The sequence below is a fragment of the Advenella sp. S44 genome, assembly GCF_002810445.1.
GTDB lineage: Bacteria > Pseudomonadota > Gammaproteobacteria > Burkholderiales > Burkholderiaceae_B > Advenella.
In genome coordinates, this window is the sequence record NZ_NEXS01000003.1 from 1,322,957 (window position 1) to 1,380,627 (window position 57,671).

The following is a 57,671-nucleotide window of genomic DNA, read 5'->3' on the forward strand; positions in this document are numbered from 1 at the left end:
TGCATCAGCAAATTCCGACGAGGGTGCGCATATCAATATTCGTGCGGGCAAACAAATATTCGGACGAGCAAGCCTACATTTGTAAAAAGTCGCCAAGCTCCTTGATGGATGACAATATGAAGAGCCGCCATAGACGTTCTGGATGCTATAGTGAGTGGTATCCACCAGGAGGATCTGATGAAAAATACCGACAACGAGCGCACAGGCCATGTGGAAGTCTTTGATGAGCATGGTCAGGTCCATCAAGTGGACGTCTATGAGACGGTTGACAAGTCAATGCTCAGAGACTTTGATCCCGAAGCCAAAAACGGCGGCATGCCCCGATTCATGCTTGGAGACGTTAAGCTCGAGCATATATCCGGAACAGAATTCGAAGATATCTCTGGAAAGAAATATCGGCTCAAAGAGTAGTTGTAATGTCCTTGTGTGATCGGTTCGCCAGCCTTTACCGTCTGAAGGCCGCGTGGCGGTCCGATACTGGGGGTGGCGTTGGAGATCTGCAGGGGTGCGAGTGCATGGCGCAATGAAACGGTTCAGGTACGTCAAAACACCGCCGTGTATGTTGGAGGTGTGGACGCAGTCAAGTGACGATCCAATCGCCGAGAAAAAGTATTTGAGCATGGCATAAATCGTAAGCAAATATGTCAATCGCTTTAAGACGAGGTGTATATCGGCAATGATGTTCATCGCGGGATGTGCTGCGTCGGCTGTAAATGCCACTGAAGATACATTGATCAACCGGCGAAGGGACTGACGCGCCTTATGCCGAAATACCGACCGTGGCTGGTCACTTTTCCCGGATGTTGGCATTGTTACGGGCGGCGCTAATGGTCATGGGCGCGGACCCAGGGTCTGTCGGGGATTCGATCGATCAACTGACTTGCTGCAGCGTTTCCTCCAGTGTACCGGTGAGCTGTGTCGCTGGCTGACTGCGACGGTGATGAATGCCCGTGGCAGGGGTATTTTGCCGGTTTCCGCGCTACCGCTTAGTCAGGGTTGTCGTGTTTCGTAACATTTACTTGTTCGAAACATGTTACGGTTTCTTTTCTACTTGTTTAAAACATATTAAAAGGAGTAGACCATGCCATACCGAAGAAGACAGATCGATATATCGAATAAATCAGGCCCCGAATTCGACTACTGGTTAAAGTCGAATATTTCCGATAACGGATATAGGAACTGGTATCGGACCGACAGGCTTTCTCGAGAGCAGTGGCTCGATAAGATGGAAGCTGATATTCGCCAGGACAAACTGGAAAAAGACCGTCGGGAAAAGTGGAAGCAACACTGGTAGACTGACCAGAACCCGTCTGCTTGAGGCGGGTTTTTATTGTCTGGAGCCGCCTGCGGGCTTTGTCTTTCGTCCAATGCCAACTTATTCGTGGACAGCGATATGGGTAATTGCGCCAGGGCGTTGGTCCAGCTTGCCGATCAAGAAAGAGGGTCGAAAATTATACTTTTGGAGTGACTCGGAAGCGGGCCGAACCCATCGATATTCAAGGTTGGCGCCGCCATCCTGGCAAGTGTGCACAACCTTATTTTCGTCAAACGCGGGCGGCGATTGGAGCTCAACATCAAAATACAGGCCGATTTCATGCAGTGTGTCGTTGTCGCTCTTTCCGCACAATTCAATGACGTAACGCAAGGGGCCGACGACAGCGGGGCTATTTAGCTCCTCTTGCATTTCACGCGCCAATGCTTCGGTGGCCAATTCATTAAATTCGACACGTCCGCCTGGCAGCACCCAAAAGTCAACCTTTTTGTCGCGGTGGATCAAGAGATGTCCATTTGACCAGATCAACGCGGCTGCCCGAAATTGGAACCGGGTGTTGCCCCAATCCATTGTGATCATTTTTCGAGATTCGTCGTTCATGGGTGGATTTTAGGACGGAAACTGTCTTTACCTGCCCCTGAAGCGCCACGGGCAAAAAAAACCAGCCGAAAGGCTGGTCAGGACCACCCAAATATTGGATGAGAAGACCGTTTGATTATAGATCTTTGCTACCGGGAAGACTTTCAAGAATTGTTAGTTCCAGGCGTTAGCAAACCCAGTGTCGCTTTGATCATACAGTTTGCTGGCGAAAAACCCTGAATCATTGAGCACATGCGATTTTTACGTTCGATGGTGTACGCGATTGCTGCGCTCCACGGCATACGTTGTTGCTGCACTCGATGGGATACATAATTATTCAACCGCCGGGGCGGCTCGCCAGAGGATCCTATCTGGATAGCCCACGCAAAAACGGGGGAACGCATTGAATTACCCGCCATATAGCGGCAACCTTGACTCTTTTGGGGGGAACGGTTTTTTGGAGAATGTTAGAATAAAAGTTCACCCTATCATCGTTGAAAGGAGTGCAATATGTCTTTCGTTAAACCGGTAGTGGACCAGAAAAACGAGGTTATGGATGGACGTAGTCTGTCCGATTTATCAATCGAGCAATATGCAGGTTACATTTCCGAATATCTGCTGAGGTTAAACTCAAGAGGCGTGCGCATGTCAGAGATCGGCAAAGTTCCCCTTGCTGCGACGCCTGAACAAATCGATGAGTTGATTAATCATCTTCAGCTTGTCAGGCAAGAAATGAAGAACTTGAGAAAGTAGGGCTGCCAAAGATAGACGCGTCTCGTATTGGATACTGTGAACCCGCTTCGGCGGGTTTCCTTTTCTCTCAAACGGATATAAGCGTCAATATTTGTCGTCTGCCGCAGGCATGTTTTCGGTGCAAGGCGGGCAGGGTGAACTATCACGCCCGCTAATCGGTATTTTCACTGCGCGGTACGGAACCCATTTGAAGCTGCCTGCCTACAGTTGTTGTGGATGGTCGCGGCGATAGAGTTCCCATTCCTCAATTTCCGTTCCATCGGGCAATTTACAGATTCCGATCTCTCCCTTTTCGGTTTTCTTTATGGTGAGCGAGCCGCCTTTCTCTTTGCAATATACAGAGGCAGGATTGGCCATCCCAACCGACTGTTGGGCACACGCAGTAAGGAACAAGCCGGGGATCAGTAAGGCAAGCAGTTGTTTCATCGTGGTCTCCATCAAAGCAATCTTCATTATAGGTGACGCAGTTTTTGATAAGGAAATAAAAGCCGGAGACGCAAAAAAGAAGACCCGTCAGATCAATGAAAATTTAAATTTGCGTAATTAATGAGCCCGTCCATGTGCGGTTTTTTTGCATGTAATTATCATAGAACGCCGTAGAACCGGGTGATCACCTCCACCTGCACTAGCGCCACCGAACCATCAGTGCTATCGATCGATGGTTCGGCGCTGACAAATGAGCACCTTTTACCCGGCAAGTTTCTTCGCCTCGGGGACTTGCATCCAATTGGCACGCTCAAGCAGCTTTGCCCGGATTCCTTCAAACACGGGGCCTTTTCGGACAATCCTAATACCAGGCACATCAGGCCGACCAGCGGCAGGCCCAAAGTCCGGATTCAAAGCAACTTCATGGGCATTCTGGAACATATTGCGGTTGCCTGTATCGACATATGACTCAGCCGGCACGCCTTCGGCCAGCAGGATATCGAACTGCTCGAGTTCAATATGGAAGTACTGGAAGGAGGGCAGATCAAATAATTGCACAATTGACTTGCCATTAACGAGATTCATGGCAGAGACCAGATTTCCGTCAAAGCTGACATGGTGCCCTGGTGACATGATCAAGTCGCGGTGTGGCACATTGTCGGCAATGCAGCCTCTTTTGAATAGAATAGGGAATGCGCGTTTGGCGTCTTTGACCGGAATGCGGCCTTTATACAAAGTTCGATATCCCAGCCATTTAACCGTAGCTATACCGCCGCTTGCTGTCAGAACTTTATCGCCTGCTTGTAAATCTTCGACTTGGACTTCTCCATTTGGGGTCGCAATGTGTGTCCCTCTTAGATAGCAAGCGTAGCTCATCGTGTTTCCGTCAAATACCACATTTGATAAATCTTGATCAGGAGCATCAAATTTTCCAACTACATTACCTTGACTATTGTGAAAAACAATTTGTCCATTTTCTACCGCACCACTCGCGGCGTCATTCAACTGGATAACATCACCCGGTGACAGCCCTTCGATAGACGGGACGCCGTCCAACCCAGACACTGAATCAAAAATTAAAGTCGAATTGCCATCACTAGTCATGTCAAATTTCATGCCGGCAAGGGTTTCGCTATCAATATCATCAGCCGTTATGTGAAGGGTTGAATCTGGAGCAAGATTCACAGTCGTATTTACGTGTTCCCCCAGTTGCTGGAACGAACTTAAATTAATATTTGCGCCTTGCCCAACGGAAAAGTGGAAATCTCCCGAATCCGTGCCAGCGGGTATATTGGAAATATATTTAACTTCGTAAGGTTCCTGTAGATTCATAAAATTACTGACATGAGTGCTAGTACCAGTATCAGCGCCATGATTATTTATGATCGTGTAATCAATACCTACTTGTGAAATATTTTGATCGAAGTTTGCTTCGGTCCGCTCACTGCTCAAGTCAACTGATTGAGTGTTTGCCACGGTCATTTCCTCTTTTTTTGTAAAATTTTGAATCGAAACTTAATGATAGCTGAATTTTTTATTCATTTTATTTGAAATTTTCGCAAAATATTACAAAATATCACATAGAGAAAACTCATTAAAGGTGTCTATTTTTAATACGACTAGAGACTTTTGCCGCTCACGTGCAAGCCACACCATTAATCGCAGTCAACGCAGCCGGTATTCTGTTTCTGTCATTGGTTGTGCCATTATCCGTCAGGATCGCGAAAATATGGCCGCATGCTCAAGCTCGGAGTCAGCCAGGACGTAATCGATTTTGCCCTGCCAATGTTGCGCCAAGGGGTTTGGGCGTGTGCTATTACACTATTGTCGAAAAGCGGCATGCTCTTGGCTACCAGTTGCCCGGCGACCGTAAATGGTACATACCGGTGTGCATCCGTCAGACATCAATCGGCCGTGCTTCAAGCAGCTTTCGCGAAAGCCAATATTGAGGACTTTCACTGTCATGATCGGGGCATACATGGGGCAGCTTGCACAGCCCGGCGGGTAGGCTGCTCTTTGTGTTGAAGGCATTAGGTGCAGGGGACATCTGGAAATGATCAAGAAGTACGCGCATTTGAATGCGGATCTTATGACCGACCACCCACGTGAACGTAGTCACGTTTTTGCTCACCGCAAGTAGTGGAGTTTGTAGCAGACAACAAAAAGGCCGCGAGCAAGGCGGCCTAAGTGTTTGATATATCTACGGATTAAACTGTGTAAATGGTGGCTCTTCCCCGATTCGAACGGGGGACCTGCGGATTATGATTCCGTCGCTCTAACCGACTGAGCTAAAGAGCCATTTTCACAGCTTGCCCTCAAGATTAATGAGGTTTCATTCAAACCCATCTGCTTCTCAAAAATGCATTAAGTTGCAGTGCGATTCAATGAAGCATGAAACTATATCAGTATTTTTTTCATTGTGCAAGTTTTTATTGCAAGGCACGCAGGATTTTCTGGCCGGCGCGTCCGTCTGGCGTGAGGCCGAGTCGGTTTTGTTCGGTTTTGATGGCTTCCCGCGTTTTGCTGCCAATCAGGCCATCGGGCTCGCCGATGTCATGCCCGCGGTCCAGCAGCCTTTTCTGCAGGGCGACCCGTTCCGCGCGTGACAGGCCAGGGTCGTCGGTGGGCCACGGCGTTGCGAAAGGGCCTGCGCCACGCAGGCGATCGCTCAGGTGGGCAATGGCCAGGGCATAACTTTCGGCGGCGTTGTAGCCATAGATCACGTCAAAATTGCGAAAAACCAGAAATGCCGGTCCGGCGGCGCCGGCCGGTGTGAGCAGGCCCGCTTTCTGCGTACTCGATACAACAGTATCCAGGGGGCGGCCGTCGACGGTCGTTATGCCGCGCGCAGCCCATGTCGATATGGGCTTTTTATTACGCCTGCCTTCGCCGGCGGTGTTTATGCCGGCTGGCAGCCGTACTTCGAAGCCCCAGGGCTGTCCCGTCTGCCAGCCGCCCTTGGCAAGAAAGTTGGCGGTGGAGGCCAAGGCATCGGCCGAGTTGTCCATCAGATCGCGCCTTCCGTCGCCGTCAAAGTCTACCGCCAGTCGCTCAAACGTTGAAGGCATGAACTGCGTGTGGCCAAAAGCGCCCGCCCAGGAGCCGACCAGACGTTGCGGCTGGATATCGCCCGATTGCAGGATTCTGAGTGTGGCAAAGAATTCTTTCTGAAAATAGGCCTGCCTGCGTCCATAGCAACTGAGCGTACCCAGCGCCTGTACCAAGGGATACTTGCCTTGCGTCTGCCCGAAGTTGCTTTCCACACCCCAGACTGCCACGACGGTCGCCGGATCAACTCCATATTGCGCCGAGACCCGTTGCAGCACCTCACCGTGCCTGGACAAGTTGCTGCGGCCCTCACTGATGCGCTGATCGTCTACGAGCCCAGCCAGGTAGTCCCAGATAGGCTGGCGAAATTCGGGCTGGTAATTGAGTTTTTCCAGAATGCTCATGTCAGGCACGACCCCTTGGGTGAACTGAGCAAACGATTGGGCCGAGATGCCCGCGCGTGCTGCTTGCGGCTGCAGTTTCTGCATGCATGCTGCAAAATCTGCGCTGTTTTGCGCCAGTGTCACGCCGGGTAAGGCCAATGCCAAAACCAAAGTGAGCTTGTGCAAAGGGCGAAGTGAACGGCGGCGCGAACGGCGGGTGGGCATGAAGAGGGCTCCTGATTATGGTCAAATCGTGTAATAGATTGAAGTCAAATTCTAACGTATGTGCAATTTTGTTTGTGATTTCATGTGTTTGCTGAAAAACATGAGTAAAATTGACCGCAGTTCGTTAGAATCAGTACCCGTTATCCTATTCACTCGTTGAGATTGCATTGTATGAAGTTGAAAGTATTGGCAACGGCTCTGGCACTTCTGGCTACTTCGGCCTGCGTATATGCCGACTCTGAAGCGCTGAACCGTATTGAGCGGCTTGAGCAGTCTCAATCCACGCAGCAATTGCTGGTCCAGAACAACGGCGCTTCGACCGATGCGGCAAAGGCGCCGGTCTCGCTGAAAAAACCCGAGAAAAAGGCCCTGGAGCCCACCGTGGACCAGGCCAAGGCGGCTATTATTGTCGCCAATATCCTGACGCGCTTTGAGTATGACAAGAAACCGCTGGACGAAAAAATGTCCCAGGCGGTATTCAAGGAATACCTCAAGATGATGGATCCGGCCAAGTTGTATTTGCTCAAGTCAGATATCGATGAATTTGAGCCAGTGCGCCAGAATATCCACTCAATGCTGATGACCGGCCGCCTGGCGCCGGCATTCGCAATGTTTGAAAAATATCGGGATCGGGTCGAGCAGCGCTTCGATCATGCGCTTGCCTTGCTGGACAAGCCCTTTGACTTTGATGTTGAAGAGACCTTCAATCTGGATCGTAAGAATGCCGAATGGGCAATTTCCGATGATCAGATCAATGACCTGTGGCGCAAGCGTATCAAGAACGATTATTTGCGCCTGAAGCTAGCCGGCAGCAAAGACAGCGTTATTGTCGAAAAGCTCAAGAAGCGCTACATAAACAACCGCAACCAGATCATGCGCATGAATGGCGAAGACGTTGCCGAAATGTTCCTGAATGCCTACGGCAACAGCACCGACCCACATACGTCATATTATAGCCCCAGCTCTGCAAAAAATTTCGATGTGCAGATCAGCCTGTCGGTTGATGGCATCGGCGCCGTATTGCAAAAACGCGATGAGTACGGCCAGATTCGCGAAGTCGTGCCAGGCGGGCCTGCCGCCAAATCGGGCAAGCTCAATCCAGGCGATCGCATTGTGGCTGTAGGCCAGGGCGAGTCCGGGCCAATGGAAGATGTGGTTGACTGGCGCCTGGATGATATTGTCAAACTGATTCGCGGCAAGCGTGGCACCACCGTGCGCATTGAAATTATTCCGGCCGAAAGGGGCATGGAAGGCAAGCACACCACAGTATCCATTGTGCGCCAGAAGGTCACGATGGAGGACCAGGCTGCGCGTTACCGTATTTTTGAAGCGGGCACCGACGGTGCGAAACGTAAAGTCGGTATTATCACCATTCCCAGTTTTTATGAAGACTTTGATGCGAAAGCGCGTGGCGAAACCAGTTACAAAAGCCTGACCCGGGACGTCCGCGTTATTCTTGAAAAACTGGAAAAAGAAGGGGTTGATGGGGTGTTGCTTGACCTGCGCAACAACGGCGGCGGTTCGCTTAGCGAGGCGGCCAATCTGAGTGGTCTGTTCCTGGGTGGCCCCAACCCGATTGTGCAGGTAAGTTCGGCAGAAGGAACGATTTCCAACGTGCGCAGTGCAACAGGGAAAATCGTCTGGAACAAGCCGGTTGGCGTGATGGTCAATCGGATCTCTGCCTCTGCGTCGGAAATTTTTGCGGCGGTCATGCAGGATTATGGTCGTGGCGTGGTCATTGGCGATCCCACCTGGGGTAAGGGTTCCGTGCAAACCATTCGCGGTCTGGACGAGTTTTTGCGTCGGCACGAAGGCGAGGAGCTCGGTTCGCTGAAATGGACGATTCAGAAATTTTTCCGAGTCAATGGCAGCTCGACGCAGGAAAAAGGCGTGGTGCCCGATGTCGTGTTTCCATCAGCCTTTGACCCGAACGAGATGGGTGAATCCAGTTATGAGAACGCCATGCCGTGGAGCAAGATTGAGCCCACCCGGTATAGCGGTTATGACTCGCTGGCAAAGACAATCGGGCCGCTAAAAACCAAGCATGAACAGCGCACGCAGCAATCAGAAAGCTGGAAACTTTTGCTGGACGAGCTGGCATATGCGCGCAAAACCTCCAACAGGAAAGTCATCTCCTTGCGGTATGCCACGCGCCTGCAAGAGCGTGAAAAAATGTCCGAGGAACAGGCTCAGTTCGAAGAACGCCGTAAAAAGTTGGGCGAGTCCGACGTCAATTCGTTCCGGCTTGATGATGGCCTGGCGGCTGGCGAGGGTAACCTGACCCAGGAGCTGGCCGAGGAGAAAAAGCGCAAGGAAAGTCTCGATATTGCGATCAAGGAGGCTGCCAATATTGTGGCCGACCTGGCTAACCGGAAATAGTGCGCCGTCGCGCCAGGATATAACACCGACTAATAGTCCCCAACAGACATATCGCATTTACCCATACGATATGTCTGTTTTGCAATCGAGCAGGCAAATACCCGTGCTGATTTCGTTTACAAAGTTGATGCAGTGTGCACTCCTTGCGGTTACGCTAAGTATCTTTTACACAGGCGTCACCCGTGCCCAGGAGCGATCGGAACGTCCGGCGCTGACCGTGACGGTCCAGCCCGTCCATGCGGGCCAGATGACGCCAGGTTTTGGCGCGACCGGCAATGTTCGCGCCTGGCATGACGCCAGTGTCAGCGCACAGACCAATGGCCTTCGCCTTAAGGCGCTATATGCCGATGTCGGGGACCGAGTCAAAGCAGGCCAGGTTCTGGCCGAGTTCGAAGACACCTCCAGTCGTGGCGACCTGACCCAGGCTCAGGCCCGCTTGCGCCAGGCCCAGGCATCGCTGGATACGGCCAAGCGCAATGCAGACCGCATCCGGAAAATCCGACATAGCGGCGCCATCAGTCAGTCCGAGGTTGACCAGGCGTTGTCTGGCGAAAAGAACGCCATGGCAGATGTGACAGCGGCCCAGGCGGCACTGCAAACGCAAATTCAGCGAACTTCATACACCAAACTGCTCGCGCCATCAGACGGCATTATCTCGATCCGTAATGCCGTGATCGGCGCTGTGGTCAATCCTGGCCAGGAGATATTTCATCTGGTGGTCGACAATCGGCTGGAGTGGCAGGCGCAAGTGAGCGCACGCAATCTTATGCTGGTGCACGAAGGCATGCCAGTCCAGGTGTACCTGCCGGATGGGCGAGGCGTAGCGGGCAGGGTGCGGCAGATCGGGCCCACGCTGGAGGAGCAGACACGCCAGGGCATTGTCTATGTTGACGTTGATCCGGATCCGCAGCTGCGTGCAGGGATGTTCCTGCGCGGCAGATTTGCGCTGGCGCCAAGGCCGGGCCTGAGCGTGCCGCGTCAGGCACTGGTACTGCGCGATGGATTCAATTTCGTCTTTGTCCTGAAGGCAGATAACAAGGTGACGCAAACCAAGGTCACACTTGGCAGCGGCGCCAACAATCAGGTAGAGGTTATCGAGGGCCTGCGCGAAGGCGACCGGGTCGTCACGCAGGGCGCAGCGTTTCTGAACGACCAGGATACCGTCCGGGTCGTGGATCAGGGCGACATGGGGGCCTCGGACTCACCCCGCGGCAACGCTTCGGATAGTTCGCAGGATAGTCAGGCGCAGCCTGGTGCCGATCGCGTCGGGAACTGAGCATGAACGTTTCAGCGTGGTCAATAAAAAATCCGCTGCCAGCCTGCATGCTGTTCGTGCTGTTGACCCTGATGGGGCTGTATGCGTTCCATTCCATGCGGATCCAGAACTTCCCCGATATTGATCTGCCTACCGTGGTTGTCACTACGGTACTGGAAGGGGCAACGCCAAGCCAGCTTGAGAATGACGTTGCCCGCAAGATTGAGGATAACCTGGCAACCGTGCAGGGTATTGATCATGTCTTTAGCACCTTGCAGGACGGGGTCGCCACCATCACCGCGCAATTTGAGCTCGAAAAACCCATACAGGAAGCGGTAGACGAGGTGCGCTCATCGGTGGCATCCGTGCGCAATGAGTTGCCGGCCAATACGCAGGAACCCATTGTGACCAAACTGGATCTGGCAGAGCAGCCGATCCTGGCGTTCACCGTCAGTTCGACTCGTCGCGATGAAACCGATTTGTCCTGGCTGGTGGACAACACGATTGCCCGCAAATTGTTAACCGTTTCCGGCGTCGGCAAGGTCAGCCGGGTTGGCGGGCGTGATCGCCAGGTCCGGGTAGATGTGGATCCTGTGTTGCTGCAGGGATTGGGTGCAACGGTTGCCGACGTTTCAAGGCAGCTTAAATCCGTGCAACAGGAGCAGTCTGGCGGCAAAGCCGAACTGGGCCTGCAGAAGCAGCCCATCCGCACGCTTGGCGCTGTAAAAAGCGCCGCACAGCTTGAAGACCTGCGCATTCCGCTGGCGAACGGAAAAGCCATTACATTGGGCGAAGTGGCCACTGTCCGCGACAGTTTTGCCGATCCGGTCACTGCGGCTTTTCTGGATGGCAAGCCGGTGGTCGCTTTTGAAGTCGCTCGCAGTCGCGGTGCCGGAGAGGTGGATGTCGGGCGCGGCGTGATGCAAGCCCTTGACCAAATTAAGTCGCAGTACCCGGACCTCACATTCAAGACGGCCTTCGATATGGTGGAGCCGGTGCAGGACGAATATGACGGCGCCATGCACATGCTGTATGAGGGTGCGTTGCTGGCGGTATTTGCGGTGTGGCTGTTTCTGCGAGATGTGCGGGCGACGCTGGTGTCGGCGGTCGCGTTGCCGTTGTCCATCATCCCGGCATTTGTCGGCATGTATTTCCTGGGCTTTACGATCAACGGCGTCACCTTGCTTGCCTTGTCCCTGGTTGTCGGCATTCTGGTGGACGATGCGATTGTCGAAGTCGAAAATATTGTGCGCCACCTGCAGTCGGGAAAATCTCCCTATCGTGCGGCGATGGAGGCTGCCGACGAAATCGGTCTGGCGGTCGTGGCCACGACTTTTACTCTGATTGCGGTGTTTCTGCCTACGGCTTTTATGAGCGGCATCGCCGGCAAATTTTTCAAGCAGTTTGGCTGGACGGCCGCGATTGCTGTGTTTGCCTCGCTGGTCGTTGCCCGAATGCTCACGCCAATGATGTGCGCTTACATTCTGAAGCCCAGTAAAAAGGCGCCCAAAGATCCTGGGTGGATGACGTTTTATTTGAAGTGGGTAGACCGCTCTTTGCATCATCGCTGGATCACGGTGTTGATTGCCGGTCTGTTTTTTATCGGTTCGATTGTCGTTATTCCGCTGCTGCCAACCGGATTCATGCCGGCTGACGATATGTCGCAAACTCAGGTCTATGTGGAAATGCAGCCCGGAACACCCTTGACAGAAACCGAGAAAACAGCCGAGCGGGCGCGTCGACTGATTATGGAGAACCCTTCGGTACAATCGGTGTATACCAGTATCGGCGGTGGGGCGGCTGGCGGCGATCCATTCGCCGGCGGACAGACCCAGGAAGAGCGCAAGGCCACGCTGACTGTGCTGTTGAAGCCGCGCGCAGAACGGCCGGTAAAGCAGGAGATTGAAGCGGATATCCGCCAGCGTCTGCAGGTTATTCCCGGCGTGCGTCTCAAGGTGGGCCTGGGCGGATCGGGTGAAAAATATATGCTGGTGCTCTCAAGCGAGCAGCCTGACGTCCTGATGCAGACGGCGCTGGCAGTGGGCCGAGAGTTGCGCACGATAGCGGGGATCGGCAATATTTCCTCGTCCGCCAGCCTGGTGCGCCCGGAAATAGAAGTACATCCGCGGTTTGAGGATGCTGCGCAGCTCGGTGTGACCAGCGCTGCCATGGCCGATACCCTGCGGGTTGCGACAGCCGGCGACTTCGAGGTCTCGCTTTCCAAGCTCAATCTGGACCAGCGCCAGATTCCGATCGTTGTCGCGCTTGAAAAGTGGGCCATTCAGGATCTGGACTTTATCGAGAATCTGCGTGTGCCGGGTGCCAATGGCCCGGTGCCGCTCAGTAGCGTGGCCGATGTGCGTCTGGGCGGAGGGCCGGCGGTTATCAATCGCTATGACCGAGCACGAAATATTACGTTTGAAATTGAACTTTCGGGTGTCGCATTGGGCGACATCGTCAAACAGGTTAAACGGCTGTCTTCCATGAAAACATTGCCGGCGAGTGTATCGGTGATCGATATTGGTGATGCCGAAGTCATGGAAGAATTGTTCGAAAGTTTCGGGCTGGCCATTATTATTGGCATCGTTTGTATTTATATCGTATTGGTCCTGCTGTTCAAGCAGTTTCTCCAGCCTTTGACCATTCTTGCGGCCTTGCCGCTCTCACTGGGCGGCGCCTTCATTGGCTTGTTGCTTGCGCATAAAAGCTTCTCCATGCCGTCGCTGATCGGCCTGATTATGTTGATGGGTATCGCAACCAAGAATTCAATTCTGCTGGTCGAGTATGCCATCCTGGCGATCAAAGAGAAGGGAATGACCCGCCTGGAGGCGCTGCGCGATGCCTGCCATAAGCGTGCCCGTCCCATCTTGATGACAACGCTTGCCATGGGCGCTGGCATGATGCCACTGGCGGTGGGTTGGGGCACGGCCGATCCGGCATTTCGATCTCCCATGGCAATCGCCGTGCTGGGGGGACTGATCACGTCGACATTCCTGAGCCTGCTTATCATTCCTGCTGTGTTTCTGATCGTCGACGATGTGAGTGCGTTTTTTCGGCGTCATACGGGTAAGCTATTCAATGATCCGGAGTGAAGCACGGCGACTGCGGTAGGGGAGCGATCCGGGCAGGAGCACTATGTACCGCCATGGTAGCTGAAGAAGTGCTGAGCAAAAAATGATCTCAGGCACGGATATCGTCGGGCGGGGAGATGGTCGGGCAGGGATACGACCTACCACGGATATGACTGGGCTTGGATATGGTCGAGCATAAATGTGGATCCGCCCAGGTTGCGTCAACAGAGTGAGTCCGTCATGAAAATTGTGCTGTATGGTAAAAGCGGTCAACTGGGCCAGGCATTGTTGCCGGCCATGGCGCGGCTTGGGCGCATAATAGCGCCCGATTTACATTACCGGGCAAGCGGCACAGCCAGCCACTGCGTGATTGATCGGAGTGAGCGGGTGGATTTGCGTGCACCTTCGCCCGTCGATTTTCGCAATCCCGCGCAAGTGTTTGAAAGTACGCTGGCCCTGGCACCCGACGTGATTGTCAATGCAGCGGCGTATACGGCCGTGGATCAGGCCGAACAGGATCGGGCCTGCGCCATGCGTGTCAACGCTGATTCGCCTGCCGCGCTGGCGCACGCCGCAGCACAGTGTGGTGCTTTGCTGATCCATTATTCCAGCGATTACGTTTTTGATGGAATGGGAAGCAAGCCCTGGCTCGAGACCGATATTGCCCGACCCTTGAATGTTTATGGACAGAGCAAGTTGGCTGGAGATCTGGCCATCATGCGCAGCGGCTGCAGGCATCTGATTTTTCGCACCAGTTGGCTATACGCCTGCCAGGGCCGCAGTTTTCTTCAGCAAATGATGCGTCTGGCCCAGACCTGCGACACCTTGCGCGTGGTAAATGATCAGGTCGGCGCGCCCACCAGTGCGGGGCTGCTTGCACAAATTACCGCCGCCGTGATTGATATATACAATTGCAGTTCCGCTACGATGCCAGACGGGCTGTATCATGTGGCGGCTGGCGGTCAAACCAGTTGGTTTGACTATGCTTGCCATATCTTTGCACGAATGCGGGCTAACGGGTGTAATCTGGCGCTTGACCGTGTTGTGCCGGTCAGTACACAGGAATACGGCAGCCCTGTCCGCCGGCCCCTGAACAGCAGGCTGGATACCGGCAAGTTCACTCACGCCTTCGGTGTCTCATTGCCTGGCTGGCAACAGGAGGTTGGCGCGACAGTGGATGCGCTGTGTCAGCGTGTCAATAATGGATCTCCGTAAGGGGGGGTCACTGACCAGTAACGTTGGGTTTGAGGTCATAAAATATCTTGCCCGCGTCTATGAACTTGTAAAGCATGCTCGGAACCGAGACCGCCTGCCCTTGCTCGTTCAACTCATGCATGGCCTGCAGCATCTGTTGCAGTAATGCGATAAACGATGGCACCAGCTCGGCATCCATACTCCAGTACTTGTTCGAAAACTGCAGCGCCAGCGCGCCCGTCGCATTGGCGGCCAGTGTGGCGTTGGGGAACACGTAACGGCCCTTCGCGTTGTCGCTAAAGTGGACGGTATCGGCTGGCGGCGCAAGCAATTGCACACCGGGTGAGATTTTGAATACGCGATTAAATGATTTATACAGATCATGATGCTGACCGACTTGCAAAAACCACATCAGGCACGTCAGCTCGCTGAAAGAGGCAATGGCCTGACTGCTGCGCAATTGTCGGTCCAGCCGCTGGATTTGTTCGTTACCCGAATAACTCATCAGGTAATCCACGTGTTCAATCAGGGCATTATGCTGGGGCTGGGACAGAGGATAGGCAGAATACTCGACCAGCGCGATACGGGATCCGGGCGCATGCGTGTTGATGCTGTAGATGGTGGCCATCAGATTGTCATAGCTTGGGACTGACTGGCCCGACCCGTCTGAGGTATTTGACGAGGCGCTCGCACCGTTGCAGGCAGCCTTGTTGTCATTGTTGGCGGTGTCGCGGCCCGAGATCTCGGTATAAGGGGCATTGGTGGCGCTGGTAATAATGAAAAGCGCGTTTGTGCTAGTATCTGTCATGAGTAAGGGCCCGGGCGCAATTGCCGGAAAATAATGCCAAGTAAACCGGCTATTTTAACAAGTTAAGCGCAGCTGGCGGCCCTAACTGCCACGGCCGGCAAATGTCGCTGCGCTCGGACCTGCCGGTGCCGTTACCTGAAATCTTTTATTATTAGTTATGAACGACAACAGCCTGATTGAAAATCGCGTGCGCCGATGGATTGAAAAAGCCGTCATCGGACTCAATTTATGTCCTTTCGCCAAAAGCGTCTATATGAAAGATCAGGTGCGGATAACGATCTGTGAGGCCCAAAATACGCAGGCGCTGACCGGCGCACTCTACGACGAGTTGCGGTTGCTCGAAGCTACCCCCGCGCAGCAGACAGACACAACGTTGTTGGTTATACCCAACATGTTCGAACAGTTTAGCGACTTTAATGATTACCTGGACATCGCCGATGCGGTACTGGATGAACTGGAGCTTGTCGGAGAAATACAGCTTGCCAGTTTTCATCCTTTATACCAGTTTGCCGACACCGAGCCCGACGATGTGGATAACTACACTAACCGTGCCCCATATCCGATCCTGCATCTTTTGCGCGAAGACAGCCTGGATAAGGCAGCGGCGCAGTATCCCGATGCCAGTGTGATCTTTGAGCGAAATATCGCTGTGGTGCGCGAGCTGGGTCATGACGGATGGTGCCGGCTTTTGCGGGATGAGCAGAAGTAACCCGTTGAAATACAATAGCTTTTATGTTGTCTAACGTATTGCCGCGAGTCTGGGTTTTGTGGTATTATGCAATCTAAGCTGTATATCTGGTTGACTGAATGTTTTCTGGACGCGGGTTCGACTCCCGCCGTCTCCACCAACAGTATATTTGGGTGTGTTTGTTATTTTGCCAGCAAGCCTCGTGCTAAGTGTATTGTTGATGGGGACGCCATGGTTTCGACAGGAAAAGATAGGAAGATCGGCAGCCGGTAGGCGATGACCGTAAATCAAGCAAAACCTTTAAATGCAAATGACGAAAGTTACGCATTAGCAGCCTAATATTGGCTAGCTAGGAGATTTATCCACTTGGCAACAGAACGGATAGAAAAGGGAGCTTCGGCTCCCTTTTTCGCGTGCGTCACATGGAGCGTTCCACGTCCGCGTGTACTGATTTATGTGAATGGCTTCAAACGTGCTGCCCCACACCCACTGTCTCACGCTACGGCCAAACGCTTGCAGCCAAATATCTGCGGCCAAACACCGCTTTGTCCAGTCCCGCGCTCACGCGTTAACGGATTTCGTACAGGTACAGTTCGACACGACGGTTGGTCGCGCGTCCCTGAGCGGTAGTATTACTCATCAGCGGATCAATGGAACCACGACCTTCAAGCTCAATCAGCACGCTTTTGACATCGCGTTCAATCAGGTAATTGACGACAGTGGTCGCGCGCTTGATTGACAATGTCTGGTTGGTGACCGAGTCACCCTGTGAGTCGGAATGCCCTACCACCTTGATACGCAAATAAGGAGACTGCCTAAAGGCCGCGGCGACGGCGTTGAGCACCGGTTTCATTTTGCTATTCAGGCGAGCGCTACCGCCGTTAAACGCAGTTCCCCCTGGCAAAATCACGCGCAGGCTACCATCCCGCACGCGATTGACTTGAATCCCCAGGTTCTGCGTGTCGGATGCCCGGATCAGTCGAATCAGTTCGTTCCAGTTGCCTGGCGAGGTCACGCTGCGCTGTATGACGGGTAATCCACTAGTGTCAACATCAATCCCGCCCCCGGGCTCCTGCACCCCGGCAGGACTCAGAGGCACACAAGCCGTCAGCAGCAATGCGGCTGCGGCAGCAATTGTAGCCCGTGTATACGTGCTTATTTTCATGATTTCCCTATGTGTGCCTGTTCTTTGATTTTTACGACGGCATCCCAGATATCTTCAGGTTCGAGCGCAATCTGATCGGCCTCCCAGGCTTGTACCTCATCGGCGTCGACGCAATACCCGTAAGCGGCGGCAACCGTCGGCATCCCAGCCGCCTTGCCTGCGATAATATCACGCTCATCGTCACCGACATAGATACACGTTTGCGGCGCGACACCCGCCAGTTTGGCGGCATGCAGCAGCGGCGCCGGGTGCGGTTTGGGAAAGGCGGTCGTGTCGCCGCAGACATTGGCCGCACTGCGCTCGGTCAGTTGCAGATAATCGAACATGGGCAGAGAAAGCGCCTCGGCCTTGTTGGTCACGATACCCCAACGCAAGCCGTCGCTTTCCAGCTTTTCGAATAATTGTTCAATGCCTGGGAATAGGGTGGTGTTCCGCGTCATGCAGGCGCGGTAATCTTCCAGGAAACGCAAGCGCGTGGGCTCATAGTCTTGATCTTCCGGAGTCAGCTCAAGTGCAACCCTGAGCAGGCCGCGCGCCCCCTGGGAGGCGACGCAGCGTAGTATTTCATAGGGCAGGGGCGGCATTCCCCGGTACTGGCGTTGCAGATTTGCGGCATGCGCCAGATCCGGCGCGCTATCGGCTAGCGTGCCGTCAAAGTCAAAAAGTACGGTGGTGATCATTTATAGGTCGCCATCAGATAGTTGACCGATGTGTCGTTGTCCAGTGAATAAACATCGGTAATGGGATTGTATTGCATGCCTTTCATGGACATGGGCTCCAGGCCGGCGGCGCGGGCGCTGGCTGCCAGCTCACTAGGACGGATAAAACTGCTGTGCGTATGCGTATTGCGAGGCAGCAGATTCAATATGTACTCGGCGCCGACGATGGCAAACAGAAAAGATTTGATGTTGCGATTGAGCGTGGAAAAGAAAACCAGCCCGCCGGGTTTGACCAGCGCAGAGCAGGCGCGAACAATGGACCCGGGATCGGGCACGTGCTCCAGCATTTCCATGCATGTGACGACATCGTATTTGGCAGGACGCTCGATAGCCATCTGTTCGGCGCTAATGTTCATGTATTCCACCTGCACGCCGCTTTCCAGGCCGTGAAGGCGCGCCACATTCAGTGATTTCTGTGCCAGGTCGATGCCGGTGACGTGGGCGCCTGCAACCGCCATGCTTTCGGCAAGGATGCCGCCGCCGCAGCCTACGTCGATGATCGTCTTGCCATCCAGGCCTCCCGTCAAAGAAGAGATCCATTCCAGGCGCAAGGGATTGATCGCGTGCAGCGGTTTAAATTCGCTGGTCGGATCCCACCACTTGGCAGCAAGGTCACCGAATTTGTCCAGTTCAGCCTGGCTGGCGTTAATGAGCTCGGAAGAGGGCTTGCTGGTCTGTGACATAAGCAGTGGTAAGAGGTTACGCAGTGAGTATATGATAGTCTCATTTTACACCACTGGCCAACAATGAGGCGCCATGCCTGCGCAGTCCGGCCCAGACAACGGCAGCGGAGCGCGTGCAGACGTAAAAAAGGCTCCGTTCGGGAGCCCTTTTTACTGCTACTAGGAGCCTTTCTGCAGGAGACGCTGAAAATTAGCGGCGTGTACCTACGATTTCGATCTCTACGCGACGGTTTTTAGCGCGGCCTTCACGTGTTGAGTTTGAGGCAACAGGTTGAGACTCGCCACGACCAGAAGCGATGATCTGGTCAGCAGGAACACCACGGGAGATCAGGTAGTTCTTGACTGAAGCAGCACGGCGCTCAGACAGTTTCTGGTTGTATGCGTCAGTACCGACGGAATCGGTGTGACCGGTAGCGATCAGTGATTCCAGGTTCAGCTGAGTAACTTGCTGGGCGACTTGATCCAGAATGTTACGGCCTTCTGGTTTGATTGTTGCTTTGTCGAAGTCAAAGAAGGTATCGGCGTTAAAGGTGACTTTGTTGGCGACGACTTCAGGAGCTTGAGGAGCGCCACAACCTTGAGCTGCGGTTGCCGGTGTCCAGAAATTGTCGCGCCAGCAGTGTTCATTCGTGCCGTTCATCCAGACCAGACCGTATGGATTAACCCAGTTATCGACGGTTTGCGCTGATGCTACACCAGACGTTGCGGCTGCAACAACGGCGAATGCCAATGCGAATTTAGAGGGTTTGTTCATGTTTCTCCTCGTTGAGCTTGATAGCTAAAAGTTGACTCGCAGCGAAACCCGCCGCAGATTGAAATTCAGGGTCAGTATAGCAACGCTTGGATATGGATTCAAAGGGTTGCACTAGTTTTCCCTTGTTCGTGGTTCAATCTTAAGCGATTTTTGAAGTCTTTGCCGAGACTAAGTCCTACATTTTTAAGGGAACTTTCCAATATTGTCTCATATGCACCAAATTTGTTGGATTTCAACCACAAACCGTGTTTCAAATTAGCCGCAAAAGCGCGATATTCAAAGCAAGCACCTGAAAGAAATGAAAAATTAAAGCCCAATACTTAAAGTAAAGTCTCAAATACAAAAAGCGGCTATAAATGTTCACGTTACGCGCTTTTGGGTGCGCTATGCGCGGGGTAACGATGATAGAATGACGGATTCGCCCCGCGTGCGAGACCGGAAAACGCCTGCCGGATTTTCTGACGTTTGTATCAAATCAAAATAAGTTATGAGTACTATGGATTCTTTTGCCAGGGAAACCCTGCCAATATCGCTAGAAGAGGAAATGCGCCGAAGCTATCTGGATTACGCCATGAGCGTAATTGTCGGCCGGGCACTTCCCGATGTCAGGGATGGGCTCAAGCCGGTGCATCGCCGGGTGTTGTTTGCCATGCACGAACTGAACAACGACTGGAACCGGGCGTACAAGAAATCCGCGCGTATCGTCGGTGACGTTATCGGTAAATACCACCCCCACGGCGACCAGGCAGTCTACGACACTATTGTTCGCATGGCCCAGGATTTCTCGCTGCGCTATATGCTGGTCGACGGCCAGGGTAACTTCGGTTCGGTCGATGGCGATAGTGCTGCTGCCATGCGTTATACCGAAATCCGCCTGGCAAAGATCGCGCATGAGCTGCTTGCCGATATCGATCAGGAAACGGTGGATTTTGGCCCCAACTACGATGGCAGCGAACAGGAACCCCTGTTATTGCCGTCGCGAGTGCCTAATCTGCTGGTCAACGGCAGTTCGGGTATTGCCGTCGGCATGGCCACCAATATCCCGCCGCACAATCTGAGCGAAGTGATCGACGGATGCTTGTATTGCCTGCGCAATCCGGGTTGTACCCTGGACGAAATCATTGAACTGATTCCCGCCCCCGACTTCCCGACGGGCGGCATTATTTACGGCATCACCGGTGTGCGCGAAGGGTATCGTACGGGTCGCGGACGCGTTGTCATGCGGGCCAAAACCCATTTCGAAGACATGGAAAAGGGCAATCGTCAGTCGATCGTCGTCGACGAGCTGCCTTACCAGGTCAATAAGAAGACCTTGCAGGAGCGCATTGCTGAACTGGTCAATGAGAAAAAAATTGAGGGCATTTCCGATATTCGCGATGAGTCTGACAAGGACGGCATGCGCCTTGTTATTGAACTTAAGCGTGGAGAGGTCCCCGAAGTCATTCTGAACAATCTGTTCAAACACACGCAATTGCAGGATACCTTCGGTATCAACATGGTTGCGTTGGTGGAAGGGCAGCCGCGCCTGCTGAATTTGAAACAGATGGTCGAGTACTTCCTGAGTCACCGTCGCGAAGTGGTTACCCGCCGCACCGTGTTCCAGTTGCGCAAGGCGCGCGAACGGGGACATTTGCTGGAAGGCCTGGCTGTGGCGCTGGCCAATATCGATGACTTCATTGCCATTATCAAGGGCGCACCCACGCCGCCAGTCGCCAGGCAGGAATTGATGGCGCGCAACTGGGACTCATCCCTGGTGCGCGAATTGCTGCAGCGGGCAGATGACGGCAGTGTGCTGGGTGGCAGCGCAGCCTACAGGCCGGAGACGCTGGCCGATATTTTTGGGCTGCAAAGCGACGGACTGTATCGTTTAAGCGACACTCAGGCCCAGGAAATCCTGAATATGCGGCTGCAGCGCCTGACTGGCCTGGAGCAGGACAAGATCGTCAACGAATACCGCGGCATCATGGACGACATCGCCGACTTGCTGGATATCCTGGCCAAACCTGAGCGAATTACCGCCATTATTTCCGACGAGCTTGTGGCTATCAAAGCCGAGTTTGCGACCAATGCCAAGGACGTGCGCCGTTCCGAAGTGATCATGAACGCGACCGAGCTGGATACGGAAGATCTGATCACGCCGGCCGACATGGTGGTGACGCTATCCAATAGCGGCTATATTAAAAGCCAGCCGCTCTCTGAATACCGTGCGCAAAAGCGCGGTGGCAGGGGCAAGCAAGCGACCGCCATGAAGGAAGACGACTGGATCGATCAGTTGTTTATCGCCAACACTCACGATTTTCTGTTGTGTTTCTCCGACCGCGGCCGGGTGTACTGGCTCAAGGTATGGGAAGTTCCCCAAGGCACGCGCGGCTCGCGCGGACGCCCCATTGTCAATATGTTCCCGTTGATCGACGGTGAAAAAATCACAGTTGTCCTGCCGGTCCGTGAATTTTCCGATACCAGCTTTGTGTTTATGGCTACTTCTCGCGGTACGGTCAAGAAAACCCCGCTGTCCGATTTTTCCAATCCACGCAAGGCCGGCATTATCGCTGTGGGGCTGGACGAAGGCGACTATCTGATCGGCGCCGATTTGACCGATGGCCAGCATGATGTCATGCTATTTTCCGACGCCGGCAAAGCCGTGCGTTTCGACGAAAATGACGTGCGTCCGATGGGCCGTACCGCCCGTGGTGTGCGCGGCATGAACCTGGACAACGATCAGCAGGTTATTTCACTGCTGGTGGCTGGTGACGAATCGCAAACCGTGCTGACGGCGACCGAAAACGGTTACGGCAAGCGTACCTCCATTTCGGAATATACGCGTCACGGTCGTGGCACCAAGGGCATGATCGCCATCCAGACCAGTGCCCGCAATGGCAAAGTCGTGGGCGCTGTCCTGGTCAACCCGTCAGATGAAATCATGCTGATCACCACAGCCGGTGTTCTGGTGCGTACCCGTGTCTCGGAAGTGCGGGAGATGGGACGCGCCACGCAGGGCGTGACATTAATCAGTGTCGACGACGGCAGCAGCTTGTCGGGCGTGCGCCGCGTTGTGGAAAGCGATGCAGATATCGAGGCCGATGAAGCTATAGTCGCTGATGCTGATACGGATGCCGCCGAGCCGCCTGTGGACGGGCAGCCGGATCCGCAGGCCGATGGCGGTCCAGACTCTTCGGACAATGCATCAGGCCCATCCGAGGCGCCGGACGACGATACAAAGGACTGATTCTTTCAGGGTAAACCACCTTAATTTCTGGGTAAATCATGGGTACGCAATTTTGGAACTTTTCAGCTGGGCCGGCTGTCCTGCCCAAGCCTGTTCTGGAGCAGGCAGCCGCCGAGATGCTCGACTGGCGCGGCAGTGGCATGTCGGTCATGGAAATGAGTCATCGGGGCGCCGAATTTACGCAAATTTGCGATGAGGCTGAAGACGACCTGCGTACGTTACTGGGGATCTCCGACGACTATGCGGTGATTTTCATGCAGGGCGGCGCCACGGCAGAAAACGCCATCGTTCCCATGAACCTCATTGCGCGCAGTCCCTCCAATAGCGCCGATTATGTTCTCACCGGCAGCTGGTCGGTCAAGTCGCACAAAGAAGCGCAACGCTACGGCACGGTACGCGTGGCCGCCGCATCTGATGTGCAAAAACAGATCGATGGCATTACCTATGCCCCCTGGAGTTGGGTTCCGCCGGCAGATTCATGGCGTGTGCAGTCCGATGCATCTTATCTGCATTATTGCAGCAATGAAACCATCGGTGGCGTGGAAATTGCCGACATACCAGACATTCAGGCACTGGGCGCGCCAGACGTGCCCCTTGTGCTGGATGCATCATCACACTTTTTGTCGCGTCCGCTGGATGTGTCCCGTACCGGCATGGTGTATGCCGGCGCACAAAAAAATGCGGGCCCGGCCGGTGTCACCATGGTCATTGTCCGCAGAGATCTGCTGGGCCACGCGCTCGCTTGTACGCCATCGGCCTTCGATTATGTAAACGTGGCCAAAGAACGTTCCCGCTACAATACGCCACCGAGCTACGGCATTTATATCTGTGGCTTGGTATTCAAATGGTTGTTGCAGATCGGCGGCCTGGCCGAGATTGAGAAGCATAATGTGGCCAAATCACAGGCGCTATACGCCCAGATCGACAGTAGCGATTTTTATGCCAACCCCATACAACCGGCGTTTCGTTCTCGCATGAATGTGCCGTTTACCTTGTCAAGCGACGAGCTGACCCGCTTGTTTCTGAAAGAAGCTGCCGAACATGGTCTGCTGGCGCTCAAAGGACACAAATCTGTCGGAGGCTTGCGTGCCTCTATCTATAACGCGATGCCAATGGAAGGCGTTACTACGTTAATTGAGTTTATGAAAGAGTTCGAGCGCAAGCATGGATAATTCATTACAGAATGCGCTTAAGCCCTTGCGCGACAAAATTGATCAAATTGACCGGACCATTCTGGAACTGCTTAACCAGCGGGCACAAACGGCCATTGACGTAGGCCGGGTCAAACACGAACACCAGGCAGACAGCGCCGTGCTCAAACCCGAGCGCGAGGCCCAGGTTATCCGGCGACTTCAGGAACTCAATCGCTACGGCACATTTACCGAAACCGGTGTGCGTGCCGTGTGGGCCGAAATCATTTCGGTTTGCCGCGGGCTGGAAAAAGGCCTGACCGTTGCCTATCTTGGCCCCGAGGGGTCGTTCTCCGAGCAGGCCGCCATGGAGTTTTACGGCCACTCGGTCCACGCCTTGCCGTGTCCGTCCTTTGATGAAGTATTCCGGGCTGTCGAGGCCGGGCAGGCCGATGTTGGCATGGTACCGGTGGAAAACTCCACCGAAGGCGCCGTCAACAGAACGCTCGATCTGTTCCTCAATTCCACCGTCAAGGTGCATGGCGTTCGCTCTATTCCGATCCGCCACTGTCTAATGAGCCAACACGGCACTATGGACGGCGTCAAATGCATTATGGCTCACCCTCAGGCGTTGGCGCAGTGCCAGAAGTGGCTGTCGCAACATCATCCGACACTTGAGATCGTGCCTGCCGCAAGCAATTCCGAGGCGGCCCGTCATGCGGCACAGGATGAGAGCGTTGCGGCCATCGCCGGCGAAACGGCGGCGGTGTTCTGGAACCTGGGTCTGGTGGCTAACGGCATTCAGGATGACGCCAACAACAAAACCCGTTTTCTGGCTATTGGCAATATTGAAACCGCACCTAGCGGGCGCGACCAGACCAGTCTGATTTTTGCAGTGCCCAACCGCGTCGGCGCTGTCTATGAGATGATCAGTCCGTTTGCGCGCAATGGCGTTTCAATGACCCGCTTCGAGTCCCGTCCTGCCAGAACCGGGCAGTGGGAATATTATTTCTATGTCGACGTATTGGGGCATTGCTCTGACGAGAACGTCGCACGGGCGCTGGAAGAGTTGAAACAGCAGTCCGCTTTTTTCAAAATTCTGGGTTCCTACCCAATGCAATAGAAGGTGAGTTGAATGTCCGGCACAGCGAATGGGTTCGGTATATCCAGTAATGTGAACGCGATGATGCCATACCAGGCGGGCAAGCCCATTGATGATCTGGCCCGTGAATACGGGCTTGACCCGGCCAGCATCGTCAAACTGGCGTCCAATGAAAATCCGTTGGGTATGCCCGAATCTGTTCGTCAGGCAATCGCTGCCTTCCTGGGCGAAGTGCCGGGGCAGGCGCTGGGTCGCTATCCCGACCCGAACGCTTTTTCGCTTAAACAAGCCCTGGCTGCGCATTACCAGGTTCCGGCCGATTGGCTGACGGTAGGCAACGGTTCCAATGACCTGCTGGAAATTATTTCACTTGCCATTCTCGAGCCACAGGCGTCTTGCGTCTATGCCGAGCATGCCTTCATCGTTTATCAGCTGGCAACGCAGGCCCGTGGCGCAACACATATCAAAGTGCCGGCGGCCAACTACGGCCACGATCTGCAGGCCATGTTCGAAGCTATCCGCGACGATACCCGCCTGGTCTTTATTGCTAATCCGAACAATCCGACAGGCACGTTTCATTCCGGTGATGTGATCCGCAGTTTTGTCGGGAAAGTGCATGCCAAATTTGGCAATCGCGTTACGGTGGTGCTGGACGAAGCCTATAACGAGTATCTGGATCCTGAACTGCGCTTCGATAGTGCGCAGCTGGTGCGGGATTTTTCCAATATCATCGTAGTGCGCACCTTTTCCAAAGCGTATGGCCTGGCCGGCATGCGCATGGGGTTTGCCATTGCATGTCCGGAACTGACCGACTATCTTAATCGGGTTCGCCAGCCCTTCAATGTGAATTTGCTGGCCCAGGTGGCTGCAATCGCGGCGCTGCGCGATACTGCGTTTCTGGAGAAAACCTATCAACTGAATCGGGATGGCAAGCAATGGCTTTGCGCGCAGTTGACCGATATGGGGCTGGAGTTCGTTCCCAGTTACGGCAACTTCATTCTGGTACGAGTGGGTGACGCGGCAGCGATAAATACGGCATTGCTACAGCGTGGCGTCATCGTGCGGCCTGTGATCGGCGATGGTTTGCCTGAGCACTTGCGGGTCTCTATCGGATTACCCGAGGAGAATGCAAAATTCATTGCCGCCCTCAAAGAGGCGCTGGGAAAGTGATCCAAAAGCCGACTGGAGACGCGTCGTCTGCTGCTGCGGTGGCTGTTCCGATTCCGGTGCTGGCGGTGGTGGGTGTCGGTCTGATTGGCGGCTCGCTGGCGCTGTCGCTCAAGCGTAGTGGCGTCGTAGGCCAGGTGCTCGGAATCGGCCACGATATGCCTAGCATCAAGAAGGCGCTCGAACTGGGTATCATTGACAATATCGCGACGTTCGAACAGCTTGCACAGGCAGACGTGATTGTTGTTGCTACACCTGTGTCGGCGTTTGAATCGGTATGCCGTGCCATCAGGCCATTTTTGTCGCCGCGGTCTATCGTGACTGATGTCTGCAGTACCAAGCAGCGGGTGATTGACATGGCCCGGCGTGCGCTGGGTGATCGTATCGGCCTGTTTGTACCCGGCCATCCGATAGCCGGTGCCGAGACATCCGGCCCGCAGGCCGCACAGCCTTTTTTGTTTGAACAGAAGCAGGTCATTCTGACCCCTTTGTCGGAAAATAACAGCGATCAGATCGATCGCCTGAGGCGATTGTGGGAGGCCTGCGGGGCAGCCGTGTCTTTGATGGACGCCGCAGAGCATGATCGCCTGTTTGCTGCCGTCAGCCATATGCCGCATTTTCTGTCGGCGCTCTATATGTACAGCCTCTTGAACGACAATCAGACTGAGAGCAAACTAAAATATGCTGGCAGCGGATTTCGTGATTTTACGCGGATCGCCGCAGGGGCGCCGGTTATGTGGCGCGACATCTTTTCAAGCAATCGCGATTGTATGCTTGAAGAAATCACCCGTTTTCAGGCTTGTCTTGAACAGGCTCGGCAAATGCTGGAAAGCGGTAACAACGACGCGTTTGAGGCATGGCTGACTGCCGCCGCCCAGGCGCGTCGAGATTGGGAGAATTCACCATCGTGAGTGATGCAAGTCGATATCTCGCCCCGGCAGCGCGGGCGCGCGGGCAAATGGCGTTGCCTGGCTCGAAAAGCATTTCCAACCGCGTCCTGCTGCTTGCAGCCCTGTCCGAAGGCAGTACGCGAATTGACGGATTGCTTGACTCCGACGATACGCGGGTCATGCTTGCCGCGCTGCGCTCGCTCGGCCTGCAGATTGACGACGCCGGCGATACCCAGGTCGTGGTCCACGGCACAGGAGCGTTTGCGCAGACACAGGCAGATTTGTTTCTGGGTAACGCCGGAACGGCCTTTCGTCCGCTGACCGCAGCGCTGGCCATGGCCCAGGGGCACTACCGGCTGCACGGTGTGCCGCGCATGCATGAGCGTCCGGTCGGAGATCTGGTCACGGCGTTGCAGGCTGTCGGCGCGCAGATTCGCTACGACGGTCAGGATGGATACCCACCTTTGCAAATTTCGCCGGCGCAACTGCATGTCGACGGTCCGATCCCGATCCAGGGCAATGTCTCCAGCCAGTTTCTGACCGCCTTTCTGATGATGGCTCCCATGCTGGCGGCCCAAACCGGCAGTGATGTCACCTTGCAGGTTCAGGGAGAGCTGATTTCCAAGCCGTATATCGCCATTACGCTTCAATTGATGGCCCGCTTTGGCGTGAGCGTACAGCAGGATGGCTGGCAGCGCTTTACCATACCCGCTGGCAGCCGATATACCAGCCCAGGTGCGGTGCACGTCGAGGGCGATGCATCAAGCGCGTCTTACTTTTTGGCCCTGGGGCTGCTTGGCCAGGGGCCGGTGCAGATAAACGGCGTTGGCAAGGATAGCATTCAGGGCGATATCGCGTTTGCGCAGTTCATTGAACGGCTGGGCGCAAAAATTACCTATCGGGACCAATGCCTGGTCTGCGAGCGCGAGCAAAGCATTGCAGACCGGCCCCTGCCGGCATTCGATGAAGATTTTAACCTGATTCCCGACGCTGCCATGACAGCGGCGGTGTTGGCCCTGTACGCCGACGGTCCGTGCATGCTGCGCAATATTGCCAGCTGGCGCGTCAAGGAAACCGACCGCATTTATGCCATGCATACCGAACTGAGCAAACTGGGCGCGGTGGTGGAGTCGGGTCCCGACTGGATCCGCATTACGCCGCCGACAGTGTCACAATGGCAGACTGCCAGAATCGGCACCTACGATGATCATCGCATGGCCATGTGTTTTTCGCTGGCGGTATTTGGGCCGGTGGGCGTCACGATTCTAGATCCCGGCTGCGTCAGCAAGACATTTCCTGACTATTTTGCGGTTTACGATTCGCTGGTCACGACTGCACAGGAAGAGCCGTCATGACTGGCGGTGTGCCGGCAGACGGCCCCATTCCGGTGATTGCCATTGATGGGCCGACCGCCTCGGGCAAGGGGACGGTGGCGGCTCGGGTGGCCAGGACGCTGGGATGGTCGGTGCTCGATAGTGGCGCACTTTACCGGTTAAGCGCGCTTGCCGCCCTCCGGCGCGGTGTCTCTGACACAGACGACCAGGCGCTGGCTGACATTGCGCGCGGTCTGGATATCCAGTTTCTGGGCGACAAAGTGTTGCTTGACAACGACGACGTCACCGAGCAGCTGCGTCACGAACATATCGGCGAGATGGCCTCCAGGATTGCACCGCTGCAACCCTTGCGCGATGCATTGCTGGAGCGCCAGCGGGCGTTTCGGCAGCCTCCGGGCCTGGTTTGCGACGGCCGGGACATGGGAACCGTCGTATTTCCAGATGCAACGCTGAAGATTTTTCTGATTGCCGATGTCGATGCGCGTGCGCAAAGACGCTATAACCAGTTGATCGAAAAAGGTTTTTCTGCTAATCTTGGCGACTTGTTAACGGATTTGAAAGCGCGCGACCAGCGCGATCAGAACCGTTCGGTGGCGCCACTTAAGCCGGCACACGACGCTGTCGTGGTCGATTCCTCCAATTTGGGAGTTGATCAGACTGTCGATTGCATTCTGGCCCACTGGCGCAATCGGATCTGATGGGTTACATGTCGGTCCGGATCGTATTATTTCCTTTGGTGCCACTTTTATGGTTGCATCACAGGTCAAAGCAGTATGTTCAGCGGTCAGGGCAGGCGCGAAGGTCATCTGCGTTATCGTTGAATTCCAAGGGCTTTCGCTTGTGTCAGGCGAAAGATTTTCTCACTCCGCCGCGGCAGGCTGTTCTGCCAAAGCGTGTTTTTAAGGCCAGGAGACCGTTAGGGTCCCAGGATTTTTCTAATGTCATCCATTTCTTTACAAGACGCCACTGGTGGCGAAAGCTTTGCCGATTTATTTGCTCAAAGCGTACAAAACCAGGATATGAAATCAGGTGAAGTGATTTCAGCCGAAGTGGTCCGTGTCGATCACAATTTTGTCGTAGTTAATGCGGGATTGAAGTCCGAATCTCTCATCCCTCTTGAAGAATTCCTGAATGATCAGGGCGAACTGGAAGTGAGCGAAGGCGACTTCGTTTCCGTTGCCATTGATTCACTCGAAAACGGTTACGGCGACACCATCCTGTCCCGTGATCGTGCAAAACGTCTGTCTGCATGGCTGTCACTCGAAAAAGCACTCGAGTCCGGCGAAATGGTAACCGGCACCATCACTGGGAAAGTGAAGGGCGGCCTTACTGTTATGACAAACGGCATTCGCGCCTTTTTGCCCGGTTCACTGGTTGATCTGCGTCCAGTCAAGGATACGACTCCTTACGAAGGCAAAACGATGGAGTTTAAAGTTATTAAACTCGATCGCAAACGCAATAACGTGGTTCTGTCACGTCGCTCCGTTCTTGAAGTGAACATGGGCGAAGAGCGCCAGAAACTGCTGGAAAACCTGAAAGAAGGCGCCATTGTTACCGGTGTTGTCAAAAACATTACCGATTACGGTGCGTTTGTTGACCTGGGCGGTATTGATGGTCTGTTGCACATTACCGATATGGCATGGCGTCGTGTTCGTCATCCATCCGAGGTTCTGTCCGTTGGCCAGGAAGTTCAGGCCAAGGTTCTGAAATTCGACCAGGAAAAAAGTCGTGTTTCCCTGGGCGTCAAACAGCTTGGTGAAGATCCCTGGGTCGGTCTGGCACGTCGCTATCCTCAAGGCACACGCCTGTTCGGTAAGGTTACCAACCTCACCGATTACGGTGCGTTCGTTGAAGTTGAAACTGGTATCGAAGGTCTGGTACACGTTTCCGAAATGGACTGGACCAACAAAAACGTTGACCCGCGCAAAGTGGTCAGCCTGGGCGAAGAAGTTGAAGTCATGGTCCTGGAAATCGACGAAGATCGTCGTCGTATTTCACTTGGCATGAAACAGTGCCGTGCAAACCCATGGGAAGATTTTGCCACCAACTTCAAACGTGGTGACAAAGTTCATGGCGCAATCAAGTCCATCACTGACTTTGGCGTATTTATCGGCCTGCCTGGCGGTATCGACGGTCTGGTTCACCTGTCTGACCTGTCATGGGCGGATTCCGGTGAAGAAGCTGTACGCAACTTCAAGAAAGGCGACGAGATTGATGCTGTGGTTCTGGCTATTGATACCGACAAAGAGCGTATTTCTCTTGGTATCAAACAGCTTGAAGGCGATCCGTTCAACAACTACGTTGCAACGAACGACAAGGGAGCAGTGGTTCCTGGCGTGATCAAGTCTGTTGAAGCCAAAGGTGCGGTAGTAACGCTGTCACTTGAGGTTGAGGGCTATCTGCGCGCTTCTGAAATTTCAGCCGGCCGTGTCGAAGACGCGACCACTGTACTGAAAGAAGGGCAGAACATCGAAGCCATGATCCTGAACGTTGATCGCAAGGCGCGTTCAATCCAGTTGTCAATCAAGGCACGTGACAATGCTGAAACCGCAGACGCGTTACAACGCATGAGCGATACCAGCGCGTCATCTGGTACGACTAACCTGGGAGCTTTGCTCAAGGCGAAGCTCGACCAAGCTAAAGACGATTAAGCTGTGACTAAATCAGAGTTGATTGAAGCACTAGCAGCCAGCTATCCACAGCTGGCTGCCCGTGACACCGACTTCGCTGTCAAGACCATGCTTGATGCCATGACCGTTGCATTATCCAGGGGTCAACGCATCGAGATCCGTGGTTTTGGAAGCTTCTCGCTGTCAACGCGTGCTCCACGGATTGGACGCAATCCCAAGTCTGGCGAGCAAGTGATGGTGCCCGGCAAGCGGGTCCCTCACTTCAAGGCGGGCAAGGAATTGCGCGAGCGCGTTGATTCTGCTTTTACCTCTGCTAACGACACCCGGCAGGATGAATCAGAGAATGGTCAATTTGACGCTCAGGCGGCCAAGGTAGCCAATCTCTGATCAAGCCTGACAGCTGTTCGTTTCTATGATGTCCGAAAACCCCGATTGCAAAATCGGGGTTTTTGTTTTCAGACCGGCAATTCGCATTACAATGACGAATAATTCAATTTCAGGAGCAGGCTAATGCGTTACGTTGTCTGGGCATTGCGAATCATACTTTTTCTACTGGTTTTGTTGTTCGCACTCAAGAACACCGATCCGGTCACGGTGCGGTTTTTTGGTGACTATACCTTTGCCGGTGTACCGCTCATTGTCGTCTTGCTGCTTGCCTTTTTCGTCGGGGCGCTGTTTGCGTGGCTGGTCAGCATTCCAACACGTTTGCGCAAAACTCGTGAAGTCAGCCGTCTCAGAGGCGAGGTCGACAAACTGAACCGTGATGTGGCCGACACCCGCCATTCACTCGAAATGCTAAAAGCAGAAGAGTTGCGCCTGCGCAGCAGTGTGGCTTCAACCAGCACCGCCCTGCACACGCCTGTCCGGGAGACCGCCGTTGGACTTTGAAGCATGGTGGCTGATACTGATTCCCATTTTGTTCGGACTGGGATGGATCGCAGCCAAGGTTGATGTCCGCCAAATTGTCTCGGAAAGCCGCAATCTGCCCGATTCCTATTTTCGCGGGCTGAATTTCCTGCTCAACGAAGATCATGACAAGGCCATTGATGCGTTTGTCGAAGTGGCCAAACTGGACTCCGAAACAACGGAATTGCATTTTGCCTTAGGCAACTTGTTTCGGCGCCGCGGAGAAATCGAGCGCGCCATCCGGGTGCATCAAAGCCTGCTTTCTCGCTCAGATTTACCACGAGCCGACAGGGAACATGCATTGCATGAGATTGCCCAGGACTACTTCAAGGCCGGCATGTTTGATCGCGCTGAAGCGGCGTTCAAGGAAGTCGAAAATACCAGTCATGGCATTTCCGCGACCCGGGCACTCATTCGCATCTACGAAGCCGAACATGATTGGGAAAAAGCCATCGCAGCCGCGGCGCGCCTGCGCGAACTGACTGATGAACCGCTGCCGCAACGGGTGCATTACCATTGTGAGCGTGCGCAGGCCGCATTAAGCGTCAAGGAGCCAGACTTTAATCGTGTGGCCACAGAGCTGGATGCAGCCGAGCGCGAAGCCCGGCACAATATGGAGCAGGGTGGCTCCCAGGCTTCATACGCGCGCATTGCCATTTTGCGCGCCTATCTGGCCCGTCGCTTGGGCAACAGTGATACGGAGCGCCAATGGCTGCTTGCGGCGCTGGAGCGCTCGCCGCAATTTGCCGGCTTGGTGGCAAAACAAATCATGGATAATTTCGCTGCCAGCGATCAGGGCGAGCAGGCAGTCAGCCTGCTGAAAGACCATTATTTTGCGCATCCATCATTAGACGTCTTTGAAGTCGTGTTCGCGGCTTTACGCAAGCAGGGGTTTACCGCCGCCTGGCAGTTTGCCCAGGATTCCCTGCGTCAACATCCTTCGTTGCTCGGGTTTGATAAGGTCTTGCAAACTGAGTTGGCTCACGAGCAAAGCTCGTCCGGGCAGGGCGAACTGCAGCAGCATATGCCCGATTTTGATCTCGCACTATTGCGGGCCATGATTGACAAGCACACCCGCCGCATGGACAAATACGCCTGCAGGATTTGTGGCTTTCAGGCACAGACCTATTACTGGCAATGTCCTGGCTGCAACTCATGGGAAACCTACTCGCCACGCCGCCCAGAGGAATAGTCGTATGCGTGCATTTCCGATAGAAAAAATCAGACAGATCCGCGTTCTGGTCGTGGGCGATGTGATGCTTGACCGCTACTGGTTTGGTGAAGTCGAACGTATTTCACCCGAAGCGCCCGTACCGGTGGTAAGAGTGGCAAAACGGGAAGACCGGCTCGGCGGTGGTGCCAATGTCGCCCGCAATATTGTTGCATTGGGCGGCGGGGTCACGCTGCTGGGAATCGTGGGTGATGATGAAGCCGGGCAACAGATCTCCATGCTGGCCGGCCAAGCCGGAATCGACGCGCATTTGTTAACCGATCCCACCATGCATACCACCTTGAAAATGCGGGTGTTGGGTCGTCAGCAGCAATTGTTGCGGATCGACTTTGAGTATCTGCCCGATGCGCAGACGCTGATGTATCTGGAGCAGCAGTATCGGCGGCTGCTGGACAATCATGACATTGTCGTTCTTTCCGATTATGCCAAGGGCGTGCTCACGCATTGTTCACGGTTCATTGCGGTGGCCCGCGAGCGCAAGATACCGGTGCTGGTCGATCCGAAGGGAGATGATTATGACCGCTACGCCGGCGCCAGCCTGATTTCCCCGAATCGCGGCGAAATGCAACTGGCGGTTGGCAAATGGGATACAGAAGAAGAACTGACGCAATCGGCCCAGAGTCTGCGCCAGCGCCTTGCGCTTGAAGCCTTGCTGATTACACGCTCGGAACAAGGCATGACCATGTATACCGACGCAGGGCGGTTTCATGTGGACGCAGCAGCCCAGGAAGTGTTCGATGTCTCGGGCGCCGGCGACACGGTTCTGGCCACCATGGCAGTGACACGCGCCGCCGGGGCCGACTGGCAGCAAGCGGTGCAGTGGGCCAACAAGGCCGGTGGTATAGTAGTAGGTAAACTCGGAACATCTATTGTAAGTGCAGAGGAACTGACATGATCATCGTAACCGGAGCCGCAGGTTTCATTGGCAGCAATCTCGTGCGCGGCCTTAACAACAGGGGCATTACCAATATTCTGGCAGTCGATGACTTGACCGATGGCGACAAATTCGTCAATTTGCGCTCAGGCATCATCGCCGATTATATGGACAAGGACGAATTTCGCATCCGAGTCAATAGTGGCCAGTTTGGCCCAGTGACTGCGGTTTTCCATCAGGGCGCCTGCTCGGATACAACCGAGAGAAACGGTCGCTACATGATGGATAACAACTATCGGGTCACACTGGAATTGTTCAATTTTTGCCAGGCGCGCAGCATCCCGTTTATTTATGCTTCTTCGGCGGCAGTATATGGTGCTGGACCCAATTATGTCGAGGCGCTTGAAAATGAAAAACCGCTGAATGTGTACGGTTACTCAAAGTTTCTGTTTGACCAGGTCGTACGCGAACGTTTTGAACACCGTACGGCGCAGGTCGTGGGTCTCAGATATTTCAATGTGTATGGCCCCAATGAGCAGCACAAGGGCCGTATGGCCTCTGTCGCTTTCCATAACATGAACCAGTTCCTCTCAGAAGGCCATGTGCGCTTGTTCGGCGGCTGGGATGGCTACGAAGATGGCGGTCAGCGGCGGGATTTTATTTCTGTAGACGATGTGGTGGCCGTCAACCTGTTCTTCCTGGACCATCCGGAACAGTCGGGCGTGTTCAATTGCGGAACCGGCCGGGCACAGCCTTTTAATGATATTGCCTGCGCCGTCGTCAATACTCTCAGGGAAGAAAAAAATGAAACGCGTCTGTCACTGGATGCGCTGGTGCGCGAGGGTCTGATTCGCTATATTCCATTCCCGGACGACCTGAAGGGCCGTTACCAGAGCTTTACCCAGGCCGACACGACGCAACTGCGTGCTGCGGGTTTTAACGCAGCCATGAGCGATGTCGAGCAGGGCGTCTCCAGCTATATCCGTCGACTGCGCAACGGTAACGTATAGCAACGCTCGGCTAGATGCGGCCTGCCGGTAGTTGGATTTTTACCGCCGGACATTGCCATCCGTAAGACGGAGCCATCTGTATCCCGCTGTGGCAAACTACAGGCTCCGTTTCATCACAGGGTGTGCTTATGTTATTTTACCAAGGCGTCCGCCCACAAGCCTGGCTGTTGTGCTTCGTGCTAGGACTTGCCGGGCCCGTTCTGGCGCTGGACCTGAATCAGGCAACGCGAAGTCAGTTGCGTGCCGTCAAGGGAATCGGCGACAAGCTGGCAGATCGCATTTTATCGGCCCGGGCGCAGGGCAGGTTTATTTCCATGGAAGATTTCGCAGCCCGTGTGCCGGGCGTGGGCACGAAAAAACTTAAAAAGCTGCGCAATCAGGGTCTCACTGTTGGGGGTTTGTCCGCCAATTCGGCGGCTATACCGCAAGGTCTGGCTCGACCGATCGGGCCTCATTTTCCGGACGCCCTCAACAGACCGCGCGAACGCCACTCGCCGGACTCCCTCACTCGACCGAAGGAGCGCCATTCTTCGGACGCTGATAGGCTCATGCCTGCCGGGCGCGTTTCTGCTATCACGTACGGGTCAGTGGACAGCTCAAAATCCTCATCCAGCCCGCAGTCCAACCGGCCGCTGCCTGCCATGCCCATGCTGATCCGCCCCCGTCCCCGGGCGACAGAGCCGTCAGCGGTTCGCCCCACGGACTCTGCGGGCGCCGGTCAGCAAGAAAAAACCCATTAGTGGTTCAGGGAATAAGCCGAAAGCGCCGTGTCAGGGGTGCTATGATTATCCCCACATAGCGCCTGTTTAGCCCGGCCCGGGATAGCAGGGTTCGTTTGCAACCTGATGCCCGCCAGGCGGGGTATCTCATTTCATTCAGACCGACCATGACAAAATCGTACCCCACAATCGAAGATACCATCGGCAATACGCCACTGGTGCGCCTGCAGCGCATCCCGCAGCACCTTGGAGAGGCGCGAGGCAATGTTATTCTGGCCAAGCTTGAGGGCAACAACCCGGCCGGCTCGGTCAAAGACAGGCCGGCCTTGTCCATGATCCGGCACGCACAGGCACGAGGCGAGATACAGCCCGGCGACACGCTGATCGAGGCAACCAGCGGCAATACCGGTATTGCGCTGGCTATGGCCGCAGCGATCAGCGGCTATAAAATGATTCTGATTATGCCTGACAACCTCTCCGTGGAACGGCGCGCCTCTATGAGCGCTTATGGCGCCCAGCTGATTCTGACGCCGGCAGACAAAGGCGGCATGGAATACGCAAGGGATCTGGCCCAATCCATGCAGGCCGAAGGCAAGGGTAAAGTGCTGGATCAGTTTGCCAATCCGGATAATCCTCGTGCTCATATCGAAGGGACTGGCCCGGAAATTTGGAACCAGACAGACGGACAAGTGACGCATTTTGTCAGTGCAATGGGAACAACGGGAACGATCATGGGCGTGGGATCCTATCTGAAATCCCGTAACGCCGACATCCAGATCATCGGCGCGCAGCCGGCGCCCGGCGCGTCCATTCCTGGCATCAGAAAGTGGTCGCAGGAATACCAGCCGGCCATTTATAAGCCGGCAGATGTCGATCAGTTCGAGTTGATTACACAACCGGAGGCCGAAGACATGGCGCGCGATCTTGCCGCCAGCGAAGGTATTTTCGGTGGAATTTCGTCGGCCGGCGCGCTGGTGGCCGCCTTGCGCACCGCCGAAAGAGTGAGTAATGCGACCATTGTCTTTATCGTCTGTGATCGCGGCGACCGGTATCTCTCACAAGGCGTATTCAACCCTGTGTAAATACGGCGCAGTAGAACGTACGCCAATAATAGTTTGATTTAGATCAAGATAACATTCTCCGATCGATACTATGATCGGAGGATATGAAACCCGCCTCCATCTTTTCCATTCCCCGTGAATTAAGCGGTCCGGATCGCCGGCATCGCAGGCATATGCTTGCCCGACTGGGGCTGGCATGGCTGGTTATGATGCAGGTCATGATGTTTGCTTTTCCCGGTTATCTTCGCGATGGCTACGTTGATGCGGAAACGGTGGACATGCTGGACACTGCCATCATTGTCATGAATTGGTGCAGCCTGGCGTTAACTTTGCCGCTGCTTCTTTATTGTGCCTGGCCGATCTGGCGTGGCTTTGTTGGAGGCAATCCGCAAGACGCCCATCAGCAATCCATGAATTGGCCCGTTGGCCTGGGCATTGTGGTAGCCTTTGTCCCCAGCGCTCTGGCGACCGTCCGCCATTCGGGCGAAGTCTATTTCGAATCTATCGCCATGTTCGTGGCGTTCGTGCTGACGGCACGCTATCTGGCGCTTGCCGCCACGCAGTCGGCAGGCGATGCGCTTGACCAACACTTCAATCAAGAATTCAGTCTGCTGGCCGACAAGGCTGACCGTATCGGCCTGTATTTTGTCAGTGTGCAAATAGCGCTTTCCATTGTGTCTGCGCTTGTCTGGTACTGGTATATTGATCCGGCCCATGCCTTGTCGGTACTGGTTGCGCTATTTGTCATGAGCTGTCCGTGCGCCATGGCCATGGCGGTTCCTTCTGCGCAGGCGGCGGCGCGCGCCATCATCCTTGGCAGCCCGGAGCTTAGCCAGCATGCCCTTGTCACCTTGAGTGCACAGACCGTTCGCGTTGCCCGCCGCGCGCTTTATGGCTCGTTCCTGTGGCATTTGCTGATGATCCCATTGGCCATGATCGGCCTGGTGCAGCCCTGGCTTGCCGCTATCACCATGCTGGTTTCATCGCTGGCAGTGGCGCTTTATGTCTGGCGCTTTTATAAAAACAATGCGAGCTGCGATCCTGTGAGGACAGCTGCGGTCGCCATCAACTCGTCTTCGGCCTAGCATCGCCATGGACGTGTTTTTCCTATTGGTCCTGCTGGCTTTTCTTTTCGTCATGTGCATTGGCGGCGTCCTGTATTGGGCGGTGATGTCGGGCCAGTTCGAAGACACTGACCAAAATGCAAACCTGATATTGCAGGACCAGGATGCTGACACCCGGTCGCATGATCACTAACGACGCGCGCTGGCAGCTGTCGTGAGCTCTGCTAAATCCTCGCTTTAAAACCTCGCTTTTAAAGCGTCGCTGCCGAAAACTGTTGTTTTCCCCGGACCCGCCCGGCGGACGATGCAGCGTTTTACGGCTGTTTCTTCAATGTCTTGGAGCCGCTTGATATTTGTCAAATGGCTGCGTCGGGATCAATTTAAGATTGAACAATAGGTTCATTTTAGGGGAAATGTTATGCGTGTCCAGAATGCGCGCTCCGCAGATGCGGAGATCTTCAATTATAAAGTTGTGCGGCAATTTACCATCATGACGGTTGTGTGGGGGATTGTCGGCATGTTTGTTGGTGTCTATATTGCTGCACAGCTGGTTTGGCCGGAACTTAACTTTGTCGACTGGCTCAGTTACGGTCGCTTGCGGCCACTGCATACCAATGCGGTCATTTTTGCCTTTGGCGGCAGTGCGCTTTTTGCCACTTCCTATTACGTCGTTCAGCGTACCTGTCAAACGCGGCTCTTTTGCGGGCCGCTGGCTTCTTTCACTTTCTGGGGATGGCAGCTGGTCATTGTGGCCGCGGCAATTACGCTGCCAGCCGGTTACACCACCAGCAAGGAATACGCCGAGCTTGAATGGCCGATAGATATTTTGATTACCCTGGTTTGGGTCGCCTATGCGATTGTGTTTTTTGGTACAGTAGCCAAACGCAAGATGAAGCACATCTATGTCGCAAACTGGTTCTATGGTTCGTTTATCCTGACAATCGCCATTTTGCATATCTTCAACAATATTGAATTGCCCTACAGCTGGTTCAATTCCTATTCCGTCTATGCAGGAGCACAGGATGCCATGGTGCAATGGTGGTATGGCCATAATGCTGTGGGGTTCTTCCTGACCACCAGTTTCCTGGGCATGATGTACTACTTCGTGCCGAAACAGGCCAACAGGCCGATCTATTCCTATCGACTTTCCATTGTTCACTTCTGGGCCCTGGCGTTCACCTATATGTGGGCCGGTCCCCACCATTTGCTTTACACTTCGCTGCCCGACTGGACGCAAAGCCTGGGCATGGCTTTTTCCCTGATCCTGCTGGCACCGTCATGGGGCGGCATGATCAACGGCATCATGACCCTGTCCGGCGCCTGGCATAAGCTGCGTACCGACCCTATCCTGAAGTTTCTGGTCGTGGCGCTGTCATTCTACGGTATGTCCACTTTTGAAGGCTCCATGATGTCCATCCGTACCGTGAATGCACTGTCGCACTACACGGAATGGACGGTTGCGCACGTGCACTCAGGCGCACTGGGATGGGTGGCCATGATTACCTTCGGCAGCCTGTACTACATGATTCCGCGCCTGTACGGCCGCCAGAGCATGTACAGCACATCACTGATCGAAGCGCACTTCTGGATGGCTACCATCGGTGTCGTTTTGTACATCGCATCCATGTGGATTGCCGGTGTGATGGAGGGGCTGATGTGGCGTTCAACTGAAGCCGACGGTACGCTGACCTACGCCTTCATCCAGGCCCTTGCATCCAAGTATGTGCTTTACCTCATTCGCATTGTGGGCGGACTGTGCTTCTTGAGCGGCGCGCTGGTCATGTTCTACAACATGATCATGACCATCAAGGGACTCAAGGGCGTCAATCCGCAAGTGCCCGAGTTTATCGGACACGATGCCCGCCTTGCTCAATCCGCTACTGCTGTATAAGAGATTTATCATGACGAATCAAAATAAGCGTTTATTCAGCCATGAAACACTGGAAAAAAATGTCGGGCTTCTGATTGTCTTTTCTATCCTCGTCGTTGCCTTTGCCGGTCTGGTGCAAATCGTACCGCTGTTTTTCCAGCACTATACAACAAAGGCCGCGCCCGGTATCCAGCCCTTGCAGCCATTACAGATCATCGGCCGGGATGTCTATATCAAGGAAGGCTGTGTCGGCTGTCATTCCCAACAGATCCGTACGCTGCAATCTGAAGTGTCCCGATATGGTCCTTATTCGGTGGCCGGCGAATTCGTCTATGACCATCCATTTCTGTGGGGGTCAAAACGTACCGGTCCCGACCTGGCTCGCGTTGGCGGCCGTTATTCCGATGACTGGCATCGTATTCATTTGCGCAATCCGCGTGATCTGGTTCCTGGATCCAATATGCCTGGCTATTACTGGCTGCAGCGCAAGGATGTATCCAAAGAAAACATTCAGGCCCGCATGAAGGCATTGCGCACGCTCGGTGTGCCTTATACAGACCAGCAGATCGCCGATGCGCCTGCAGCGCTCAAAGGCAAAACCGAAGAGGACGCTCTGGTTGCCTATTTGCAAAGTCTGGGCGTTGGCTATCTGTCGGCACTACGCGCAGAGCAAGACGCAGCAGCGTCCAATTAAACCAGGACCGGGACGGGCAAACGCATGGACATCCTTATCGGAGCAATGACTGTTGTATCTATTTTGACGTTTTTCGGAATCATCGCCTGGGCCTGGTCCAGGCATCGTGTGAACGATAACGAAGAGGCAGCGCGTTTGCCGTTTGCCGTCCCGGACGAAGAAACGACAAATCGTGGTGAAGGGTATAAAAAATGAGCGATTTTTTCAGTAATTCATGGAGTTATTACATTGCCATCGTGTCGCTGGCCGGTGTGGCATGGTGTGTGTGGCTGTTGTTTACGCAGCGTCGGTGGCTGAAGAACGCACCGCCGCAGGTTGAGGATACCGGCCATGTCTGGGACGAAGACCTGCGTGAACTCAATAATCCGGTTCCGCGGTGGTGGACGGTGATGTACCTCGGCCTTTGCGCCATTGCGTTGAGCATTATGGTACTGTATCCGGCGCTGGGCTCGTATCCGGGTCTGCTCGGCTTCACATCGGCCAAGCAGGTTGTTGCCAAGCGTCAAGAGCTGGCCGCACAGATCAAGCCTTTGTTTGACCGGTTCTCTGCATTGTCCGTAGAGGAACTGGCCGGCAACGCAGAGGCCAATGCCATCGGCAAGCGGCTGTTCCTGAACAACTGTGCGCAATGCCACGGCTCGGATGCCAAAGGCTCACCGAACTTTCCCAATCTGACCGATAATGACTGGCTCTATGGCGGCACACCCGAGGTAATAGTCAAGACCATTACCGATGGTCGCCATGGCATGATGGCGCCGCTTGCGGCAGCAATTACGCCTGCACAGGCCAACGAGATTGCCAACTATGTGCGTTCGCTGTCCGGGCTGACTAGTGATCCGACGTTGCTGTTAGCCGGAGAGGCAGGCTTTAAAAAAGTATGTTTCGCCTGTCACGGCATGGATGGCAAGGGGAACCAGGCGCTGGGCGCACCCAACCTGACTGATTCTATCTGGCTAGGCAGCAGTTCGAAAGAGAGCATTGTCAATACCATTCTGCACGGACGCGAGGGCGTGATGCCGGCGCAAAAACATATTCTGTCCCAAGATCAGATCCGCATGCTGGCAGCGTATGTTTGGGGCCTGTCCAACAAATAATGACGCACCGAAAAATGGCCAATCATGTCTGATAAGCAAGCAGTGCAGCCCGCCGCGCAGGACGCGGCCCCGGCCTGGCAGCCACCAAGAATGGTGCCGGCCCGCGCCGTTCCCGCCGACGACAGCAGTATGCAGGTCGAGGAAATCCGTGCAAAAATATATCCGCGGTCTGTGACGGGTGTATTTGCCAAATGGCGGATCATCTTGGTGATTGTGACTCAGGCGATATTTTATGGCTTGCCCTGGGTGCAGTGGGGTGGGCGCCAGGCGGTCCTGTTTGATCTGACAGAGCGCAAGTTCTATCTTTTTGGGATTGTGCTTTGGCCGCAGGATGTGTTTTACCTGGCGATCATTCTGATCATTTCGGCCTATGGGCTTTTTTTGTTTACCGCCCTGGCCGGTCGCCTGTTCTGTGGTTACGCCTGTCCGCAAACGGTTTATACCGAAATTTTTATGTGGATAGAGCGCAAGGTCGAAGGCGATCGGGTCGCCCGCATCCGTCTGGACGAGTCTGCCATGAGCTTGCGCAAGTTCAGGATAAAAGCGACCAAACATCTTTTATGGATCCTGATTGCCTGGTGGACCGGTTCAACATTCATCGGCTATTTTTCTCCGATCCGCGAACTGGGTACTGAACTGTTTCGTTTTGAACTCAGCTTTTGGCAATGGTTCTGGATGGTTTTTTACTCGTTTGCGACCTGGGGCAATGCCGGTTTTCTGCGCGAATCGGTTTGCAAGTATATGTGCCCATATGCACGTTTTCAAAGTGTGATGGTGGACAAGGACACCTTTGTGGTCACCTATGACCGGATCCGTGGCGAGCCGCGCGGACGTCGGTCCAAAAAAACAATCCCCAGTCAGGTCGGCCTGGGCGACTGCGTGGACTGTACCATCTGTGTACAGGTATGCCCTACGGGAATTGATATTCGCGATGGGCTGCAGTACATGTGCATTGGCTGTGGCGCCTGTATTGACGCTTGTGATCAGGTCATGGACAAGATGAACTACCCGCGCGGGCTGATTCGTTATACGTCCGAGAGCGGGATGCTTGATCGGCTGGACAATAAACAGGCCCGCAAGCGTTTGTTCAAACCTCGCATTTACGTTTACATTGGACTGCTGAGCATCTTCATCATCGGATTGGTGGTATCTCTGTCGATGCGCACGCCGCTAAGGGTCGATATCGTGCGCGACCGAGGTGTGCTTGGGCGTGAAGTGCCCGGTGGACTGATTGAAAACGTCTACCGCATTCAGATTATCAATATGTCGGAGAAAGACCAGAATTTCGCGGTGAAGGCGGTCTCCCGGGATATCCCAGCGGTAACGGTGCTGGCCGGTGATGACAATTCACAGCAGATTGCCGTACCGGCTTTTTCGAATCAGTGGATTCCGATCGTGATTCGTGTACCGGTAGAGGGCTCGGCAAAGGGCCTGCATCCATTGACACTGCTTATTGAAAACACGGATAAGACCGCGGACAAATTATCGGTTGAACAAGATACCACTTTTTTTGTCCCTCATTGACAAGGAGCGCAACAATGCAAGTGCAGGAACAAGATAGCGGGCCCTGGTACAAGGAACCCTGGCCGTGGTTATTGATGGCGGGGCCTTTTGTCGCCATTATCGGCTGCGTCGTCACGATTGTGCTGGCCTTTCAGAATAATCCTGATCGTGACGTGCGTCTGGATGCACGCAAGCACGGACTGATTGTTGTTCGCGACGGCGCAATGCCGGAGACATCTGCTGCGCCGGCTGCTGCTACAAATGCCGGGCGAGACTGATCATGCGTACTGTCATGTGGATACTCTGGCCGTCTTTTCTGGCGGCCGGATTCGCCAGCGGCGTTGTATTTGCGCTGGTCGACCCGCGCGATATTCCGCTGTTTGGGTATGTTCGCGTATCCAGCGAATTGGCGTACGCAGCTGGTTTTTTCCTGTTTTGGCTGACAGCCGCATTCTCCAGCACATTGAGCTTTTTTATTGCCAACAGTGGCAATCGGCTATCGCTTTTTACCCGGCAAATCGAACCGGAAGAATAAGCTGGCCGGATAAAGCACATCACTGGAGAGCCGCGCAGCAGGCTTTGGCGAAGCAAGCATTGTCGAAACAGGCATTCCCAAAACAGGCAATGTCCAAATATTCATTGGCGAAGCAGGCATTGATCAGGCCGGCACTGACGGGGATTATCCGTAGCTGTCGATCACACGCCTGATTTGGTTTGCGATCCGCTTACGCGTGGGTGAGTGTCCTGTCACGGGACCACTCGCGGGCAGATGCTCTGGCGGCTGGTAATCCGGTTGTGCGCCAAGATGACTCCGTGTAAACGGGCAGGCCAATCTAGCGTTGCTCGTGAGTGAGAAGCTAGGTGCAGACCGAGATTTTGGGCAGATCGGCGCGATGTGTGCTCTCGTTTTGAATCAATGTTTGCAGGCCGTTAAAATCCAGGATTCGCACTTCACGCTGATGAATGCGAATCAGGCCTTCCTTGGCAAATCGCGATAGCAGGCGACTGACCGTTTCAAGCGTCAGACCCAGATAATTACCAATTTCCTCGCGGCTCATTCTTAATAAATATTCGGTTCCGGAATAACCGAGGCAGGCAAAGCGCTGCGATAAATTAATCAGAAAGGCGGCCAGGCGCTGTTCTGAGCGCATGGCACCCAGAGACAAAACCACGCTGTGTGACCGGGAGATTTCTTGACTCATCAGGCGTGTCACGCGATAGGCCAGCGCAGGAATTTCCTTGGAAAGGTAATTCAGGTCATTCATGCGCATTACGCAGACCTCAGTATCCTCCATCGCAATGGCATTGGAGACATGCACATTTTCAGCAAGCGCATCAAGACCGATGATTTCTCCGGCAAAGACAAAACCAGTTATCTGCATATGGCCCGATTCGTTTTCCAGTTGCAGCTTCATGGATCCGGAACGGATGCTGTATAACGCAGTGAGTTTGTCTCCGGCCTTGAAAAACAGTGTGCCTTTAGGAATGCGGATTCTTTCTTTGACCAGCTCGTTCAGTCTTGCAGCGTCCTGTGCATTCAGACCCTGGGGCACACAAATGTGACCTAGCACACAAGTATTGCAGTAGACGGAATCCTTGTTCAGAAGCTGATGTTTTATCATGATAAGGGGCCGTGGCCTTGAAAACAGTCAAAAGTGCCGAAGCGGTGGTTAATTGTAGATTTTATGAGCGAGTAACGTAGCCGGATTGGTGCCGGCAGCAACATGGTATCGCCTGAACAGCAGGCCATCATCACGATGTGCGATGCAGGCGGGAGTATCTTGTGTAACCCCTCGTTTTTATTCATATATCTTTCTTACACATTATAACATAGTCACCGGCGTTTCATGGTTTCGGCCAGAAGGCAATGTTCAGACACCAGCGGCCAGCCCCCAGTTTGAAGTCGTCAGTTGGATAGCGGCAGCCGTCCGTGTTCAGGCAACAGCGATCAGCCGCAAGGGGCTAGCCTCCAACAGGAAATCGGCAGTCGCAAATCGTCAACCGCAAGCAGCCAAGCTCCAGTCTCCAGTCTCACGTCGCGATATCGCTCTTTGCTGCAAAGCCCGATGGCAGAGCGGCGCATTCGATCACCAATGGAACTCAGACCGCCAGATAGTCGGCGCTTGCCTGCGGGTCCTGGGCAAGCCCCTGCATGCTGCCTTCGTACTGGATCTGCCCTTTCTCCAGGATATAAACGCGATCACACACTTGTCGGGCAAAATCCATGTTCTGCTCTGACAGCAAAATGCTGACGCCCTGGTTTTTCAGGGCGTGCACCATGTTAATCATTTGCGCCACCACAATGGGAGCCACGCCTTCGGAAGGTTCATCCAGCAGCAGCAGGTAGGGATTGCCCATCAGCGTTCGCGCCACGGCAAGCATTTGCTGCTCGCCGCCACTCATCTGTCCGCCGCGGCGGGTCTGCATGGTGGCCAGATTCGGAAACAGGTCAAAAACCGAGTCGATCGTCCAGTGCGCAACAGGCTTCCCATCTGGCCAGAGGCGGGACGGCTGAGTGCCCGTGAGCAAATTTTCCATGACAGTCAGATCGGCAAAAATGCGTCGCTCTTCCGGTACGAAGCCGATCCCGGCCCGGGCGATCTGATACGATTTGCGCACTGAGATATCCTGGCCCATAAATCGAATCGTGCCCCGGCGATTGACTAATCCCATAATACTTTCGATGGTGGTTGATTTGCCGGCGCCGTTGCGGCCCATCAACGCGACAACTTCTCCTTTCCTGACGGTCAGATCGATGTCGAACAGAATGTGCGCGGCCCCGTACCAGGCATTCAGACCCTGCACCTGCAATAGCGCCTGCTCATGGTCAGAGGCCGGCGCGGACGGCGTATGCGTCATGATTGGGTGGCTCCTGTACAAGCGCGTTGGCCCGGGGAAAATGGCTGTGGCGCGTTACTGTCGGAATCACCTTGCAAACTGGGGCCGGTGCCAAAATAGACTTGCCGTACTTTGGGATCATCGCGGATCGCTTGTGCCGTGCCCTGGGCAATGAGCTGGCCGCGGGCGAGCACAAGTATTCGATCGGCAAAGCCGAACACAACGTCCATACTGTGTTCCGTAAACAATACCCCGGTGTTGCGGGCCTGTGCGATATCGCGTGTCAGAGCCATTAAGGCTTGTCGCTCGCCTGGCGCCATGCCGGCAGTCGGCTCATCCATCAGCAGCAAACGCGGCTCACTGGCCAGTGCCATGGCAAGCTCGACGCGTTTAATGTCGCCATAAGCCAGTTCCGAACATGGTCGATCAGCCTGAGCCAGCATGCCAACCTGCTCCAGCAGGGCGCAAGCGTCCTGCCGGTACAGCCTGTCGGCCGCTTGCCAGATGCAAAACGTGCGACGTCGATAGGAGAGCAGGGCATTCTGAATATTTTGCAGTACGGTAAATGAGTTGAACGTCGCGGCAATCTGGAACGTGCGGCCAACGCCTTTTTTCCAGATCCGTCGTGCCGGCAGATCGACGATGGACTCGCCGTCCAGCAGAATGCTGCCGCTGGTGACAGGCAACTGCCCGCCGATCATATTGAACGTCGTAGATTTACCGGCGCCATTTGGGCCGATCAGGGCCAGCAGCTCGCCAGCCTGCAGGCTGAAGCTGATGTCGTCCACGGCGATAAAATCACCGTAGCGCCGACTCAGATGGTTCACCTCAAGCAAGTTCATGATTGCCTTCCTGCGATTGCCGTAGGCCGCGTACGCCGCGTTCCTGAAAACCGTTGTCCGATCTGGCGTCCGAGGCCACCCAATCCTTGCGGAAAGAGCAAGACCAGTACCAGGATGATTAGACCGAATAGGCCCTTCCAGTATTCGGTGACACCAGTGATGTAGTCATGCAATACCACGTAGAACGCAGCACCGGTTAGTGGTCCGGTGATCGATTGTATGCCGCCCAGCAGCACCATGACCAGCCCGTCAATGGATTTGCTCACGTACAGTTCTTCGGGGGAGATACTGCCTTTGGAAAAGACAAAGAGGGCGCCAGCCAGGCCGGCGAAAAAGCCGGCTATCACAAACGCAATCCATTGGATGCGCTTGCTGTTGATGCCGATCGCGTCGCTGCGCTGTGCAGAATCGCGACTTGCCCTGAGTGCATATCCCAGGGGCGAAAACAGTAGCGCGCGCAGCGCCAATATGCCCAGCAGCACGACAGCGAGCACAAAGTAATAAAAATGTACAGGGTCTTCCAGCCAGGCCGAGGGCCAGATGCCAATCAGGCCGTTGGACCCGCCGGTTACGTCATTCCATTGATATGCCACGGACCAGGTGATCTGGGCAAAGGCCAGGGTGAGCATGGCCAGATAAATACCCGACAGGCGCACACAGAACCAGCCGTAAATCAGTGCGGCAACTGCGGCGGCAAAGGGCGCCAGGACAATCGCAAGTGACATGGGCAGCGCGTAGCGCTGCAATAGCAATGCGGCAGCATAGGCGCCTACGCCGTAATAAGCGGCGTGGCCGAAGGAATGCATCCCGCCGGCGCCCATGATGAAGTGGAGGCTGGCCGCGAACAGGACCGCGATGAGCATGTCCTGAATCAAGATAGGTAGATAGGGAAAAGTATCTGAGGCTAGCGGCACACAGATCAACGCTGCAACGAGACAGACGGCAGTGATTTTGAGACGCGGGCCGGCAGCAGCATACGGCGCTTCCGGTGCGCCGGTGTTTCTAGGCGTGCCGGTTCGGGCGCCAAACAGGCCCCATGGCTTGAAAATAAGAACAATAGCCATGATGAGAAACTCCACCACAAGCGTCAATTGCGGGAATGCAATATCGACGCCGAAAATCGGCACCGTACCCAGCCCAATGCACAAGGCCTTGACCTGAGCAATAATAAATGCGGCAACAAAGGCGCCGGAAATGGAACCCATGCCGCCGATCACCACGACAGCAAACGCGTCGCCGATAGTGAGCAGGTCAAGGGTGAGGCTGGCTGGCTCTGTGGGAAGTTGCAACGCACCGCCCAGGCCGGCCAGAAAAGCGCCCAGTGCAAATACGCCGGTAAACAGCCAGCTCTGGTTAACGCCAAGGGCTTCGAGCATCTGTCTGTCTTGCGTTGCGGCGCGGATCAGCGTGCCCCAGCGGGTGCGATTGAGTAACAGCCATAGCAGTAGCAACACTAGCGGACCGATGATGATCAGCAACAAATTATAGGTAGGAAACTGGCGTCCGAAAATCGCGACCGATCCCGATAATCCTGGCGCCTGCGGACCCAGAAGGTCTTCCGGGCCCCATACCCACAGCGCCAGATCACTGAGAATCAGAACCAGCGCGAACGTGGCAAGCAACTGAAATAGTTCGGGTGCCTGGTAGACACGCCTCAGTATCAAAACTTCAATAATGGCGCCTAGAACGCCAATCAGCACGGCTGCTAAGAGTAGGGCAAGCCAGAAGCCGCCGGCGTTGGCGGGCAGGACCTGGGTAGTCAGGCTATAGGCAAAATATAGGCCGAGCATATACAGCGAGCCATGCGCAAAATTGACAATGCGACTGACACCAAAAATCAGCGACAGCCCGCAAGCCACCATAAATAGCGATGAGGTGCCGGCCATCCCGTTAAGAAACAGTACGGCAAGAGCGGTCAAGTCCATGCGCGGTCCTGTCTACGCAATCGTGCCTGACCCATGCCTGCCGCTTGAACCATTCTCATGCTGCTCACTTTTGCGGGCGCATTTTTCCGACCTGCGCGTCATCGGGCTGAACGGTTGCGCCATCGACATATCGTATGTCGGTCATGATGCCTTTGCCGTCCTTGATCCCCAGTTTGCCAACATACGCGCCAAGGGTCGATTGATGATCCTGCTTGCGATAGGAGATGGGGCCGAAGGGTGACATGACCTCAAGGCCGGCAAATGCCTTGCGTATGGCGTCAGTATCCGTTGCGCCGGCCTTGCGAAAACCTTCGGCCAGTGATTTGATTGCCATATACCCGACAATGGAGCCCAGGCGCGGATAATCGTTAAAGCGCTTCTGATAGGCATCAAGAAATGCTTTGTGTTCGGGTGTATCGATAAATTGCCAGGGATAGCCGGTCACAATCCAGCCTTCGGGCGTGTCTGTCCCCAGCGTATCGAGGTATTCGGGTTCTCCGGTCAACAGGCTTACCACCGGCATGTCTTCAAAGAATTTACGGGTGGCGCCGGCGCGGGCAAACTTGGTGATATCGGGGCCGAACAACACATTGAATATGGCGTCTGGCTTGGCCTCACCCAATGCCTGGATGACACTGCCGGCATCCACCTTGTTCAGCGGCGTGGCCTGATCAGCCACGAATTGAACATCGGGTTGCGCCTGCTTCAATAGCGTTTTGAACGTTTCTACTGCCGACTGACCGTATTCATAATTTGGGTAGACCAGGGCCCACCGTTTTTTATTGAGTTTGGCAGCTTCCGGCACCAGCATTGCTACCTGCATATAGGTGGACGCGCGCAACCGAAACGTATAATCGTTGCCGTCAGCCCAGACCAGCTTGTCGGTCAATGGTTCGCTGGCCAGATAAAACACTTTTCTGTGTGCTGCAAAATCGGCCAGCGCCAGCCCGATATTGGACAGAAAGCCGCCGGTCAGGGCATGAACTTTATCCCGGGTGATAAGCGCCTGTGCTTCCTTGATGGCGTTGCCCTGGTTGCCAGCATCATCACGGGTAATGATCCTTATCTTGCGCCCATTGATGCCACCATCCTGATTGGCCTGCTCGGCAGCCAGCACCATGCCGTTTTTATATGGCTCAAGAAAGGCCGGGAAAATTTTGTAGCTGTTGATCTCTCCAATGCGTATTTCATCCGACTGCGCATGGGCCGCGGGTGTCATGGCCAGACATGCCATTACACTTGTAATGACAGCCAGCAACCTTCTCTGAACCCCTTTTTGCATGATTTCTCCTGATTTCACCTGGTTTTTTGATGTATTGCTAAGTGTAATTTAGTTACCGTCAGTTTGATCAATAATATGGCAGGGGCGACGTTTTTTTGAAGAACGCCTGCTTTGGCTTTTGCCCGAACCAGCCTCCGGGCGGGTGCGCCAACGGAAGCCGTGACGTCTTGCATGAAAAATGCCGCGAATTTAGCCTATAATTCACCGTCTGATCGACCCAGGTTTTTCAGTGATCTCGTACCGTGATCTCGTACAAAAATCTGTCGCCGGACTGATCGGTCGTTGTGCGCCATGTCGCAGCAATACCATTACCTTTTTCTTCCTGAAGGACTTTCACTATGTCGTGGCAATTGTGGTCGGCGTTTTTCCTGGCATGCTGGATCATCAGCATTTCGCCCGGAGCCGGCGCGATTGCTTCCATGTCAACGGGTCTCAATCATGGGCTTCGTCTTGGTCTTTGGAATATCCTGGGGCTGCAATTGGCGCTGGCCACCCAGATTGCCATTGTGGCCGCGGGAGTCGGCGTACTGCTGACTACCACGAGCTGGGCCTTCGCACTGATCAAATGGTTCGGCGTGTTTTACCTACTCTATCTGGCATGGCAGCAATGGCGGGCGCCGGTGCGTGTCATACAACTTGATGCCAGGCTGCCCGATGTGCCTATACACCGATTGGTATTGCGCGGCTTCCTGGTCAATATGAGCAATCCCAAGGCGATGGTGTTTTTGCTCGCGGTGTTACCCCAGTTTATCGATCCGCGTGCGCCGCTGGCGCAGCAATACGTTGTGATGGGTCTCACAATGACAGTTGTGGATGTCATTGTTATGAGTGGCTATACCTGGCTGGCGGCAAAAATTCTGCGTTTGATGCATTCTGCAAAACAGCAAAAAACGCTCAATCGCGGATTTGCCGGCTTGTTCACATTGGCAGCCGGTTTGCTGTCTCTTGTTCATCAGGCCGGTAAATAAATTCAATAAACCGCAACCGCTTCGAAGATCGGTTCAAGTCTGTGCTCAGTGCCTGGGTCGACTGGTCAAAATGATAAACAGACGACCACAATGTGCAAACAGACGGCTATTTGCCAGCTTATTGCGCAGCCAGGCCTGCCTGCTCAATAATTGCCCGATTGTTGCGAGACTCTTGCTCAATCACTCGCTGAAACTGTTCCGCTTTTCCTCCGCTTGGGATATTGCCTGATTGCCTTAGGCTTTCTGCGATCTGCGGGTCGTGCAAAGCGGCGTCAAATGCCTTGTTCAGTATTTCGATCACTTCGTTGGGCGTGCCCGCAGGGGCAACAATGCCGAAGTTGGATTTCAGGTTCGCCTTGGGCTGGCCAAGTTCCGTGAACGTCGGTACGTCAGACAGGCCCTCAATGCGCTCGTCCGCACCAATAGCCAGCGCGTGCAGCTTGCCTGCCTTGATGTTTTCAATCAAGGTTGCCGATACATTGGTCGAGAAAATTTCGAATTGGCCGCCCAGCGCATCGTTCATCTGCTGGCTGCCGCCCTTATAGGGAATCAGGTTCATGTCCAGCCCCGCATCGTGCGAAATTTGACCGAACATGATGTGGCCAATAGTGCCCATTCCGGAGGTCGCCCAGCGCATGCTGCCCGGCGCCTGTTTCGCGGCGTCGATAAAGCCGTTGAAGTCCTTGGCCTTGAGCGCTTGCGTACCCAGAAGCACAACCGGAGAATACATGACGCCAATTACTGGTGTCACGGCTTTCTCGGGAGTGTAACTGACTTTGGAGAAGTACGGCGTCAGTGTCAGCGGGCTGGTCGCGGAAAAGGCCAGTGTGTAGCCATCAGGCCTGGCACGGGAGACCTCGGCGATATTGATCGTGCCGCCTGCGCCTGGACGATTTTCCACGACGACGGGTACCTTGAGCGTCACGGCTACTTTTTCAGCCAGTTTGCGCGCAACCACATCACTGAGACCGCCAGCCGGGTAGTCAACCGACAGACGGATTGTCTTTTCCGGAAAATCACCCGCAGTGGCAAAAGGCATGATTGCAGCTGCGATTGCAAAAGCAATAAATCGTTGAAAGGACCGGGAAGAGGTAAAGGGCGTTGTCATGTTGGAATAAGAAAAGGATGAATAACGAAAGTGGCGCCATAGCGCCGTCAGCAGGCTTGCTGTGTCTGAAGCGATTATATGACAGATGACATCGCTTTCCGTTGCTGTTGCCGGAAGGACGCACACGTGATACCGGCTAATCAGGGAAAGAATCGGCGCACCGTATTCGTCTGTTCGGCGCCATTCTTATTGGTCTGAAGTGTTTTTACAACAGCCAATCGTTTTCTTTTGATTTTTTGAAAAAAATGGCGTTGTCTACTAGTCTTTTCTGAAAGGAATCTATATAATCCTTGTCTTAGCTCTTAAACAGTAAACAGCAGTTTTCTGTTTTGCCCAGGTGGCGGAATTGGTAGACGCGCATGGTTCAGGTCCATGTGCCTTCGGGTGTGGGGGTTCGAGTCCCCCCTTGGGCACCACTGATTTTTGTGATTGTTATTTAAAACGGTCGTAAATATCAGGCAATAATTTCCGGTAATTTCCAGACAATTATCATTGTCGGCGCTAGGCCAACTCGGGTGCTAGCATACTCCCTAATCGATTGATTGACGGCTCTACTCATAACGGGGGATGGCATTCACCGATGCTACGCCAAAATCGGGCTATCGGTATTGACCAAACTTGACTAAACCCCACCTTCCAACCGAATTGAGCCTATACTCGTAAGCGGTCATTTCCAAAATTCCTAAACTCATGCTTACGACGCGAACGCATGTCCATTTTAGTAGGGAAGCCTTCGGTGATGTCGCTGGATTTGGAAAAAACACAACTTCGCAATCGACTCATGCCACGCCATGAGTGTGCTGGCCAGCATGTGTGCCACCTCTGGAAAAATTTCCCCAGCTGCGTATGCAGCCCAAGCAGCGTCTTCAGGCTTGCCGGACCTGAATATTGTTCATGACCAAAAATCCGTTTCGTTTTTCTAAGAATAAAAATCGTGACCAATATGAGTACAGACGACAATGTTAGTCGTTTTGTTCCTGGCCGGGATGAAATGCTGGGACCGCTTTCAGAGGCCGAGAGCGTCGCTCATATACACATCGCATCAGGGTTGGTTTCATTAGCGTGCTACAACGATATGTAGCAACTAAGCCGGTATCGGCTGATAGCCGGCAACCCGTCCGCCCATGTCGCTTCCTTGTTATAAAATTTCAAGGTCGTGATGAACGACACTTCCCAATGAAAATTGATTATGCTAGAATTTTGCGCCGCCCGACGGTTGTCAGCTGCGAGGCAACGGGACGAATTAGTTAAGTTACATCCGATGTACAAAGGAGCATGAAATATGAAACTGGCCGAAGCCCTGGCATTACGCGCAGATAGCCAGACACGCCTGGCGCAGCTCAAGGCGCGCCTGTTGCGCAACGCCACTGTGCAGGAAGGGGAGTCGCCCGCTGAAGACCCCAAACTGTTGCTGGCACAATACGACGAGCTTTCGGCCGAACTGGTGCAGTTGATTCGTCGTATCAACCAGACCAACTCAGCAACCACGGTGGCAGGAAAAACCATGACCGAGGCATTGGCCGAGCGGGATATCCTTAAGCAGCGGCATGCGACCTATACTGATTTGACTGAAGCGGGCACCATTTCACGCTCGGTTGTCACCCGCTCAGAGGTGAGGTTCAAAAGCACTATCGATGTCGCTGCGGTGCAGAAGCAGGCCGATTTGCTGGCAAGAACCATACGCGAACTGGATGCGCGCATTCAGGAGGTGAACTGGCAGGTGAGTCTGCAGGATTGACAAAACGCCGGTAACCGGCGGCGATGCGAACGCAACCCTTTCCAGCGGGGTAAGCTGGAGCATAGTGGTGCAAGGGGCTGCACCGTGGGCTTAGGCCCGACTATTTACAACGCATGCCCAGCATTCTTACACCAGTACGCAGCACGTTTCACACATACAACCACGCGTTGGTCGCCATTCGGTGAGGGTGGGTCAGGGGATTCAATGCATCAACTGTGCATTGGGTGTTTTGTCAGTAATCACGTCCAAAAAAAGCAAATACCTTCCAAAATGCCAGCCCAGGCTTTATCGGCAACGCATGCTCCGTGGCCCAGTGGGCTAGTCGCCCATCATTGGCTGGCAAATCGCAATACGATCTGTTTTATTGCCATCCGGTGGCCGGTCGCGTTTTCACGCAAACCCACTAATGAGCAGGCTGCGGATAAATCAAATACGATCCATACGATCGGTTTCGTCGCCATCTATTGACCGGCAGCGTTTTGCTGCAAGCTCGTCAATAAACGCGCTGCCCGTCATTGTTCGATAAAAAATGCGCTGGGCGTCCGGCTAGCAAATCCAGGCGCCCCAATATCAGTCATCTGCAGGCTATACAGAAAACGGGGCGTTGCACCCCGTTGTGTAGCAGCAAAGCTTACGTAGCCGCTTTTTCCTTCAATATGCTGTAAAGCTGATCCTTCAGGTGCAGTTTTTCTTTTTTCTTCTTCTCTATTTCAGTATGCTTTTGACTGAAATCCTGCGTTTCCAGGTTCTGTAATTCCTGATCCAGATCGTTATGTTTCTTGAAAAGTCGCAAGAAGTTGGCGTCTTCTTCTTTGAGGCGGGAAATTAAATCACGATATTCAGGGAACATACCGACGACCTCCGTCTGTTGTGGTTTGGACAATTCATTATACAGACAAAGAATGCCGCACCTCAAATTTCCGGTGCGGCATAATTTATTCAATAAAAACAGAATGTTACGAAATAGATTGGCTTATTCTGCCGGTGGAGGGGGGCGTCTGTGCGTCACTGCCGCGGTCTTGCTTTTGTCATTTAAATTGATCGCCGCCGGAAACAGATCCCAGATGGCGATAAACAAGGCGGCGATGAGCGGGCCAATGACAAAGCCGGTCAGGCCAAACAGCGACAGGCCGCCGAGCGTGGAGATTAGGACCAGGTAATCCGGCATTTTCGTGTCTTTACCAACCAGTAGCGGGCGGAGAATATTGTCTGAAAGGCCAATGACCATGAAGCCGAAAAGAACCAGGATGATGCCGCTCCACAAATGGCCAGTGATCAAAAAGTAAACGGCGACGGGCAGCCAGACAAGGGCAGCGCCAACTGCAGGCAGGAGCGACAGAAAGCCCATGACCACGCCCCACAATAAGGCGCCCTGAATGCCCAGGATCCAGAAAATCAAACCACCAAGTACGCCTTGCACGGCGGCAATAACCACATTGCCCTTGACTGTCGCGCGCACCACTGTATTGAATTTTTGAAACAGAAACTGCTTGTGATCATCGTTCAATGGAATGAGGTTTTTGATTCGATGCGTCAGTGCCGGACCATCTTTGAGAAGGAAGAACAGCAAATACAGCATGATGCAGAATTCAATCAGGAATGCAAAGAAGTTCTGGCCAATATCAAGCGCCCGTGTAGCCAGATACTTGCTGGCTTGCATCATTCCCGAGGAAATTTTGGCATAAAGAGATGACAGGTTATAAATTTCAAATCGTGCAAGAAAATCTCGAACCGACTCTGGCAGGGCGTCGGATACCTGCCTGATGTACTCAGCGATATTGAACTGGCCTGACTCGATACGCTGGTACAGCATGATCGATTCATTAATGAGTGAGACGGAGATCAGAATCAGCGGAATAATGGCGATCAGCAGACAAATGATGAGCGTTATAATCGACACGGACGTATTTCTGCCGGGCAGTCGTTCCAATATCCACACTTGGAGCGGACGAAAGAGCACCGCCAGCACAATGGCCCAGAAAATGGCGCCGTAAAAGGGCACGAGCAGTCTAAGGAATGCGAGCGAGACTGCGATCAGAATGATGATGAACGTGTTGAAGTAAATGTTGGAGCGGTTCAGATTAGCCATAATGGTGCGTAACCACAAATTAGGATGATGCCCATTCTAGATGATTTTTTTCTGAATCAAAGACTTATTCTTTACAATGTTTGCAAATAGGTGATTAAGGTAACTAACCCATGCAGCAATTGAAAGCAAAATTGACATTCGGTATGGTGGCCGCCGCTGTGACGCTGGCTGGATGCTCTACGGCGCCGCCAAAAAATGCGGAAGATCTGTGCGAGATATTCAGAGAAAAACCACAGTGGCACACGGCAGCGCTGGACATGCAGGCCAAGTGGGGCGTGCCAATACCGGTGCCTTTTGCGATGATGTATCAGGAGTCTTCGTATCGACATGATGCGAAACCGCCTAAAAATTATTTGCTGTGGTTTATTCCATGGGGACGTGTCAGTTCTGCGTATGGATACGCCCAGGCCAAGGACGAAGTGTGGGGCGATTACGAGCGGGAAAACGGCCACAATGCCAGTCGTGATAACTTTGAAGACGCTCTGGATTTCATGGGTTGGTATATGTCGAAGGCGCAAGTACTCAACGGCACTTCAAAATGGGACGCTTACGGTCAATACTTGAATTACCACGAGGGCTGGGGCGGCTATCGCAGGCAGACCTACCAATCCAAAGCCTGGCTTATGCGCACGGCCGAGATCGTCAGGGAACGGGCTGCCCGTTACACGGCTCAGTACAACCAATGCCAGGCTCAGTTGATGTAATGCCGGGGCCTGGCAGCCCGACACACGGGCGGGCGGCCCGCGTTTGTAGCAGATACTGAGGCTTTGTCGCGGTTTGCGCCACACGCAGGTGGGCGGCCTCAGGTTGCGGCGGATGCCGAGCCGTTTTGTGTTTTACGCCGCCAAACCAGGATCGCATAGGCGATCACGCCGGCAATCAGCCCCCAGAATGCAGATCCGACGCCGAAGAACGAAACGCCAGAGGCCGTCATCAGAAACGTGATAACGCCAGCTTCCCTTTCGGACTCCTGGCCAATGGCGCCTGCCAGTCCCGAAGAAAGCGCGCCTAGCAGCGCCAGCCCGGCCAGCGATGCGACAAAGGTTTCAGGTATGGCGACAAACAAAGTCGTGACTACCGTCGCAAAAAGGCCAAAAAATATATAGAATATGCCACAAATGATGGCCGCCACGTAACGTCGTTGATGGTCCGGGTGACATTCCGCTCCGGTGCAGATTGCTGCTGTGATCGCCGCCAGCGTAGTGCCGTGCAGGCCGAAAGGCGCAAACAGGATCGTAGAGATACCGGTCGTGGTAATGAGAGGGGAAATGGGCGTATGGTGATAGCCGCTAGTTTGCAGAACCGCCACGCCAGGGGCGTATTGCGAGGCGAGCGCCACAAACGCCAGTGGAATACCCACACCGACAAGGGCGGATACCGATAGCGCAGGCATGGTAAATTCGGGAATGACAAAGCTAAAGCTGAGTACCTGTGTATTGAGTTGACCCAGGACGATGCAAACCACAATGCCGGTCAGCAAGGCTGCCAGCACGGCGTATCGGGGTATCAGGCGCTTGGTAATCAGGTAAGCCAGAATAATGGGCAACACCAGTTTGGGCGCCTCTTGCAGAGCGACAAACAAGTGTGCACCAAAGACAAAAAGAATGCCAGCCAGCATGCCCGAGACGATGCTGCGCGGCACATGCTGCATCACACGAGAAAACAGGCCGCTGACGCCGAGCAGCACAACCAGCACTGCCGCAAATATATACGCGCCAATCATGTCGTTGTAGGAGTACTGGGGCAGCGCATCGATAAGCAGCGCGGCGCCTCCGGTGGAAAAGGCGCAGACAATGGGCGTGCGATAACGGATACTGAGCCACAGGCCGCAGACGCCGCTGGTAATGGACATGGCCCATATCCAGCTGGTCAGTTGTGATTGGCTCAGGCCGCCGACTTTTGCAGCCGAAATAATAATGGCCACGGGTCCGGTCAGAGAGACCAAGACGGTAATCAGGCCTGCTACGAACGCC

At 54.2% G+C, this 57,671-nt stretch carries 53 protein-coding genes, 2 tRNA genes and 1 other RNA gene (1 of these 56 cut by a window edge); 37 read left to right on the forward strand and 19 right to left on the reverse strand.

Going from position 1 to position 57,671, the window contains the following annotated elements; translation table 11 throughout:
• Nucleotides 1-177 precede the first annotated feature (177 nt).
• Both CAP48_RS10155 and CAP48_RS10160 read left to right on the forward strand, forming a co-directional pair.
• On the forward strand, nt 178-411 hold the full coding sequence (locus tag CAP48_RS10155; protein ID WP_100696103.1) for a hypothetical protein: 234 nt from the start codon (nt 178-180) through the stop codon (nt 409-411).
• 670 nt (nt 412-1,081) lie between these two features.
• Entirely contained in the window at nt 1,082-1,294 is a 213-nt protein-coding gene (locus CAP48_RS10160) for a hypothetical protein (protein WP_100696106.1), read from the forward strand.
• Nucleotides 1,295-1,375: 81 nt separating this feature from the next.
• On the opposite strand, the gene CAP48_RS10165 is transcribed toward CAP48_RS10160, so the two are convergent.
• Nucleotides 1,376-1,852, reverse strand: coding sequence for an NUDIX hydrolase (locus CAP48_RS10165; protein ID WP_161495231.1), 477 nt, complete (start codon nt 1,850-1,852; stop codon nt 1,376-1,378).
• Between the two features lie 510 nt (nt 1,853-2,362).
• Here CAP48_RS10165 and CAP48_RS10170 point away from each other — a divergent pair.
• Nucleotides 2,363-2,605 carry a hypothetical protein gene (locus CAP48_RS10170; protein ID WP_100696110.1) on the forward strand — a complete coding sequence of 81 codons (243 nt, stop codon included), beginning with the start codon at nt 2,363-2,365 and terminating at the stop codon, nt 2,603-2,605.
• Nucleotides 2,606-2,806: 201 nt separating this feature from the next.
• Here CAP48_RS10170 and CAP48_RS10175 read toward each other — a convergent pair whose 3' ends face one another.
• The 4 genes from CAP48_RS10175 to CAP48_RS10190 form a co-directional block, all read right to left on the reverse strand.
• Nucleotides 2,807-3,031, reverse strand: a complete 225-nt coding sequence (locus CAP48_RS10175) for a DUF333 domain-containing protein (protein ID WP_192871307.1) — start codon at nt 3,029-3,031, stop codon at nt 2,807-2,809.
• 261 nt (nt 3,032-3,292) lie between these two features.
• On the reverse strand, nt 3,293-4,507 hold the full coding sequence (locus tag CAP48_RS10180; protein WP_242444381.1) for a Hint domain-containing protein: 1,215 nt from the start codon (nt 4,505-4,507) through the stop codon (nt 3,293-3,295).
• A 745-nt stretch (nt 4,508-5,252) separates the two neighbouring features.
• A tRNA-Met gene (locus CAP48_RS10185) sits at nt 5,253-5,329 on the reverse strand.
• A 131-nt stretch (nt 5,330-5,460) separates the two neighbouring features.
• Nucleotides 5,461-6,687 (reverse strand): lytic murein transglycosylase, encoded by a 1,227-nt coding sequence (locus CAP48_RS10190; protein ID WP_100696113.1) that lies wholly within the window; start codon nt 6,685-6,687, stop codon nt 5,461-5,463.
• 171 nt (nt 6,688-6,858) lie between these two features.
• Here CAP48_RS10190 and CAP48_RS10195 point away from each other — a divergent pair, with 171 nt between their 5' ends.
• The 4 genes from CAP48_RS10195 (at nt 6,859) to rfbD (ending at nt 14,607) form a co-directional block, all read left to right on the forward strand.
• Nucleotides 6,859-9,066, forward strand: a complete 2,208-nt coding sequence (locus CAP48_RS10195) for a carboxy terminal-processing peptidase (protein ID WP_100696115.1) — start codon at nt 6,859-6,861, stop codon at nt 9,064-9,066.
• Nucleotides 9,067-9,169: 103 nt separating this feature from the next.
• A complete protein-coding gene (locus CAP48_RS10200; RefSeq protein ID WP_161495232.1) occupies nt 9,170-10,342 on the forward strand; it encodes an efflux RND transporter periplasmic adaptor subunit in 1,173 nt (390 codons plus the stop codon).
• A gap of 2 nt (nt 10,343-10,344) precedes the next feature.
• Complete coding sequence (locus tag CAP48_RS10205) at nt 10,345-13,413, forward strand: efflux RND transporter permease subunit (RefSeq protein WP_100696119.1); 3,069 nt, start codon at nt 10,345-10,347, stop codon at nt 13,411-13,413.
• Between the two features lie 219 nt (nt 13,414-13,632).
• Nucleotides 13,633-14,607, forward strand: coding sequence for a dTDP-4-dehydrorhamnose reductase (gene rfbD / locus CAP48_RS10210; protein ID WP_100696121.1), 975 nt, complete (start codon nt 13,633-13,635; stop codon nt 14,605-14,607).
• A gap of 7 nt (nt 14,608-14,614) precedes the next feature.
• On the opposite strand, the gene CAP48_RS10215 is transcribed toward rfbD, so the two are convergent.
• The gene (locus CAP48_RS10215) at nt 14,615-15,394 is read right to left on the reverse strand and encodes a hypothetical protein (protein WP_100696123.1); all 780 of its coding nucleotides are present in this window, start codon (nt 15,392-15,394) and stop codon (nt 14,615-14,617) included.
• Between the two features lie 157 nt (nt 15,395-15,551).
• Between CAP48_RS10215 and CAP48_RS10220 the strand changes: the two genes are divergently transcribed.
• Together CAP48_RS10220 and ssrA are read left to right on the forward strand one after the other, a co-directional pair.
• A complete protein-coding gene (locus CAP48_RS10220; protein WP_100696125.1) occupies nt 15,552-16,103 on the forward strand; it encodes a DUF1415 domain-containing protein in 552 nt (183 codons plus the stop codon).
• A gap of 29 nt (nt 16,104-16,132) precedes the next feature.
• Nucleotides 16,133-16,492: a transfer-messenger RNA gene (gene ssrA / locus CAP48_RS10225) on the forward strand.
• A gap of 158 nt (nt 16,493-16,650) precedes the next feature.
• On the opposite strand, the gene CAP48_RS10230 is transcribed toward ssrA, so the two are convergent.
• From CAP48_RS10230 to ompA, 4 genes are all read right to left on the reverse strand, one after another.
• A complete protein-coding gene (locus tag CAP48_RS10230; protein ID WP_100696127.1) occupies nt 16,651-17,247 on the reverse strand; it encodes an OmpA family protein in 597 nt (198 codons plus the stop codon).
• Nucleotides 17,244-17,927: an HAD family hydrolase gene (locus CAP48_RS10235; RefSeq protein WP_100696129.1), complete on the reverse strand. Its 684-nt coding sequence runs from the start codon at nt 17,925-17,927 to the stop codon at nt 17,244-17,246. The genes CAP48_RS10230 and CAP48_RS10235 overlap by 4 nt, the downstream gene beginning before the upstream one ends.
• Nucleotides 17,924-18,649 carry a bifunctional 2-polyprenyl-6-hydroxyphenol methylase/3-demethylubiquinol 3-O-methyltransferase UbiG gene (gene ubiG / locus CAP48_RS10240; RefSeq protein ID WP_100696131.1) on the reverse strand — a complete coding sequence of 242 codons (726 nt, stop codon included), beginning with the start codon at nt 18,647-18,649 and terminating at the stop codon, nt 17,924-17,926. The genes CAP48_RS10235 and ubiG overlap by 4 nt, the downstream gene beginning before the upstream one ends.
• 190 nt (nt 18,650-18,839) lie before the next feature.
• Nucleotides 18,840-19,403 (reverse strand): outer membrane protein OmpA, encoded by a 564-nt coding sequence (ompA, locus tag CAP48_RS10245; protein WP_100696134.1) that lies wholly within the window; start codon nt 19,401-19,403, stop codon nt 18,840-18,842.
• A 496-nt stretch (nt 19,404-19,899) separates the two neighbouring features.
• Here ompA and gyrA point away from each other — a divergent pair, with 496 nt between their 5' ends.
• The 24 genes from gyrA (at nt 19,900) to CAP48_RS10365 (ending at nt 43,443) form a co-directional block, all read left to right on the forward strand.
• Nucleotides 19,900-22,629 carry a DNA gyrase subunit A gene (gyrA, locus tag CAP48_RS10250; RefSeq protein ID WP_100696136.1) on the forward strand — a complete coding sequence of 910 codons (2,730 nt, stop codon included), beginning with the start codon at nt 19,900-19,902 and terminating at the stop codon, nt 22,627-22,629.
• A 38-nt stretch (nt 22,630-22,667) separates the two neighbouring features.
• Entirely contained in the window at nt 22,668-23,801 is a 1,134-nt protein-coding gene (serC, locus tag CAP48_RS10255; RefSeq protein WP_100696138.1) for a 3-phosphoserine/phosphohydroxythreonine transaminase, read from the forward strand.
• Nucleotides 23,794-24,882 (forward strand): prephenate dehydratase, encoded by a 1,089-nt coding sequence (gene pheA, locus CAP48_RS10260; RefSeq protein WP_100696140.1) that lies wholly within the window; start codon nt 23,794-23,796, stop codon nt 24,880-24,882. The genes serC and pheA overlap by 8 nt, the downstream gene beginning before the upstream one ends.
• Before the next feature lie 12 nt (nt 24,883-24,894).
• The gene (gene hisC / locus CAP48_RS10265; RefSeq protein WP_100696142.1) at nt 24,895-26,031 is read left to right on the forward strand and encodes a histidinol-phosphate transaminase; all 1,137 of its coding nucleotides are present in this window, start codon (nt 24,895-24,897) and stop codon (nt 26,029-26,031) included.
• Complete coding sequence (locus tag CAP48_RS10270; protein ID WP_369806336.1) at nt 26,028-26,939, forward strand: prephenate dehydrogenase; 912 nt, start codon at nt 26,028-26,030, stop codon at nt 26,937-26,939. The genes hisC and CAP48_RS10270 overlap by 4 nt, the downstream gene beginning before the upstream one ends.
• Nucleotides 26,936-28,273 (forward strand): 3-phosphoshikimate 1-carboxyvinyltransferase, encoded by a 1,338-nt coding sequence (gene aroA / locus CAP48_RS10275; protein ID WP_369806337.1) that lies wholly within the window; start codon nt 26,936-26,938, stop codon nt 28,271-28,273. The genes CAP48_RS10270 and aroA overlap by 4 nt, the downstream gene beginning before the upstream one ends.
• Nucleotides 28,270-28,950, forward strand: coding sequence for a (d)CMP kinase (cmk, locus tag CAP48_RS10280; RefSeq protein ID WP_100696146.1), 681 nt, complete (start codon nt 28,270-28,272; stop codon nt 28,948-28,950). The genes aroA and cmk overlap by 4 nt, the downstream gene beginning before the upstream one ends.
• A 240-nt stretch (nt 28,951-29,190) precedes the next feature.
• The gene (gene rpsA, locus CAP48_RS10285) at nt 29,191-30,903 is read left to right on the forward strand and encodes a 30S ribosomal protein S1 (RefSeq protein ID WP_100696148.1); all 1,713 of its coding nucleotides are present in this window, start codon (nt 29,191-29,193) and stop codon (nt 30,901-30,903) included.
• Nucleotides 30,904-30,906: 3 nt separating this feature from the next.
• A complete protein-coding gene (locus tag CAP48_RS10290; protein ID WP_100696150.1) occupies nt 30,907-31,269 on the forward strand; it encodes an integration host factor subunit beta in 363 nt (120 codons plus the stop codon).
• Between the two features lie 123 nt (nt 31,270-31,392).
• The gene (locus CAP48_RS10295; RefSeq protein ID WP_100696152.1) at nt 31,393-31,770 is read left to right on the forward strand and encodes a lipopolysaccharide assembly LapA domain-containing protein; all 378 of its coding nucleotides are present in this window, start codon (nt 31,393-31,395) and stop codon (nt 31,768-31,770) included.
• Nucleotides 31,760-32,980 carry a lipopolysaccharide assembly protein LapB gene (lapB, locus tag CAP48_RS10300; RefSeq protein WP_100696154.1) on the forward strand — a complete coding sequence of 407 codons (1,221 nt, stop codon included), beginning with the start codon at nt 31,760-31,762 and terminating at the stop codon, nt 32,978-32,980. Before CAP48_RS10295 ends, lapB begins: the two co-directional genes overlap by 11 nt.
• Before the next feature lie 4 nt (nt 32,981-32,984).
• Entirely contained in the window at nt 32,985-33,914 is a 930-nt protein-coding gene (gene rfaE1 / locus CAP48_RS10305) for a D-glycero-beta-D-manno-heptose-7-phosphate kinase (RefSeq protein WP_100696156.1), read from the forward strand.
• Nucleotides 33,911-34,903 (forward strand): ADP-glyceromanno-heptose 6-epimerase, encoded by a 993-nt coding sequence (gene rfaD, locus CAP48_RS10310; RefSeq protein ID WP_100696159.1) that lies wholly within the window; start codon nt 33,911-33,913, stop codon nt 34,901-34,903. Before rfaE1 ends, rfaD begins: the two co-directional genes overlap by 4 nt.
• 128 nt (nt 34,904-35,031) lie before the next feature.
• On the forward strand, nt 35,032-35,643 hold the full coding sequence (locus tag CAP48_RS10315) for a helix-hairpin-helix domain-containing protein (RefSeq protein WP_100696161.1): 612 nt from the start codon (nt 35,032-35,034) through the stop codon (nt 35,641-35,643).
• 146 nt (nt 35,644-35,789) lie between these two features.
• On the forward strand, nt 35,790-36,704 hold the full coding sequence (cysM, locus tag CAP48_RS10320; protein WP_100696163.1) for a cysteine synthase CysM: 915 nt from the start codon (nt 35,790-35,792) through the stop codon (nt 36,702-36,704).
• A gap of 83 nt (nt 36,705-36,787) precedes the next feature.
• Nucleotides 36,788-37,768 carry a hypothetical protein gene (locus tag CAP48_RS10325; RefSeq protein WP_100696165.1) on the forward strand — a complete coding sequence of 327 codons (981 nt, stop codon included), beginning with the start codon at nt 36,788-36,790 and terminating at the stop codon, nt 37,766-37,768.
• 7 nt (nt 37,769-37,775) lie between these two features.
• Entirely contained in the window at nt 37,776-37,940 is a 165-nt protein-coding gene (ccoS, locus tag CAP48_RS10330; RefSeq protein WP_100696167.1) for a cbb3-type cytochrome oxidase assembly protein CcoS, read from the forward strand.
• A gap of 225 nt (nt 37,941-38,165) precedes the next feature.
• Nucleotides 38,166-39,638: a cytochrome-c oxidase, cbb3-type subunit I gene (gene ccoN / locus CAP48_RS10335; RefSeq protein WP_100696169.1), complete on the forward strand. Its 1,473-nt coding sequence runs from the start codon at nt 38,166-38,168 to the stop codon at nt 39,636-39,638.
• A 10-nt stretch (nt 39,639-39,648) separates the two neighbouring features.
• Nucleotides 39,649-40,311, forward strand: coding sequence for a cytochrome-c oxidase, cbb3-type subunit II (gene ccoO, locus CAP48_RS10340; RefSeq protein WP_100696171.1), 663 nt, complete (start codon nt 39,649-39,651; stop codon nt 40,309-40,311).
• A 24-nt stretch (nt 40,312-40,335) separates the two neighbouring features.
• Complete coding sequence (locus CAP48_RS10345; protein ID WP_100696173.1) at nt 40,336-40,506, forward strand: CcoQ/FixQ family Cbb3-type cytochrome c oxidase assembly chaperone; 171 nt, start codon at nt 40,336-40,338, stop codon at nt 40,504-40,506.
• Nucleotides 40,503-41,405 carry a cytochrome-c oxidase, cbb3-type subunit III gene (gene ccoP, locus CAP48_RS10350; RefSeq protein WP_100696175.1) on the forward strand — a complete coding sequence of 301 codons (903 nt, stop codon included), beginning with the start codon at nt 40,503-40,505 and terminating at the stop codon, nt 41,403-41,405. Before CAP48_RS10345 ends, ccoP begins: the two co-directional genes overlap by 4 nt.
• Nucleotides 41,406-41,429: 24 nt before the next feature.
• A complete protein-coding gene (gene ccoG / locus CAP48_RS10355) occupies nt 41,430-42,929 on the forward strand; it encodes a cytochrome c oxidase accessory protein CcoG (protein WP_100696177.1) in 1,500 nt (499 codons plus the stop codon).
• A 14-nt stretch (nt 42,930-42,943) separates the two neighbouring features.
• Nucleotides 42,944-43,186: a FixH family protein gene (locus CAP48_RS10360; RefSeq protein WP_100696179.1), complete on the forward strand. Its 243-nt coding sequence runs from the start codon at nt 42,944-42,946 to the stop codon at nt 43,184-43,186.
• Between the two features lie 2 nt (nt 43,187-43,188).
• Complete coding sequence (locus CAP48_RS10365) at nt 43,189-43,443, forward strand: hypothetical protein (RefSeq protein ID WP_100696181.1); 255 nt, start codon at nt 43,189-43,191, stop codon at nt 43,441-43,443.
• Between the two features lie 322 nt (nt 43,444-43,765).
• On the opposite strand, the gene CAP48_RS10370 is transcribed toward CAP48_RS10365, so the two are convergent.
• The 5 genes from CAP48_RS10370 to CAP48_RS10390 form a co-directional block, all read right to left on the reverse strand.
• Complete coding sequence (locus CAP48_RS10370; RefSeq protein ID WP_100696183.1) at nt 43,766-44,530, reverse strand: helix-turn-helix domain-containing protein; 765 nt, start codon at nt 44,528-44,530, stop codon at nt 43,766-43,768.
• 478 nt (nt 44,531-45,008) lie between these two features.
• The gene (locus CAP48_RS10375) at nt 45,009-45,767 is read right to left on the reverse strand and encodes an ABC transporter ATP-binding protein (protein WP_100696185.1); all 759 of its coding nucleotides are present in this window, start codon (nt 45,765-45,767) and stop codon (nt 45,009-45,011) included.
• On the reverse strand, nt 45,764-46,588 hold the full coding sequence (locus tag CAP48_RS10380) for an ABC transporter ATP-binding protein (RefSeq protein ID WP_100696187.1): 825 nt from the start codon (nt 46,586-46,588) through the stop codon (nt 45,764-45,766). The genes CAP48_RS10375 and CAP48_RS10380 overlap by 4 nt, the downstream gene beginning before the upstream one ends.
• Complete coding sequence (locus tag CAP48_RS10385) at nt 46,585-48,513, reverse strand: ABC transporter permease (protein ID WP_100696189.1); 1,929 nt, start codon at nt 48,511-48,513, stop codon at nt 46,585-46,587. Before CAP48_RS10385 ends, CAP48_RS10380 begins: the two co-directional genes overlap by 4 nt.
• 64 nt (nt 48,514-48,577) lie before the next feature.
• Complete coding sequence (locus tag CAP48_RS10390; protein ID WP_369806348.1) at nt 48,578-49,747, reverse strand: ABC transporter substrate-binding protein; 1,170 nt, start codon at nt 49,745-49,747, stop codon at nt 48,578-48,580.
• A gap of 386 nt (nt 49,748-50,133) precedes the next feature.
• Here CAP48_RS10390 and CAP48_RS10395 point away from each other — a divergent pair, with 386 nt between their 5' ends.
• Nucleotides 50,134-50,763, forward strand: a complete 630-nt coding sequence (locus CAP48_RS10395; protein ID WP_100696191.1) for a LysE family transporter — start codon at nt 50,134-50,136, stop codon at nt 50,761-50,763.
• Between the two features lie 118 nt (nt 50,764-50,881).
• On the opposite strand, the gene CAP48_RS10400 is transcribed toward CAP48_RS10395, so the two are convergent.
• On the reverse strand, nt 50,882-51,802 hold the full coding sequence (locus tag CAP48_RS10400; RefSeq protein ID WP_242444382.1) for a tripartite tricarboxylate transporter substrate binding protein: 921 nt from the start codon (nt 51,800-51,802) through the stop codon (nt 50,882-50,884).
• A gap of 400 nt (nt 51,803-52,202) precedes the next feature.
• On the opposite strand from CAP48_RS10400, the gene CAP48_RS10405 reads away from it, so the two are divergent.
• Both CAP48_RS10405 and CAP48_RS10410 read left to right on the forward strand, forming a co-directional pair.
• Nucleotides 52,203-52,287, forward strand: a tRNA-Leu gene (locus tag CAP48_RS10405).
• Between the two features lie 866 nt (nt 52,288-53,153).
• A complete protein-coding gene (locus tag CAP48_RS10410) occupies nt 53,154-53,609 on the forward strand; it encodes a DIP1984 family protein (RefSeq protein WP_100696195.1) in 456 nt (151 codons plus the stop codon).
• A gap of 631 nt (nt 53,610-54,240) precedes the next feature.
• Here CAP48_RS10410 and CAP48_RS10420 read toward each other — a convergent pair.
• Both CAP48_RS10420 and CAP48_RS10425 read right to left on the reverse strand, forming a co-directional pair.
• A complete protein-coding gene (locus tag CAP48_RS10420; RefSeq protein WP_100696199.1) occupies nt 54,241-54,459 on the reverse strand; it encodes a YdcH family protein in 219 nt (72 codons plus the stop codon).
• A gap of 123 nt (nt 54,460-54,582) precedes the next feature.
• On the reverse strand, nt 54,583-55,698 hold the full coding sequence (locus tag CAP48_RS10425) for an AI-2E family transporter (RefSeq protein ID WP_100696201.1): 1,116 nt from the start codon (nt 55,696-55,698) through the stop codon (nt 54,583-54,585).
• A 110-nt stretch (nt 55,699-55,808) separates the two neighbouring features.
• Between CAP48_RS10425 and CAP48_RS10430 the strand changes: the two genes are divergently transcribed.
• Nucleotides 55,809-56,402 carry a hypothetical protein gene (locus CAP48_RS10430; RefSeq protein WP_100696203.1) on the forward strand — a complete coding sequence of 198 codons (594 nt, stop codon included), beginning with the start codon at nt 55,809-55,811 and terminating at the stop codon, nt 56,400-56,402.
• A 98-nt stretch (nt 56,403-56,500) separates the two neighbouring features.
• Here the strand turns inward: CAP48_RS10430 and CAP48_RS10435 are convergent, their stop codons facing one another.
• A protein-coding gene (locus tag CAP48_RS10435; RefSeq protein WP_100696205.1) for a benzoate/H(+) symporter BenE family transporter crosses the window boundary here: on the reverse strand, nt 56,501-57,671 show its 3' portion. It continues 41 nt past the right edge of the window; 1,171 of the gene's 1,212 nt are visible here — the last part of the coding sequence; its start codon lies off the right edge, out of view; its stop codon occupies nt 56,501-56,503.

Bases quoted from the DNA above. Each gene is read 5' to 3' on its own strand.
- ubiG (WP_100696131.1), bottom strand. From the start codon at position 18,649: ATGTCACAGACCAGCAAGCCCTCTTCCGAGCTCATTAACGCCAGCCAG.
- pheA (WP_100696140.1), top strand. From the start codon at position 23,794: ATGGATAATTCATTACAGAATGCGCTTAAGCCCTTGCGCGACAAAATT.
- serC (WP_100696138.1), top strand. From the start codon at position 22,668: ATGGGTACGCAATTTTGGAACTTTTCAGCTGGGCCGGCTGTCCTGCCC.
- CAP48_RS10410 (WP_100696195.1), top strand. From the start codon at position 53,154: ATGAAACTGGCCGAAGCCCTGGCATTACGCGCAGATAGCCAGACACGC.
- CAP48_RS10230 (WP_100696127.1), bottom strand. From the start codon at position 17,247: ATGAAAATAAGCACGTATACACGGGCTACAATTGCTGCCGCAGCCGCA.
- CAP48_RS10315 (WP_100696161.1), top strand. From the start codon at position 35,032: ATGTTATTTTACCAAGGCGTCCGCCCACAAGCCTGGCTGTTGTGCTTC.
- gyrA (WP_100696136.1), top strand. From the start codon at position 19,900: ATGGATTCTTTTGCCAGGGAAACCCTGCCAATATCGCTAGAAGAGGAA.
- CAP48_RS10380 (WP_100696187.1), bottom strand. From the start codon at position 46,588: ATGAACTTGCTTGAGGTGAACCATCTGAGTCGGCGCTACGGTGATTTT.
- CAP48_RS10375 (WP_100696185.1), bottom strand. From the start codon at position 45,767: ATGACGCATACGCCGTCCGCGCCGGCCTCTGACCATGAGCAGGCGCTA.
- CAP48_RS10425 (WP_100696201.1), bottom strand. From the start codon at position 55,698: ATGGCTAATCTGAACCGCTCCAACATTTACTTCAACACGTTCATCATC.
- CAP48_RS10160 (WP_100696106.1), top strand. From the start codon at position 1,082: ATGCCATACCGAAGAAGACAGATCGATATATCGAATAAATCAGGCCCC.
- CAP48_RS10220 (WP_100696125.1), top strand. From the start codon at position 15,552: ATGAACGACAACAGCCTGATTGAAAATCGCGTGCGCCGATGGATTGAA.
- CAP48_RS10390 (WP_369806348.1), bottom strand. From the start codon at position 49,747: ATGGCATGTCTGGCCATGACACCCGCGGCCCATGCGCAGTCGGATGAA.
- cysM (WP_100696163.1), top strand. From the start codon at position 35,790: ATGACAAAATCGTACCCCACAATCGAAGATACCATCGGCAATACGCCA.
- rfaD (WP_100696159.1), top strand. From the start codon at position 33,911: ATGATCATCGTAACCGGAGCCGCAGGTTTCATTGGCAGCAATCTCGTG.
- ccoO (WP_100696171.1), top strand. From the start codon at position 39,649: ATGACGAATCAAAATAAGCGTTTATTCAGCCATGAAACACTGGAAAAA.
- ccoN (WP_100696169.1), top strand. From the start codon at position 38,166: ATGCGTGTCCAGAATGCGCGCTCCGCAGATGCGGAGATCTTCAATTAT.
- CAP48_RS10190 (WP_100696113.1), bottom strand. From the start codon at position 6,687: ATGCCCACCCGCCGTTCGCGCCGCCGTTCACTTCGCCCTTTGCACAAG.
- rfaE1 (WP_100696156.1), top strand. From the start codon at position 32,985: ATGCGTGCATTTCCGATAGAAAAAATCAGACAGATCCGCGTTCTGGTC.
- CAP48_RS10360 (WP_100696179.1), top strand. From the start codon at position 42,944: ATGCAAGTGCAGGAACAAGATAGCGGGCCCTGGTACAAGGAACCCTGG.
- CAP48_RS10235 (WP_100696129.1), bottom strand. From the start codon at position 17,927: ATGATCACCACCGTACTTTTTGACTTTGACGGCACGCTAGCCGATAGC.
- ccoP (WP_100696175.1), top strand. From the start codon at position 40,503: ATGAGCGATTTTTTCAGTAATTCATGGAGTTATTACATTGCCATCGTG.
- CAP48_RS10175 (WP_192871307.1), bottom strand. From the start codon at position 3,031: ATGAAACAACTGCTTGCCTTACTGATCCCCGGCTTGTTCCTTACTGCG.
- ccoG (WP_100696177.1), top strand. From the start codon at position 41,430: ATGTCTGATAAGCAAGCAGTGCAGCCCGCCGCGCAGGACGCGGCCCCG.
- CAP48_RS10430 (WP_100696203.1), top strand. From the start codon at position 55,809: ATGCAGCAATTGAAAGCAAAATTGACATTCGGTATGGTGGCCGCCGCT.
- hisC (WP_100696142.1), top strand. From the start codon at position 24,895: ATGTCCGGCACAGCGAATGGGTTCGGTATATCCAGTAATGTGAACGCG.
- CAP48_RS10155 (WP_100696103.1), top strand. From the start codon at position 178: ATGAAAAATACCGACAACGAGCGCACAGGCCATGTGGAAGTCTTTGAT.
- CAP48_RS10170 (WP_100696110.1), top strand. From the start codon at position 2,363: ATGTCTTTCGTTAAACCGGTAGTGGACCAGAAAAACGAGGTTATGGAT.
- CAP48_RS10195 (WP_100696115.1), top strand. From the start codon at position 6,859: ATGAAGTTGAAAGTATTGGCAACGGCTCTGGCACTTCTGGCTACTTCG.
- CAP48_RS10385 (WP_100696189.1), bottom strand. From the start codon at position 48,513: ATGGACTTGACCGCTCTTGCCGTACTGTTTCTTAACGGGATGGCCGGC.
- ccoS (WP_100696167.1), top strand. From the start codon at position 37,776: ATGGACGTGTTTTTCCTATTGGTCCTGCTGGCTTTTCTTTTCGTCATG.
- CAP48_RS10370 (WP_100696183.1), bottom strand. From the start codon at position 44,530: ATGATAAAACATCAGCTTCTGAACAAGGATTCCGTCTACTGCAATACT.
- CAP48_RS10295 (WP_100696152.1), top strand. From the start codon at position 31,393: ATGCGTTACGTTGTCTGGGCATTGCGAATCATACTTTTTCTACTGGTT.
- rfbD (WP_100696121.1), top strand. From the start codon at position 13,633: ATGAAAATTGTGCTGTATGGTAAAAGCGGTCAACTGGGCCAGGCATTG.
- CAP48_RS10345 (WP_100696173.1), top strand. From the start codon at position 40,336: ATGGACATCCTTATCGGAGCAATGACTGTTGTATCTATTTTGACGTTT.
- CAP48_RS10165 (WP_161495231.1), bottom strand. From the start codon at position 1,852: ATGATCACAATGGATTGGGGCAACACCCGGTTCCAATTTCGGGCAGCC.
- CAP48_RS10205 (WP_100696119.1), top strand. From the start codon at position 10,345: ATGAACGTTTCAGCGTGGTCAATAAAAAATCCGCTGCCAGCCTGCATG.
- CAP48_RS10365 (WP_100696181.1), top strand. From the start codon at position 43,189: ATGCGTACTGTCATGTGGATACTCTGGCCGTCTTTTCTGGCGGCCGGA.
- cmk (WP_100696146.1), top strand. From the start codon at position 28,270: ATGACTGGCGGTGTGCCGGCAGACGGCCCCATTCCGGTGATTGCCATT.
- CAP48_RS10215 (WP_100696123.1), bottom strand. From the start codon at position 15,394: ATGACAGATACTAGCACAAACGCGCTTTTCATTATTACCAGCGCCACC.
- CAP48_RS10400 (WP_242444382.1), bottom strand. From the start codon at position 51,802: ATGCCTTTTGCCACTGCGGGTGATTTTCCGGAAAAGACAATCCGTCTG.
- CAP48_RS10395 (WP_100696191.1), top strand. From the start codon at position 50,134: ATGTCGTGGCAATTGTGGTCGGCGTTTTTCCTGGCATGCTGGATCATC.
- rpsA (WP_100696148.1), top strand. From the start codon at position 29,191: ATGTCATCCATTTCTTTACAAGACGCCACTGGTGGCGAAAGCTTTGCC.
- ompA (WP_100696134.1), bottom strand. From the start codon at position 19,403: ATGAACAAACCCTCTAAATTCGCATTGGCATTCGCCGTTGTTGCAGCC.
- CAP48_RS10325 (WP_100696165.1), top strand. From the start codon at position 36,788: ATGAAACCCGCCTCCATCTTTTCCATTCCCCGTGAATTAAGCGGTCCG.
- CAP48_RS10420 (WP_100696199.1), bottom strand. From the start codon at position 54,459: ATGTTCCCTGAATATCGTGATTTAATTTCCCGCCTCAAAGAAGAAGAC.